This is a genomic window from Dactylosporangium sp. NPDC000244 (genome assembly GCF_040300725.1).
In the GTDB taxonomy this organism is placed as follows: domain Bacteria; phylum Actinomycetota; class Actinomycetes; order Mycobacteriales; family Micromonosporaceae; genus Dactylosporangium.
Genome location: NZ_JBEPEH010000010.1, coordinates 1 through 56,429, shown reverse-complemented (window position 1 = coordinate 56,429; position 56,429 = coordinate 1). Strand labels below are relative to the sequence as shown.

General features: G+C 72.6%; 53 protein-coding genes. 36 read left to right on the top strand and 17 right to left on the bottom strand.

The window, feature by feature from the left end; translation table 11 throughout:
• Positions 1–109 precede the first annotated feature (109 nt).
• The 20 genes from infC to ABT369_RS15725 all read left to right on the top strand — a co-directional run bounded on the left by infC (position 110) and on the right by ABT369_RS15725 (position 23,299).
• The gene (infC, locus tag ABT369_RS15820) at positions 110–730 is read left to right on the top strand and encodes a translation initiation factor IF-3 (protein ID WP_350612825.1); all 621 of its coding nucleotides are present in this window, start codon (positions 110–112) and stop codon (positions 728–730) included.
• 193 nt (positions 731–923) lie between these two features.
• Positions 924–1,118 carry a 50S ribosomal protein L35 gene (gene rpmI, locus ABT369_RS15815; protein ID WP_350612823.1) on the top strand — a complete coding sequence of 65 codons (195 nt, stop codon included), beginning with the start codon at positions 924–926 and terminating at the stop codon, positions 1,116–1,118.
• A gap of 88 nt (positions 1,119–1,206) precedes the next feature.
• The gene (gene rplT / locus ABT369_RS15810) at positions 1,207–1,569 is read left to right on the top strand and encodes a 50S ribosomal protein L20 (RefSeq protein ID WP_223095878.1); all 363 of its coding nucleotides are present in this window, start codon (positions 1,207–1,209) and stop codon (positions 1,567–1,569) included.
• A 22-nt stretch (positions 1,570–1,591) separates the two neighbouring features.
• On the top strand, positions 1,592–2,350 hold the full coding sequence (locus ABT369_RS15805) for a TrmH family RNA methyltransferase (RefSeq protein ID WP_350612546.1): 759 nt from the start codon (positions 1,592–1,594) through the stop codon (positions 2,348–2,350).
• A 130-nt stretch (positions 2,351–2,480) separates the two neighbouring features.
• On the top strand, positions 2,481–3,599 hold the full coding sequence (pheS, locus tag ABT369_RS15800; protein WP_350612544.1) for a phenylalanine--tRNA ligase subunit alpha: 1,119 nt from the start codon (positions 2,481–2,483) through the stop codon (positions 3,597–3,599).
• A 1-nt stretch (position 3,600) separates the two neighbouring features.
• Positions 3,601–6,075 (top strand): phenylalanine--tRNA ligase subunit beta, encoded by a 2,475-nt coding sequence (gene pheT, locus ABT369_RS15795; protein ID WP_350612542.1) that lies wholly within the window; start codon positions 3,601–3,603, stop codon positions 6,073–6,075.
• A gap of 182 nt (positions 6,076–6,257) precedes the next feature.
• A complete protein-coding gene (locus ABT369_RS15790; protein WP_350612541.1) occupies positions 6,258–7,469 on the top strand; it encodes a nucleotide sugar dehydrogenase in 1,212 nt (403 codons plus the stop codon).
• Complete coding sequence (locus ABT369_RS15785) at positions 7,466–8,263, top strand: glycosyltransferase family 2 protein (protein ID WP_350612539.1); 798 nt, start codon at positions 7,466–7,468, stop codon at positions 8,261–8,263. The genes ABT369_RS15790 and ABT369_RS15785 overlap by 4 nt, the downstream gene beginning before the upstream one ends.
• Positions 8,264–8,274: 11 nt before the next feature.
• Positions 8,275–9,300 (top strand): NAD-dependent epimerase/dehydratase family protein, encoded by a 1,026-nt coding sequence (locus ABT369_RS15780; RefSeq protein ID WP_350612538.1) that lies wholly within the window; start codon positions 8,275–8,277, stop codon positions 9,298–9,300.
• 188 nt (positions 9,301–9,488) lie between these two features.
• Positions 9,489–10,706, top strand: coding sequence for a hypothetical protein (locus ABT369_RS15775; protein ID WP_350612536.1), 1,218 nt, complete (start codon positions 9,489–9,491; stop codon positions 10,704–10,706).
• Positions 10,707–10,792: 86 nt separating this feature from the next.
• Positions 10,793–13,510 (top strand): AAA family ATPase, encoded by a 2,718-nt coding sequence (locus ABT369_RS15770; protein ID WP_350612534.1) that lies wholly within the window; start codon positions 10,793–10,795, stop codon positions 13,508–13,510.
• 87 nt (positions 13,511–13,597) lie between these two features.
• The gene (locus ABT369_RS15765) at positions 13,598–15,004 is read left to right on the top strand and encodes a hydrolase (RefSeq protein ID WP_502891765.1); all 1,407 of its coding nucleotides are present in this window, start codon (positions 13,598–13,600) and stop codon (positions 15,002–15,004) included.
• A 33-nt stretch (positions 15,005–15,037) separates the two neighbouring features.
• On the top strand, positions 15,038–16,042 hold the full coding sequence (gene argC, locus ABT369_RS15760) for an N-acetyl-gamma-glutamyl-phosphate reductase (RefSeq protein WP_350612531.1): 1,005 nt from the start codon (positions 15,038–15,040) through the stop codon (positions 16,040–16,042).
• The gene (argJ, locus tag ABT369_RS15755) at positions 16,039–17,214 is read left to right on the top strand and encodes a bifunctional glutamate N-acetyltransferase/amino-acid acetyltransferase ArgJ (RefSeq protein ID WP_350612529.1); all 1,176 of its coding nucleotides are present in this window, start codon (positions 16,039–16,041) and stop codon (positions 17,212–17,214) included. The genes argC and argJ overlap by 4 nt, the downstream gene beginning before the upstream one ends.
• An 8-nt stretch (positions 17,215–17,222) precedes the next feature.
• Positions 17,223–18,107 carry an acetylglutamate kinase gene (argB, locus tag ABT369_RS15750; protein WP_350612822.1) on the top strand — a complete coding sequence of 295 codons (885 nt, stop codon included), beginning with the start codon at positions 17,223–17,225 and terminating at the stop codon, positions 18,105–18,107.
• Between the two features lie 35 nt (positions 18,108–18,142).
• On the top strand, positions 18,143–19,279 hold the full coding sequence (locus tag ABT369_RS15745) for an acetylornithine transaminase (protein WP_502891764.1): 1,137 nt from the start codon (positions 18,143–18,145) through the stop codon (positions 19,277–19,279).
• The gene (argF, locus tag ABT369_RS15740) at positions 19,276–20,187 is read left to right on the top strand and encodes an ornithine carbamoyltransferase (RefSeq protein WP_350612527.1); all 912 of its coding nucleotides are present in this window, start codon (positions 19,276–19,278) and stop codon (positions 20,185–20,187) included. Before ABT369_RS15745 ends, argF begins: the two co-directional genes overlap by 4 nt.
• On the top strand, positions 20,184–20,669 hold the full coding sequence (gene argR / locus ABT369_RS15735) for an arginine repressor (RefSeq protein WP_350612526.1): 486 nt from the start codon (positions 20,184–20,186) through the stop codon (positions 20,667–20,669). The genes argF and argR overlap by 4 nt, the downstream gene beginning before the upstream one ends.
• Positions 20,670–20,707: 38 nt before the next feature.
• A complete protein-coding gene (gene argH, locus ABT369_RS15730; protein WP_350612525.1) occupies positions 20,708–22,138 on the top strand; it encodes an argininosuccinate lyase in 1,431 nt (476 codons plus the stop codon).
• A gap of 255 nt (positions 22,139–22,393) precedes the next feature.
• Positions 22,394–23,299 carry an NADP-dependent oxidoreductase gene (locus tag ABT369_RS15725; RefSeq protein ID WP_350612523.1) on the top strand — a complete coding sequence of 302 codons (906 nt, stop codon included), beginning with the start codon at positions 22,394–22,396 and terminating at the stop codon, positions 23,297–23,299.
• A 346-nt stretch (positions 23,300–23,645) separates the two neighbouring features.
• On the opposite strand, the gene ABT369_RS15720 is transcribed toward ABT369_RS15725, so the two are convergent.
• Genes ABT369_RS15720 through ABT369_RS15710 form a run of 3 tightly spaced genes read right to left on the bottom strand, consistent with a single transcriptional unit; the run spans position 23,646 to position 25,587 of the window.
• A complete protein-coding gene (locus ABT369_RS15720; protein WP_350612521.1) occupies positions 23,646–24,344 on the bottom strand; it encodes an ABC transporter permease in 699 nt (232 codons plus the stop codon).
• Complete coding sequence (locus ABT369_RS15715; RefSeq protein WP_350612519.1) at positions 24,341–25,222, bottom strand: ABC transporter ATP-binding protein; 882 nt, start codon at positions 25,220–25,222, stop codon at positions 24,341–24,343. The genes ABT369_RS15720 and ABT369_RS15715 overlap by 4 nt, the downstream gene beginning before the upstream one ends.
• The gene (locus tag ABT369_RS15710; protein ID WP_350612517.1) at positions 25,219–25,587 is read right to left on the bottom strand and encodes a GntR family transcriptional regulator; all 369 of its coding nucleotides are present in this window, start codon (positions 25,585–25,587) and stop codon (positions 25,219–25,221) included. Before ABT369_RS15710 ends, ABT369_RS15715 begins: the two co-directional genes overlap by 4 nt.
• 84 nt (positions 25,588–25,671) lie before the next feature.
• Between ABT369_RS15710 and ABT369_RS15705 the strand changes: the two genes are divergently transcribed.
• The gene (locus tag ABT369_RS15705) at positions 25,672–26,115 is read left to right on the top strand and encodes a hypothetical protein (protein WP_350612516.1); all 444 of its coding nucleotides are present in this window, start codon (positions 25,672–25,674) and stop codon (positions 26,113–26,115) included.
• Positions 26,116–26,153: 38 nt separating this feature from the next.
• Positions 26,154–26,543, top strand: coding sequence for a ribonuclease domain-containing protein (locus ABT369_RS15700; protein WP_350612515.1), 390 nt, complete (start codon positions 26,154–26,156; stop codon positions 26,541–26,543).
• Positions 26,544–26,755: 212 nt separating this feature from the next.
• On the opposite strand, the gene ABT369_RS15695 is transcribed toward ABT369_RS15700, so the two are convergent.
• Positions 26,756–26,935 carry a DUF4236 domain-containing protein gene (locus ABT369_RS15695; protein ID WP_350612514.1) on the bottom strand — a complete coding sequence of 60 codons (180 nt, stop codon included), beginning with the start codon at positions 26,933–26,935 and terminating at the stop codon, positions 26,756–26,758.
• Between the two features lie 15 nt (positions 26,936–26,950).
• The gene (locus ABT369_RS15690) at positions 26,951–27,319 is read right to left on the bottom strand and encodes a PH domain-containing protein (protein WP_350612513.1); all 369 of its coding nucleotides are present in this window, start codon (positions 27,317–27,319) and stop codon (positions 26,951–26,953) included.
• 131 nt (positions 27,320–27,450) lie between these two features.
• Between ABT369_RS15690 and ABT369_RS15685 the strand changes: the two genes are divergently transcribed.
• The 7 genes from ABT369_RS15685 to ABT369_RS15655 are packed head-to-tail and all read left to right on the top strand — an operon-like array spanning position 27,451 to position 36,151.
• Positions 27,451–30,264, top strand: coding sequence for an AfsR/SARP family transcriptional regulator (locus tag ABT369_RS15685; RefSeq protein WP_350612512.1), 2,814 nt, complete (start codon positions 27,451–27,453; stop codon positions 30,262–30,264).
• Complete coding sequence (locus ABT369_RS15680) at positions 30,261–31,391, top strand: M20 family metallopeptidase (protein ID WP_350612511.1); 1,131 nt, start codon at positions 30,261–30,263, stop codon at positions 31,389–31,391. The genes ABT369_RS15685 and ABT369_RS15680 overlap by 4 nt, the downstream gene beginning before the upstream one ends.
• Positions 31,388–32,203: a GNAT family N-acetyltransferase gene (locus ABT369_RS15675; protein ID WP_350612510.1), complete on the top strand. Its 816-nt coding sequence runs from the start codon at positions 31,388–31,390 to the stop codon at positions 32,201–32,203. The genes ABT369_RS15680 and ABT369_RS15675 overlap by 4 nt, the downstream gene beginning before the upstream one ends.
• Positions 32,200–33,321 carry an o-succinylbenzoate synthase gene (gene menC / locus ABT369_RS15670; protein ID WP_350612509.1) on the top strand — a complete coding sequence of 374 codons (1,122 nt, stop codon included), beginning with the start codon at positions 32,200–32,202 and terminating at the stop codon, positions 33,319–33,321. Before ABT369_RS15675 ends, menC begins: the two co-directional genes overlap by 4 nt.
• Positions 33,322–33,369: 48 nt before the next feature.
• Positions 33,370–34,881, top strand: coding sequence for an MFS transporter (locus ABT369_RS15665; RefSeq protein WP_350612508.1), 1,512 nt, complete (start codon positions 33,370–33,372; stop codon positions 34,879–34,881).
• Between the two features lie 8 nt (positions 34,882–34,889).
• On the top strand, positions 34,890–35,549 hold the full coding sequence (locus ABT369_RS15660; protein ID WP_350612507.1) for a TetR/AcrR family transcriptional regulator: 660 nt from the start codon (positions 34,890–34,892) through the stop codon (positions 35,547–35,549).
• Complete coding sequence (locus ABT369_RS15655) at positions 35,546–36,151, top strand: DNA-3-methyladenine glycosylase (RefSeq protein WP_350612506.1); 606 nt, start codon at positions 35,546–35,548, stop codon at positions 36,149–36,151. The genes ABT369_RS15660 and ABT369_RS15655 overlap by 4 nt, the downstream gene beginning before the upstream one ends.
• 37 nt (positions 36,152–36,188) lie before the next feature.
• Here ABT369_RS15655 and ABT369_RS15650 read toward each other — a convergent pair whose 3' ends face one another.
• From ABT369_RS15650 to ABT369_RS15640, 3 genes are all read right to left on the bottom strand, one after another.
• Positions 36,189–36,650, bottom strand: coding sequence for a cupin domain-containing protein (locus ABT369_RS15650; protein WP_350612505.1), 462 nt, complete (start codon positions 36,648–36,650; stop codon positions 36,189–36,191).
• 12 nt (positions 36,651–36,662) lie between these two features.
• The gene (locus tag ABT369_RS15645; protein ID WP_350612504.1) at positions 36,663–37,793 is read right to left on the bottom strand and encodes a L,D-transpeptidase; all 1,131 of its coding nucleotides are present in this window, start codon (positions 37,791–37,793) and stop codon (positions 36,663–36,665) included.
• A gap of 69 nt (positions 37,794–37,862) precedes the next feature.
• The gene (locus ABT369_RS15640) at positions 37,863–38,519 is read right to left on the bottom strand and encodes a hypothetical protein (protein WP_350612502.1); all 657 of its coding nucleotides are present in this window, start codon (positions 38,517–38,519) and stop codon (positions 37,863–37,865) included.
• A gap of 574 nt (positions 38,520–39,093) precedes the next feature.
• Between ABT369_RS15640 and ABT369_RS15635 the strand changes: the two genes are divergently transcribed.
• Positions 39,094–39,714 (top strand): C39 family peptidase, encoded by a 621-nt coding sequence (locus tag ABT369_RS15635; RefSeq protein ID WP_350612499.1) that lies wholly within the window; start codon positions 39,094–39,096, stop codon positions 39,712–39,714.
• A 712-nt stretch (positions 39,715–40,426) separates the two neighbouring features.
• Here the strand turns inward: ABT369_RS15635 and ABT369_RS15630 are convergent.
• A complete protein-coding gene (locus ABT369_RS15630; RefSeq protein ID WP_350612843.1) occupies positions 40,427–40,714 on the bottom strand; it encodes a hypothetical protein in 288 nt (95 codons plus the stop codon).
• 45 nt (positions 40,715–40,759) lie between these two features.
• Complete coding sequence (locus tag ABT369_RS15625) at positions 40,760–42,817, bottom strand: transglycosylase domain-containing protein (protein ID WP_350612497.1); 2,058 nt, start codon at positions 42,815–42,817, stop codon at positions 40,760–40,762.
• 178 nt (positions 42,818–42,995) lie between these two features.
• Between ABT369_RS15625 and asnB the strand changes: the two genes are divergently transcribed.
• The gene (asnB, locus tag ABT369_RS15620) at positions 42,996–44,888 is read left to right on the top strand and encodes an asparagine synthase (glutamine-hydrolyzing) (protein WP_350612495.1); all 1,893 of its coding nucleotides are present in this window, start codon (positions 42,996–42,998) and stop codon (positions 44,886–44,888) included.
• On the opposite strand, the gene recQ is transcribed toward asnB, so the two are convergent.
• From recQ to ABT369_RS15605, 3 genes are all read right to left on the bottom strand, one after another.
• A complete protein-coding gene (gene recQ / locus ABT369_RS15615) occupies positions 44,842–46,662 on the bottom strand; it encodes a DNA helicase RecQ (RefSeq protein ID WP_350612494.1) in 1,821 nt (606 codons plus the stop codon). The genes asnB and recQ overlap by 47 nt on opposite strands.
• A gap of 87 nt (positions 46,663–46,749) precedes the next feature.
• On the bottom strand, positions 46,750–47,106 hold the full coding sequence (locus ABT369_RS15610) for a YciI family protein (protein ID WP_350612493.1): 357 nt from the start codon (positions 47,104–47,106) through the stop codon (positions 46,750–46,752).
• A 108-nt stretch (positions 47,107–47,214) separates the two neighbouring features.
• The gene (locus tag ABT369_RS15605; protein WP_350612492.1) at positions 47,215–48,201 is read right to left on the bottom strand and encodes a hypothetical protein; all 987 of its coding nucleotides are present in this window, start codon (positions 48,199–48,201) and stop codon (positions 47,215–47,217) included.
• Positions 48,202–48,236: 35 nt separating this feature from the next.
• On the opposite strand from ABT369_RS15605, the gene ABT369_RS15600 reads away from it, so the two are divergent.
• Together ABT369_RS15600 and ABT369_RS15595 are read left to right on the top strand one after the other, a co-directional pair.
• Positions 48,237–48,794 carry a hypothetical protein gene (locus tag ABT369_RS15600; protein ID WP_350612491.1) on the top strand — a complete coding sequence of 186 codons (558 nt, stop codon included), beginning with the start codon at positions 48,237–48,239 and terminating at the stop codon, positions 48,792–48,794.
• Positions 48,795–48,880: 86 nt separating this feature from the next.
• Positions 48,881–49,498, top strand: coding sequence for a hypothetical protein (locus tag ABT369_RS15595; RefSeq protein WP_350612490.1), 618 nt, complete (start codon positions 48,881–48,883; stop codon positions 49,496–49,498).
• Here ABT369_RS15595 and ABT369_RS15590 read toward each other — a convergent pair.
• Positions 49,495–50,046, bottom strand: coding sequence for an NAD(P)-dependent oxidoreductase (locus ABT369_RS15590; protein ID WP_350612489.1), 552 nt, complete (start codon positions 50,044–50,046; stop codon positions 49,495–49,497). The two genes, ABT369_RS15595 and ABT369_RS15590, sit on opposite strands and share 4 nt — an antisense overlap.
• 67 nt (positions 50,047–50,113) lie before the next feature.
• On the opposite strand from ABT369_RS15590, the gene ABT369_RS15585 reads away from it, so the two are divergent.
• Together ABT369_RS15585 and ABT369_RS15580 are read left to right on the top strand one after the other, a co-directional pair.
• Positions 50,114–50,488 (top strand): winged helix-turn-helix transcriptional regulator, encoded by a 375-nt coding sequence (locus ABT369_RS15585; protein WP_350612487.1) that lies wholly within the window; start codon positions 50,114–50,116, stop codon positions 50,486–50,488.
• Positions 50,485–51,279 carry an SGNH/GDSL hydrolase family protein gene (locus tag ABT369_RS15580; RefSeq protein ID WP_350612486.1) on the top strand — a complete coding sequence of 265 codons (795 nt, stop codon included), beginning with the start codon at positions 50,485–50,487 and terminating at the stop codon, positions 51,277–51,279. The genes ABT369_RS15585 and ABT369_RS15580 overlap by 4 nt, the downstream gene beginning before the upstream one ends.
• 76 nt (positions 51,280–51,355) lie before the next feature.
• Here ABT369_RS15580 and ABT369_RS15575 read toward each other — a convergent pair whose 3' ends face one another.
• The 3 genes from ABT369_RS15575 to ABT369_RS15565 form a co-directional block, all read right to left on the bottom strand.
• Complete coding sequence (locus ABT369_RS15575; RefSeq protein ID WP_350612485.1) at positions 51,356–52,381, bottom strand: NADP-dependent oxidoreductase; 1,026 nt, start codon at positions 52,379–52,381, stop codon at positions 51,356–51,358.
• Between the two features lie 96 nt (positions 52,382–52,477).
• The gene (locus tag ABT369_RS15570) at positions 52,478–54,142 is read right to left on the bottom strand and encodes a class I SAM-dependent methyltransferase (protein WP_350612483.1); all 1,665 of its coding nucleotides are present in this window, start codon (positions 54,140–54,142) and stop codon (positions 52,478–52,480) included.
• A gap of 2 nt (positions 54,143–54,144) precedes the next feature.
• Complete coding sequence (locus tag ABT369_RS15565; RefSeq protein WP_350612482.1) at positions 54,145–54,453, bottom strand: antibiotic biosynthesis monooxygenase family protein; 309 nt, start codon at positions 54,451–54,453, stop codon at positions 54,145–54,147.
• Between the two features lie 97 nt (positions 54,454–54,550).
• Here ABT369_RS15565 and tyrS point away from each other — a divergent pair, with 97 nt between their 5' ends.
• A complete protein-coding gene (gene tyrS / locus ABT369_RS15560; protein WP_350612481.1) occupies positions 54,551–55,819 on the top strand; it encodes a tyrosine--tRNA ligase in 1,269 nt (422 codons plus the stop codon).
• Positions 55,820–56,429: the final 610 nt, after the last annotated feature.

Below are 56,429 nucleotides of genomic sequence, written 5' to 3'. Positions count from 1 at the left end.
GCCCTCGCCTGCGCATGCGCGGCGGGGGTTTTTGGCGTTGCTACGCCCAAAGGGCTTGCCCGGCGGATGCGTCGACCGCATGAGTTGAAGCACCTATCGAGGAGGCCACATCAGCGTCGAGCCACGCGTCAACGAGCAGATCCGGGCACGTGAGGTCCGGCTGGTCGGCCCGGAGGGTGAGCAGGTGGGCATCGTCCCGCTCGAGCGCGCACTCCAGCTGGCCGCCGACGTGGACCTGGACCTGGTCGAAGTTGCGCCCATGGCACGCCCGCCCGTCTGCAAGCTCATGGACTTCGGCAAGTTCAAGTACGAGAGCGCGCTCAAGGCCCGGGAAGCCCGGCGTAACCAGCAGCAGACCGTCATCAAGGAGATGAAGCTCCGCCCGAAGATCGATCCGCACGACTACGAGACCAAAAAGGGTCATGTGGTGCGGTTCCTGAAGGCGGGCGACAAGGTCAAGGTAACGATCATGTTCCGTGGCCGCGAGCAGAGCCGCCCGGAGCTTGGTTTCCGGCTGCTGCGCAAGCTCTCGGAGGAGATCTCGGAGCTGGGCTTCGTCGAGGCCGCGCCGAAGCAGGACGGCCGCAACATGATCATGGTCTTGGCACCGCACCGCAACGTGAAGGCCGCCGCGACCGAGCGTCGCGAGGGCAAGGCGGACGGCACCCCGGGCGCGGAAGGCGAGACTGTCGCCGACCTGCCCGAGCCGGTCACCGCCGACCAGGCTTGATCCGAACGGCCTGACACCAGGCCGCCCCGGCACCCCGGATCGTCACCAGAGGTCCGGGGGTGCCATAACGCCCGGGCCGCGACCAGCGGCCCGGGGCGTCGTACCAGCATGTCCACCACCGCGTCGTGCGGGCGGGTCCGCACCATGCGGAATGCCCGGCTGCGCGCCGGAGCTAATGAAGGGCAACATCACCATGCCGAAGTTCAAACCGCACTCCGGGATGAAGAAGCGCGTGAAGATCACCGGTCGCGGCAAGATCCTCAGCGAGCCGGCGGGCAAGCGGCACCTCCTCGAGGTCAAGCCCAGCAAGCGCACCCGTCGCCTGAGCGGCAACGTCGAGCTCGGCGCATCTGAGACCCGCCGGGTCAACAAGCTCCTCGGGCGATAACCGCCGCTTCTCCCCCCGACCTTTCTCGACCTTTCGACCGGTTGCACGGGCGTCGCCCGGGCCGGTCTCGCCTGAGGAGTAACGAACCGTGGCACGCGTGAAGCGGGCAGTCAACGCCCAGAAGAAGCGCCGCACCGTCCTGGAGACCGCCAGCGGCTACCGCGGGCAGCGCTCGCGGCTGTACCGCAAGGCCAAGGAGCAGGTGCTGCACTCGATGCAGTACGCCTACCGCGACCGTCGCGACCGCAAGGGTGACTTCCGCCAGCTGTGGATCACCCGGATCAACGCCGCGGCCCGCGCGAACGGCATGACGTACAACCGTCTGATCCAGGGCCTGCGCCTCGCCGGTGTCGAGGTGGACCGCAAGATCCTCGCCGAGCTCGCCGTGAGCGACGAGAAGGCGTTCACCGGCCTGGTCCAGGTGGCGAAGACGGCCGTTGCCGCCGCCTGACGACGATCGGTCGCGACCCGGGGTGTTCACTGTTCGGACGCCCCGGGTCGTCGCTGCCCGGCGCCTGCACCGTCGCCGGGACCGCGACGAGACCGGCCGCTTCCTCGCCGAGGGCCCCCAGGCCGTCCGCGAGGCGATCAGAGCCGGCGTGGTGACCGAGCTCTTCGCGACCGCCGAGGCCGCCGCCCGCTACCCGGAGTGGACCGCCTCGTTGGTCGATGACGCCGCACTGGCGGCGCTCGCCGACACCGTGCAGCCCCAGGGCCTCGTCGCCGTCTGCCGGCAGCGGGACGTCCCGCTCGACGCCGCCCTCGCCGCCCGCCCGCGGCTCGTGGCCGTGTGCGTCGACATCCGCGACCCCGGCAACGCCGGCACCGTCCTGCGCACCGCCGACGCGGCCGGAGCCCGGGCCGTCGTCTTCGCCGGCGACTCCGTCGACCCCTACAACGGCAAGGCCGTGCGCTCGAGCGCCGGCAGCCTCTTCCACGTCGACGTGGTCCGCGCCCGCGACACCGCCGCCACCGTCGCCGCCCTGCGCGCGGCCGGCGTCCAGGTCCTCGCGGCCGACGGCTACGGCGACGCCGACCTGTTCGACCTCGACACCCTCGACCGGCCCACCGCCTGGCTCTTCGGCTCCGAGGCACACGGCCTGCCCAAGGACCTCGAGGCCGACCGGCGGGTGCGGGTGCCCCTCTACGGCGGCGCGGAGAGCCTGAATCTGGCGGCGGCCGCAGCGGTATGCTTGTACTCTTCCGCGAAAGCGATGAGGAGTGTGCGGTGATGTCCCTGTTTATGCGGCCCGCCGGAGACGGTGGGCGGACGGGACGCACGACCTCCTGACACCTTCCCACGACCGGCGGGCGGACCCCTCACTACACTGTCCGAGGCCAATCTCCCGTGGGAAGAGTCCGATGACGTACCGCAATGATCCGTACGATCCGAAACAGGCCGCGCTGCTCGACCAGGGCGTGCTCGACGACGCGGTCGCCGCGGCCGACAAGGCGTTCGCCGGAGCGGGCGACCTCGACGCCCTCGCCGCCCTCAAGCACCAGCACCTGGGCGACCGCGCCCCGGTCTCGCTGGCCCGCCGCGAGATCGGCTCGCTGCCGCCGGCCGCCAAGGCCGACGCCGGCAAGCGCGTCAACCTGGCCCGCGTCGCCGTCCAGGGCGCGTTCGACGCCCGGCTCGCGGTGCTCACCGCCGAGCGCGAGGAGCGGGTCCTGGTCGAGGAGGCCGTGGACGTCACGCTGCCGACCGCCCGCCGCCCGGCCGGCGCCCAGCACCCGCTGACCAAGATCATGGAGCGGGTCGGCGACCTGTTCGTGAGCATGGGCTACGAGGTCGCCGAGGGGCCCGAGGTCGAGTGGGAGTGGTACAACTTCGACGCCCTCAACATGCACCCGGACCACCCGGCGCGCTCGATGATGGACACGTTCTTCGTGCAGGCCGGCGCGCCGCACGCAACGTCACAGGCGCATACGCAGTCGGCCGGCGCCGCGGAGGACTCGCGGGTCGTGCTGCGCACCCACACCTCGCCGGTGCAGGCGCGCACGATGACGAGCCGCAAGCCGCCCATCTACATCGTCTGCCCGGGCCGCACCTACCGCACGGACGAGCTCGACGCGACCCACACCCCGGTCTTCCACCAGGTCGAGGGCCTGGTCGTGGACAAGGGCATCACGATGGGCCACCTCAAGGGCACCCTCGACAACTTCGTCAAGGGCCTCTTCGGCGACCAGGCCCGCACGCGGCTGCGCCCGTCGTACTTCCCGTTCGTCGAGCCGGGCGCCGAGATCGACCTGTGGTTCCCGCAGCACCGTGACGGCCCCCGCTGGGTCGAGTGGGGCGGCTGCGGCATGGTGAACCCGCGGGTGCTGCGCGCCTGCGGGATCGACCCGGAGGAGTACTCCGGCTTCGCGTTCGGCATGGGCATCGAGCGGGCGCTGATGTTCCGCAACGAGGCCGCCGACATGCGGGACATGGTGGAGGGCGACGTGCGGTACGCGCGGGCGTTCGGATGGGAGGCCTGAGGTGCGCGTTTCGCTTTCCTGGCTGCGCGAGCACGTCGACCTGCCGGCCGACCTCGACGGCGACGGGCTGGAGAAGGCCCTGGTCAAGGTCGGCCTGGAGGTCGAGGAGCTGACCGACGCGGCCGCGAGCGTCACCGGGCCGCTGGTGGTGGGCCGGGTCGAGAACATCGAGGAGCTCACCGGGCTCAAGAAGCCGATCCGCTTCTGCCTCGTCGACGTCGGCAACGAGCAGCCCCAGGGCATCATCTGCGGCGCCCGCAACTTCGCCGAGGGCGACCTGGTCGTCGTCGCGCTGCCCGGCGCCGAGCTCCCCGGCGGATTCAAGATCGCCGCCCGCAAGACCTACGGCCACGTCTCCAACGGCATGATCTGCTCCGGCCAGGAGCTCGGGGTCAGCGACGACCACGACGGGATCATCGTGCTGCCGGCTGATTCGGCTAAGCCGGGCGACGAGGCCAGGCCGATCGTCGGGCTGGACGACGTCGTGGTCGAGATCAACATCACCCCGGACCGCGGGTACTGCTTCTCCGTCCGCGGCATCGCCCGCGAGCTGTCGCACTCCCTCGGCGGCGCCTACCGCGACCCGGTCGCGGCCGTCGTACCGCTGGAGGGCGACGGCAGCGAGGCGTACCCGATCGAGGTCCTCGACAGCGTGGCCTGCGACCGGTTCACCGCGGTGGCCGTGCGCGGCGTCGACCCGGCCGCGGTCACCCCGCAGTGGATCAAGACGCGCCTGGCCACGGCCGGCATCCGCTCGATCTCGCTGCCGGTCGACATCACCAACTACGTGATGATCGAGATGGGCCAGCCGATGCACGCCTGGGACCTCGGGCGGCTCACCGGGGCGCTCGTCGTGCGGCGCGCGCAGGCGGGGGAGAAGCTGACCACGCTCGACGGCGTGAACCGCGTGCTCGACCCCGAGGACATCGTCATCGCCGACGGCACCGGCGTGGTCTCGCTCGCCGCCGTCATGGGCGGCACGACCACCGAGGTCTCGCCGGGCACGGTCGACGTGCTCTTCGAGGCCGCGCACTGGGACCCGCGCTCGGTCGCCCGCACCATCCGCCGGCACAAGCTGCCCAGCGAGGCCGGCAAGCGCTACGAGCGCGGCGTCGACCCGCAGATCACCGCGGCGGCCTGCGCCCGGGCGGCGGCGCTGCTGGCCGAGCACGGCGGCGGCACCGTCTCCACCGGCGTCACCGACGTCTACGCGGTCGTCCCGCCGGAGCCGGTCACGATGACCGTCCAGCGCCCCTCGCAGCTGGCCGGCGTCGACTACACGCCGGAGCGGGTGCTGGAGATCCTCGCGATGATCGGCACCCAGGTGGTCGCGGACGGCGACCTGCTCACCGTCACCCCGCCGACCTGGCGGCACGACCTCAACGACCCGGCCGATCTCGCCGAGGAGGTGCTGCGCCTCGACGGGTACGACCGCATCCCGAGCGTCCTGCCGATCGCGCCTCCCGGGCGCGGGCTCACCGCGACCCAGCGGCGCCGGCGCACGGTCGGGCGGGCGCTGGCCGACGCGGGCTACGTCGAGTCGCTGTGCTGGCCGTTCGTCGGCGAGGCGGCCCTCGACGCGATGCGCATCCCGGCCGGCGACGAGCGGCGCAACGCCCTGCTGCTGCGCAACCCGCTCTCCGACGAGGAGCCCGGGCTGCGCACCACGCTGCTCCCGCCGCTGCTGGCCGCCCTGCGCCGCAACCTCGGCCGGGGCGTGCGCGACGTCGCGCTGTTCGAGATCGGGCCGGTCTTCCTGCCCGAGGGTCCCCTCGCGGTCTTCCCCGCGCACGGCGTCGACGGGCCGCCGAGCGCCGAGGAGTTCGCGGCCGTCGAGGCGCTGCTGCCGCGCCAGCCGTGGCACGTGGCGACCGTCATCGCCGGCGAGTCCGACCCGGCCGGCTGGTGGGGCGGGGGCCGGGCGGCGGACTGGGCCGACGCGGTCGAGTCGGCGAAGGTCGCGGCCGCCGCGGCCGGCGTGGAGCTGACCGTGCGGGCCGCGGCCGAGGCGCCGTGGCACCCGGGGCGCTGCGCGGCGCTGCTCGTCGGCGACACCGTCGTCGGGCACGCGGGCGAGCTGCACCCGGCGGTCTGCGCGGACCTCGACCTGCCGCGGCGGACCGTCGCCATGGAGATCGACCTCGACGCGCTGCCGATCCCGGGCGTGTGGATCGCGCCCCGGCTCTCGACGTTCCCGACGGCGCTGATCGACGTGGCCGTCGTGGTCGGCGCGGACACCGCGGCGGCCGAGGTCGAGGCGGCCCTGGCCGAGGGCGCGGGCCCGCTGCTGGAGTCGGTGCGGCTCTTCGACGTGTACGCGGGGGCGCAGCTGGGCGAGGGCCGCAAGTCCCTGGCCTACAAGCTGACCTTCCGCGCGCCGGACCGCACGCTCACCGGTGAGGAGGCCCTCGCCGCGCGCGACGCCGCCGTGGCGGTCGCGGCCGACCGATTCGGAGCAGTCCTGCGCGGAGCGTGACAACCCATTGATGACGGCGGCCATTTCCCCTGGATGTGGCCGCCGTCACTGTTGGCTATCATCGAACTCTGCGTGACCTGTGCGATCAGGCCGGTGGCGGCCGAAGGTGGTACGGTCACGGCGCCTAGCGCACCTCGCGGCGCTCATCTATCGGTGACCATTCCGTCCTGAAGGGGCAGTGCGTGTCAGACGTCAGTGCATCGGCGGGGTTCACCACCGACGTCGTGGTGATCGGCGGCTGCGGCCGGGTGGGGCTTCCCCTCGGCATCGCGCTCGCCTCCCGCGGCCTGCGGGTGACCCTGTATGACATCAACGAGGCCGCGGTCGCCGTGGTCAACGGCGGACGCCTCCCCTTCGACGAGGAGGGCGCCGCGGAGCCGCTGGCCCAGGCGGTCGCCGACGGCCGTCTCACGGCGAGCACCGACCCGAGCACCGTGGCCACCGCCGAGCACCTCGTGGTGATCGTGGGCACGCCGGTCGACGAACACCTCAACCCGAACATCGCGGCCGTGCCGAAGGCGATCGAGCGCTGCGCGGAATACCTGCGCGACGGCCAGCTCATCGTGCTGCGCAGCACCGTGCACCCCGGCGTGACGGCGCTCACCGAGAAGCTCGTCAGGAAGCTGGGCGTCGACGCCGACGTCGCGTTCTGCCCCGAGCGCATCGCCGAGGGCAAGGCGATGACCGAGCTGTTCGAGCTGCCGCAGATCGTCGCAGCCCGCACGCCCGAGGCGACCGAGCGGGCCGAGAAGCTCTTCCGCAACCTGGCCAGCCAGATCGTGGTCCTGGAGCCGGAGGAGGCGGAGCTCGCCAAGCTCTTCACGAACACGTGGCGCTACATCAAGTTCGCCGCGGCCAACCAGTTCTGGATGATGTCCAACGACTTCGGCCTGGACTTCGAGCGCATCCGGCACGCGATCCGCTTCCAGTACCCGCGCGCCCAGGACATGCCCGGCGCCGGCTTCGCGGCCGGCCCGTGCCTGCTCAAGGACACGATGCAGCTGGCGGCGTTCAACAACAACAACTTCGTGCTCGGCCACAGCGCGATGCTCATCAACGAGGGCCTGCCGCTCTACGTGGTGTCGAAGCTGCAGGAGCGCTTCGACCTGTCGGAGATGACCGTCGGCATCCTCGGCATGGCGTTCAAGGGCGGCAGCGACGACATCCGCGAGTCGCTGGCCTACAAGCTGCGCAAGGTCGTGATGCTGCGGGCGAAGGAGACCCTCTGCACCGACCCCTACGTGCGCGACGACCGGTTCGTGCCCCTCGACGAGGTGCTGACCCGCGCGGACCTCCTCATCATCGCCGCTCCTCACCCGGAGTACCGTGACCTGCAGACCGAAATCCCGGTTGCGGACATGTGGGGCGTGACGAACAAGGGCGTGCGTATATGAGCTTGGCACCACAGGTCACTGTGGTCATCCCGGTCTACAACGAGGGCGAGGCGATCGTCCGCTGCCTGGAGCGCATCCTCCGCGAGGTGATGATGCCGGCGGAGATCCTCGTGGTGCACGACATGCCCGAGGACACGACGGTGCCCTTCGCGCAGGAGTTCCACGAGCGCGACCCGCGGGTGCGGCCGGTGCTCAACACCTACGGCCGTGGGCCGGCCAACGCGATCCGCTTCGGCATCGACGTGGCCAGCGCGCCCGTGGCCGTGGTCACCATGGCCGACGGCTCCGACGACCCGCGCCAGATCGAGGACCTCGCGCGGCTCGTGGACCGCGGGGTCGTGGTCGCGGCCGCCTCGCGCTACATGCCGGGCGGGCAGCAGGTCGGTGGGCCGCGGTTCAAGCGGTTCCTGTCCCGCAACGCCGGGCGCACCCTGCACTGGTTCGCGCGCGTGGGCACCAAGGACGCGACGAACAGCTTCAAGGCGTATTCGACCGAGTTCGTGCGCAAGGTCGGCATCGAGTCCAAGACCGGCTTCGAGATCGGCATCGAGCTCACCGCGAAGGCGACCCGGCTCGGGCTGCCCGTCGCGGAGATCCCGACGATCTGGCTCGACCGGCAGCTCGGCGAGTCCCGCTTCGACGTCGGGCGCTTCATGCCGAGCTACCTGAAGTGGTACTGGTTCGCCTTCGGACCCAGACTGACGATGGAGAAGCTGGCCACGCGCCCGGCTTCCTCGGCCGCGCGCGACGACGCGCAGGCCGCCCGCGAGAGCTCGTCCGCAATCCAGAGCTAGAAGGAGTTTTTGTGGCAAAGGTCCTGGTGACCGGCTCGGCCGGCTTCATCGGTGGTTATGTCGTCGAGGAGCTGCTCGCCCGCGGCTATCAGGTCGTCGGCCTGGACAACTACTCGAAGTACGGGCCGGTGACCCGCAGCTACGACTCGCACCCGGACTACCGCTTCGTCGAGGGTGACGCCCGCGACGTCGACCTGGTGACCGAGCTGCTCGACGGCTGTGAGCACTTCATCGCCGGCGCGGCGCTCATCGGCGGTATCTCCTACTTCCACGCCTACGCCTACGACCTGCTCGCGGCGAACGAACGGATCATGGCGTCGTCCTGCGACGCCGCGATCAAGGCGCACCAGAGCGGGTCGCTGAAGAAGATGACCTACCTGTCGTCCTCGATGGTCTTCGAGTCCACGACGCACTGGCCGTCCAAGGAGGGCGACGAGCGCAAGATCCCGCCGCCGCTGTCGTCGTACGGGTTCCAGAAGCTCGCCGTCGAGTACTACGCGAAGGCGGCGTGGGACCAGTACAAGCTGCCCTACACGATCGTGCGGCCGTTCAACTGCGTCGGCGTCGGCGAGGGCCGCGCGCTGGGCGAGGTCGAGGTCCTCTCGGGCAACGTGAAGCTGGCGATGTCGCACGTGGTGCCGGACCTGGTGCAGAAGATCATCAAGGGCCAGGACCCGCTGCACATCCTCGGCACCGGCGAGCAGGTGCGCCACTACACCTACGGCGGCGACCTGGCCAAGGGCATCATCACGGCGATGGAGTCCGACGCGGCGCGCAACGAGGACTTCAACATCTCCACCGCCGAGTCGACCACGGTGCTGCAGCTGGCCGAGGTGATCTGGCGCAAGATCAAGGGCCCGGACGTGCCGCTGAACGTGGTCTCCGACGACCCCTACGAGTACGACGTGCAGAAGCGCGTGCCGGACTGCTCCAAGGCGCGCGAGGTGCTCGGGTTCGAGGCGTCGACCTCGCTGGAGGACATGCTCGACGAGGTCATCCCGTGGGTGACCGAGGCGGTCAAGGAAGGCCGGCTGTAGTTCCCGGTCTCAGCTCCCGGTTTCGCGAGAAAGGCCCCGCCGCCCGGCGGGGCCTTTCTCGTTGAACAGGCGTGACGACGGTCGAAGCGCTGCAGCCGGCCCCCGAGCCCGACCTGTCCGACGGCGGACGAAATATCCGGCGCAAGCACCGGATATTTCCGACTTATCAGCATAAATATGCCGTTTGGGTGATCCTTGTGCTCCTCGGAGCGGCGGCCGGGCTGGCGCGGACCCGGGAGCCGGGGGCGCTCGACTCGATCTGGGCCGAGGACGGGCAGAACTTCCTCACCGACGCGCTGAACCGGCCCTGGTACGAGGCGATCCTCACCCCGTTCAACGGCTACTTCCACATCGTCGCGCGCGTGTGCTGGGCGGTCATCGCCCTGTTCCCGGTCGCCTGGGCCGCCGCCCTGAACGCCGTGCTCGACGCGGCCATCACGAGCCTGCTCGGCCTGGCCGTCTACCGGGCCGCCCGCGAACGGCTGGACGCGTTCCCGGCCGCCGTGATCGGGATCACCGCGGCGCTGCCGATGGGGTTCGTGCCCAACACGCTCGCCCAGCTGCAGTTCCCGCTCGTCTACGCCGGGCTGTGGATGCTGCTGCGGCGGCGGGCCGGCGTGGTGACCGCCGGGCTGCCCGCGCTCGCCGTGCTCAACTCGATGCTCGGCGTGCTGCTGCTCCCGGTGGCCCTGGGCGGGCTGGTGCGGTACCGATGCCGGGCCTGGCTCGTGAAGCTCCTCGCCCTGCTCCCGGGCGCCCTGCTCCAGCTCGTCCCGCTGCTCACCGGGGCCACGCGGCGGGGACTGGGGGAGCGGCCCGAGCACGACCCGGTCGCGGTCGCGGCCATGTACCTGCGCTGGGGCGTGCCCCGCTCGTTCCTCGGCCCGGTGTGGCTCGCCCCGTCCTACGACGACGTGTGGGGGCACCGGGCCCTGGTCGCGGCCGGCCTGCTCATCCCCGCCGCGCTGCTCGCCGTCGCGGTGTGGTCGCGGGCGTACCGCGAGCTGCGCCTGGCCGCCGTCCTGGCCGGGTTCGCCGCGCTCGCCGGGGCCGTGCAGCTGTCCGCCCACGGGTTCGGCGAGGACCGCTACCTGGTGCTTATCAGCCTGCCGAACCTGGCCGCCGGGGTCTGCCTCGCGGCCGGCGCCCAACGCGCTGCGCGAATCCCGGGTTGCGTGAGCCCGCGCACACCACTTGTCGTGTTCGCGACACTTGTCGCCGTCGTCCTGGCGTCCGGCCTGCGCCCGGCGGGCCCCCGCGACGACAGCCCGCGCTGGGGCGCGACGGTCGCCCGTGCGCGGGCGGAATGCCTTGTCCGGCCCGGTTTGACGCGGGTGACCGTGCACACCGCGCAGTGGCCCGTGCTGGGCTGGGAGGCGGTGCTGCCCTGCGCCCGGCTGCGCTGATCACCGGTCGATCGGACGTCATCTCGGCGTGGCGTCGTGTTCTCCGGCCGTTGCGACGAACGGGCGTTCGTTAGAGACTCGGCGTCGTGGTGAGCACCTCGTCGGCGCCCATCGGCCGGGCCGATCTCCTGAGCCATGCCCGGGAGCGGCTCGCCTCGGGGGGCAGCGTCGTGCTCTGCGGCCCCGCGGGCATCGGCAAGTCCACCATCCTCGACGCGCTGGCCGCGGCCGAGACCGAGGCGCTGGTGCTGCGTGCGGCCGCCGCCGAGGCCGAGGCGGACCTGCCCTACCTCGCCCTCGTCGACCTCTTCGACGGCGCCCCGGACGTGTCCGAGCTGCTCCCGGTGCACCTGCGCGCGGCGCTGGACGGTGCCCTGCTGCGCAGCGCCCTGCCGGCCACCCCGCACGACCAGCTCGCCGTGCGCCTGGCCGTGCTCGAGCTCTTCCGCGCCCTGGCCGCCGAGCGGCCGGTGCTGCTCATCCTCGACGACGTGCAGTGGATCGACGAGCCCAGCGCCGGGGTGCTGCGGTTCGTCTCCCGCCGCCTCGGCGAGGTCCCGGTGAAGGTGCTCGCGGCCGAGCGGGTGCCCGACGGCGGCGCGCCCACCCGGCTCGACCTGTGCCCGCCGCCGAGCGCCACCCTGCCGGTCCCTCCGCTGCCCCAGAGCGACGTCGCCGACCTGCTGCGGGCCCGCTTCGGCGCCGAGGCCGGCCGGGCCCACGTCCAGCGGATCTACGAGGCGAGCGCCGGCAACCCGCTCTACGCCGTGGAGCTCGGGCGGGCCATCGGCAGCAGCTCGTTCCCGGTCACCGACCCGCTGCCCGTCCCCGACCGGCTCCGCGAGCTGCTGGCCGCCCGCCTGGCCTCGCTGCCGGCCGAGGACTGGCCCGCGCTGCTGGTCATCGCCGCCGCGGCGCGCCCCAGCCTGGCCCTGCTCGGCGCCTGCGGGCTCGCCGAGGCGCACGTGGAGGCCGGGATCGCCTCCGGCGTCCTGCACGTCGAGCCGGACGGCGCGATCCGGTTCTCCCACCCGCTGCTGCGCGAGATGGTCTACGCCGACGCGACGGTCGCCGCCCGCCGGGAGACCCACGAGCGGCTCGCCGACACCGTCACCGACCCGGTCGACCGGGCCCGGCACCTGGCCGCCGCCCGCCCCGAGCCCGACGAGGGCCTGGCCGAGTGCCTGGCCGACGCCGCCTCGGCGGCCCGGCTGCGGGGCGCCCCGGCGATGGCCGCCGACCTCGCCGCGCTCGCCGCCGACCGCACGCCCCGCGACACCCCCGGCGTCGGGGCGGTCCGGCGCCTGAGCGCGGCCCAGTACGCGTACTCGGCCGGCTCGCCCGCCGACGCCCGCCGCCACGCCGCCGCCGCCCTGCGCGACGCGGCCGACCGCCGCACCCGGGTCGGCGCGCGGCTGCTGCTCGTCGAGATGTCCGGCGAGGACCACTCCAACTCCGGCCCGCTGCTCGACGCCGCGTTCGTGGAGGCCGTCGACACCCCGGACCTGCTCGCGCACGTGCGGCTCTACAAGGGGATCAAGGCCTACTGGGACGGCGACGGCGAGGCGGCCCTGGCCGAGCTCAAACGTGCCGAGGAGGCCGCCGAGCTCTGCGGCGACATGGAGCGGTTGGTCGAGGTGCTCAGCTGGCGGGGCAACATCCTGCTCGGCACCGAGGGCGACGAATACCTCGAGCGGGCCGGCAAGCTCGCCCGCGGCCTGTCGCTCACCCCGGCCACGGTCGCGGCCCGGCAGGTGGCCGCGATGAGCCGGCTGTTCAAGGGCGAGACGGCCGAGGCGGTGCGGCGCATCGAGGCGCTGCGCATCGCCGTCGAGCGGGCCGGCACCGTGCGCGACCTCGCCGCGGTGCTCGTCTCCGTGGCGGGGATCTACTGGCGGGCCGGGCGCTGCGCCGACGCCCTCGCGGCCGGGCGGGAGTGCGTGCGGCTCTACGTCGACGTCGAGACCACGCCCGGGCCGGGGTACCTGGTGGCGGCGCTGGTGGAGTACGCCGGCGGCACCGCCACGGCCGCCGCGAGCTTCGCCGACCGCGGGCTGGCGGCCTGCCTGGCCGCCGGGGACGAGGACTGGATCAAGCTCGCCTACGCCACCGGCGGCCTCGTGCACATGCTGCGCGGCGACCCGGTGGCCGCCGCCGAGGCGATGCGCGAGGCCTACGCGCTCGACCAGCGCCTCGGCCGGCTCGACCCGGGCATCCTGCCGTGGCACGCGGACTTCGTCGAGGCGCTCGTCGGCGCCGGCGCGCGGGCCGAGGCCGCCGAGGTGCTGACCGAGGTCGAGCAGCGGGCCCGGCACCTGGACCGCCGTGTGGTCTTCCTGGGCCTGGCCCGGGCCCGGGCCGTGCTCACCGCCGCGACCGGCGAGGCCCGCGAGGGGGCCGAGGCCCTGCACCGGGCGATCGAGGAGTGGCCCGACCACCCGTACCCGCTCGAGACCGCCCGCGCCTACTACACCCTCGGCGGGCTCGAGCGCCGCGCCCACCGCCGCGGGGCCGCCCGCGCCGCGCTGTCCGAGGCGGTCCGCCGCTACGCCGCCGCCGACGCGCACCCGTGGCGCGAGGTCGCCGCGGCCGACCTGGCCCGGCTCGACGGCGGCCGGGGCGCCGGGCTGAGCGAGACCGAGCGGCGGATCGTCGAGCTGGTCCGGGCGGGGGCCACGAACCGGGAGATCGCCCGCGCGCTCTTCCTGTCGATCAAGGCGGTCGAGGCCAACCTCACGCGGCTGTACCGCCGGCTGAACGTGCGCAACCGCTCCCAGCTGGCGCGTTTCCTCGATCCGGAGTAGGGCGGCCCTATCCTTACCCGCGCGTTCATCCGCGCTCGGCGATCGCATACATAGACTACCTCCGATTCCTTCCACCGGAGGTATGCAGTGTTGAAGCGTGCGTTGCTCGCCGTCGCGCTCATGACGGCGGGCGTCACCTACCTGGCTGGGGCGGCCGAATCCCAGGCCGCCGCCGTGCACCGGGTCCTGTTCGACAACTCCAAGGCCGAGACCGCCGGGAACGCCGACTGGATCATCAGCACCTCTCAGCCCGACCCGCTCAACCAGAACGCGAACCCGTCGAGCGAGACGTCCTGGACGGGCGCCCTGTCGTCGTGGGGCGTGGCGTTGCAGCGCACCGGGCAGTACAGTCTCAAGACCCTGCCCGCCGGAAACACCATCACCTATGGCGGGTCGGGCGCGCTGGACCTCAAGAACTTCGACGAGTTCGTGATGCCCGAGCCCAACGCGCCGCTCAGCGCCGCCGAGAAGACCGCGATCATGCGGTTCATCCAGGCCGGCGGCGGGTTCTTCCTGATCGTCGACCACACCGCCAGCGACCGCAACAACGACGGCTGGGACTCGGTGCGCATCGGCAACGACCTGCTGACCAACAACGGCGTGGACAACACCGACCCGTTCGGCTTCAGCATCGACGTGAACAACATCGGCACCGAGAACCCGGTCGCCATCACCAGTAGCACCGACCCGGTCATCAACGGCGCGCTCGGCAAGGTGCGGGGCAGCATCATCCGCAACGGCAGCACGCAGACCCTGCACCCGGCGGACAATGCCTCGGTGAAGGGGCTCGTCTACCGCAGCGGGTTCACGCCCGGCGGCACGACCGGCGCGTTCTTCACCACCTCGACGTTCGGCGCGGGCCGGGTCGCGGTGTGGGGCGACAGTTCGCCGATCGACGACGGCACCGGTCAGTCGGGCAACACGCTCTACGACGGGTGGAACGACACCGCCGGTACCAATGCCGCATTGGCTCTGAACGCCACGGCGTGGCTGGCCGGCTCGGGCACGTCCACCCCGCCGCCCACGACGCCCGGCGGCGGCTCGTGCTCGTCGTCCGAACTGTTCGGCAACGCCGGCTTCGAGACGGGATCGGCGAGCCCCTGGACGGCGACCTCGGGCGTCGTGTCCAACGACACGTCGCTGCCCGCGCACTCCGGGTCGTGGAAGGCGTGGCTGGACGGCTACGGCGCCGCGCACACCGACACCCTGTCGCAGACGGTGACGATCCCCTCCGGCTGCACCCGGGCTACGCTGAGCTTCTGGCTGCGCGTCGACACCGACGAGACCGGCACGACCGCATACGACAAGCTCACGGTGACCGCCGGGTCCACCACGCTGGCGACCTACTCGAACGTGGACGGCTCCACGACGTATCAGCAGAAGACACTCACCGTGAACGCCACCGGCTCGGTGAAGATCACGTTCACCGGGGTCGAGGGCAGCAAGATTGCCACCTCGTTCCTGCTGGACGACCTCAGCCTGAAAGGCGCTTGATAGCGGTGCCTGCATAGAGATACAGTCGACCGTATGGGAATACGTGTCGCCGTTGCGGGGGCCTCGGGCTACGCCGGCGGTGAGCTGTTGCGGCTCATCGCCGGTCACCCGCACCTCGAGCTCGCCGCCGCCACCGGGTTCGCGCAGGCCGGATCGACCATCGGGAGCGTCCACCCGCACGTGCGATCCTTCCGCGACGTGGTGCTGGCCAAGACCGAGGCGGCCGCGCTCGCCGATGCCGACCTGGTCTTCCTCGCCCTGCCGCACGGCGAGTCCGCGGCCGTGGCCGCGCAGCTGCCCGAGGCCGTGAAGGTCGTCGACCTCGGCGCCGACTTCCGGCTCGAGGACGCGGCCGGCTGGACGAAGTACTACCCGGGGCCGCACGCCGGCACCTGGACCTACGGCCTGCCAGAGCTGCCCGGCCAGCGCGCCCGGATCGCCGCCTCGACCCGGGTCGCCAACACCGGCTGCTATGCGGTCACCACCGTCCTGGCCCTGGCGCCGCTCATCGCCGCCGGGGTCGCCGACCCCGAGGACGTGGTCGTGGTCGCCGCCTCCGGCACCTCCGGCGCGGGCCGGTCGGCCAAGCAGCACCTGCTCGCCTCCGAGGTGATGGGGTCGATGTCGCCCTACAAGGTCGGCGCCCACCAGCACGTCCCCGAGATCAAGCAGGCCAGCGGGGCCCGGTCGCTGTCGATGACCCCGCTGCTCGCGCCGATGCCGCGGGGCATCCTGGCCACGGTCACGGCCCGTGCCGCGCGGGCGGCCGACCCGCGGGACGTGCTGGCCGCCGCCTACGAGGGCGAGGCGTTCGTGCACGTGCTGCCCGAGGGGCAGTGGCCGCAGACCGGCGCCACCTTCGGGTCCAACTCCGCGCACCTGCAGGCCACGATCGACGTGGACAGCGGCCGGATCGTCGTCGTCTCGGCCACCGACAACCTGGTCAAGGGCGCGGCCGGCCAGGCCGTGCAGAACGCGAACATCATGCTGGGCCTGCCCGAGACCGCCGGACTCGCCGTCGATGGGATCGCGCCATGAGCGTGACTGCGCCCAAGGGGTTCCGCGCCTCCGGCGTCGCCGCGGGCATCAAGGCCACGGCCGGGGCGCTCGACGTGGCGCTCGTCGTCAACGACGGGCCCGACACCACCGCCGCCGCCGTGTTCACCGGCAACCGCATCAAGGCCGCCCCGGTGCTGTGGAGCCAGCGGGTGCTCAGGGCCGGCATCGTGCGGGCCGTGATCCTCAACTCCGGCGGCGCCAACGCCTGCACCGGCCCGGCCGGCTTCCAGGACACCCACGCCACCGCCGAGCACACCGCGGCCGTGCTGTCCGGGCGGGCCTCGCGCTTCCCGGTCGGCGCCGGCGACGTCGCGGTCTGCTCGACCGGCCTCATCGGCGAGCGCCTGCCGATGCCGAAGCTGCTCGCCGGGGTCGACGCGGCCGCCCGCGCGCTGTCCCGCGACGGCGGGGCGGGCGCGGCCCAGGCCATCATGACCACCGACACGGTGCCGAAGACCGCCGTCCACAGTGGACAGGGCTTCACCGTCGGCGGGATGGCCAAGGGCGCCGGCATGCTCGCGCCCGGCCTGGCCACGATGCTCGTGGTGCTCACCACCGACGCCGTCGCCGACGCGACCGCCCTGGACACCGCCCTGCGCCTGGCGACCGCGGTCACCTTCGACCGCATCGACTCCGACGGCTGCATGTCCACCAACGACACGGTGCTGCTCATGGCCAGCGGCGCCTCCGGCATCGAGCCGACCCCGCACGAGCTGGCCGAGGCGGTCACCGCGGTCTGCGCCGAGCTGGCCCGGCGGCTCATCGCCGACGCCGAGGGCGCCACCAAGGAGATCGCCATCGAGGTCACCGGGGCCGCCTCCGCCGCCGACGCGGTCGAGGTGGGCCGCTCCATCGCCCGCAACAACCTCGTGAAGACCGCGTTCTTCGGCAACGACCCGAACTGGGGCCGCATCCTCGCCGCCATCGGCACCACGGCCGCCGCGTTCGAGCCCGACGAGGTCGACGTGGCCATCAACGGGGTGTGGATCTGCAAGCGCGGGGCCGCCGGGGAGGAGCGGTCCAAGGTGGACCTCGCCGGCCGCGCGGTCACCGTCACCGTGGACCTGCACGCCGGGCCCGAGGCCGCGACCGTCTGGACGAACGACCTCTCCATGGGCTACGTCCACGAGAACTCGGCGTACTCCTCGTGAGCGGGCGGATGAACGGGCGGGATCTCGGCATCGCGCTCGGCAAGGCCAACACGCTGATCGAGGCGCTGCCGTGGCTCGAGCGGTTCTCCGGGTCGACCGTCGTGGTGAAGTACGGCGGCAACGCGATGGTCGACAACGAGCTCAAGCGGGCGTTCGCGGCCGACATGGTGTTCCTGCGCCACGTCGGGCTCAAGCCGGTCGTCGTGCACGGCGGCGGCCCGCAGATCTCCGCCATGCTCAAGCGGCTCGGCATCGTCAGCGAGTTCAAGGGCGGCCTGCGCGTCACCACCCCGGAGACCGCCGACGTGGTGCGGATGGTGCTCGTCGGCCAGGTCGGCCGCGAGCTCGTCGGGCTCATCAACGAGCACGGCCCGCACGCGGTCGGCATGTCGGGCGAGGACGCCGGGCTGTTCACCGCCGTGCGCCGCCCCGCGATCATCGACGGCTCGCCCGTGGACATCGGCCAGGTCGGCGACGTCGAGCGGGTCAACATCTCCGCCGTCGCCGACCTCATCGCGGCCGGGCGCATCCCGGTCGTGTCGACGGTCGCGCCCGACAGCGACGGGGTGCTGCACAACCTCAACGCCGACACCGCGGCCGGCGCGCTCGCCATCGCGCTGCAGGCGCGCAAGCTCGTGGTCCTCACCGATGTCGAGGGCCTGTACCGCAACTACCCCGACCCGTCGTCGCTCATCTCGCAGCTGACCGCCGACGAGCTCGCGGAGCTGCTGCCCACGCTGGAGGCGGGGATGGTGCCGAAGATGGAGGCCTGCCTGCGGGCGGTCAAGGGCGGGGTGCCGGCCGCGCACGTCGTCGACGGGCGGGTGCCGCACTCGCTGCTGCTGGAAGTGTTCACGTCGGAGGGGTTCGGGACGATGGTGGTGGGGCAATGACCGGGGCGCTGGTTTCGCGGTTCGAGACTTCGGTGATGAACACGTACGGGCCGCCGTCGCTGGGACTCGTCAGCGGCAGCGGCGCGGTCGTCGTGGACGAGGCCGGGCGCTCCTATGTGGACTTCCTCGGCGGCATCGCGGTCAACCTGCTCGGGCACGGCCACCCGGCGATCGTCGCCGCGGTCTCCGAGCAGATCGCGACCCTCGGGCACGTGTCCAACCTCTACGCCTCGCCGCCCGTCGTCGCCCTCGCCGAGCGCCTGCTGGCCCTGGCCGGCCGCCCCGGCACGGTGTTCTTCGGCAACTCCGGCGCCGAGGCCAACGAGGCCGCGTTCAAGCTCTCCCGGCGCACCGGGCGCACGAAGATCGTCGCGGCCGAGGCCGGCTTCCACGGCCGGACCATGGGCGCCCTGGCGCTGACCGGGCAGCCGGCGAAGCAGCAGCCGTTCCTGCCGCTGCCCGGCGAGGTCGTCCACGTGCCCTACGGCGACGTCGAGGCCCTCGCCGCCGCCGTCGACGACACGACCGCGATGGTGCTGCTGGAGCCGATCCAGGGCGAGTCCGGGGTGGTCGTACCGCCCGCGGGCTACCTCACCGCCGCCCGTGAGCTGACCACCGCCCACGGCGCCCTGCTCGCCCTCGACGAGGTGCAGACGGGCATCGGGCGCACCGGCTACTGGTTCGCCCACCAGGCCGAGGGCGTCCGCCCCGACGTCGTCACCCTCGCCAAGGGGCTCGGCGGCGGCCTGCCGCTCGGCGCCATGATGGCCTTCGGCGACGCCGCCACGCTGCTCGGGCCGGGCATGCACGCCTCCACGTTCGGCGGCAACCCGGTCTGCTGCGCCGCCGCCCTCGCCGTGCTCGACACCATCGAGCGCGACGACCTGCTCGCCGCGACCAAGCGGCTCGGCGAGCGCATCCGCCGGGGCGTCGAGGCGCTCGGCGACCCGCTCGTCGACCACGTGCGCGGCGCCGGCCTGCTGCTCGGCATCGTGCTGCGCGGCCCGGCCGCCGGCGCGCTCGCCGGGGTCATGCGCGACGCCGGCTTCCTGGCCCAGGCCGCCCAGCCCGACGTGCTGCGCATCGCCCCGCCGCTGATCCTCAGCGACGAGCAGGCGGACGCGTTCGTGGCCGCGCTCGGCCCGGCCCTGCACGCGGTGCGGCCCTCATGAGCGACCTGCGGCACTTCCTGCGCGACGACGACCTGAGCGCGGCCGAGCAGCTCGAGGTGCTCGAGCTGGCGGCGGCGATGAAGGCCGACCGCACCGGCTTCACGCCGCTGGCGGGCAAGGCCGTCGCGGTCATCTTCGAGAAGCCGTCGCTGCGCACCCGGGTCTCGTTCGAGGTCGGCATCGCCCAGCTCGGCGGCACCCCGCTCATCATCGACGCGACGACGACGCACTTCGGCCGCGGCGAGAGCGTCGGCGACGCGGCCAGGGTGCTGTCCCGCTACGTCGACGCGATCGTCATCCGCTCCGACTCCGACGCGCGGGTCGGCGAACTCGCGGCCGGGGCCACCGTGCCGGTCGTGAACGCGCTGACCGACGGGTTCCACCCCTGCCAGCTGCTGGCCGACCTGCAGACCGTGCGCGAGCGCTTCGGGAAGACCGAAGGGCTGATCATGACGTACCTCGGCGACACCGCCAACAACATGGCGCACTCGTACGCGCTCGCCGGCACCCTGGCCGGGATGCAGGTGCGGCTCTCGGGCCCGGCCGGGTTCGAGCCCGACCCGGCCGTGCTGGCCGCCGCGCGCGCCCGGGGCGTCGTGGAGCTGGTGCCGGACGCGGTCGAGGCCGTGAAGGGCGTCGACGTGGTCGTGACGGACACGTGGGTCTCGATGGGGCAGGAGGGCGACGGGCTCGACCGGCGGACGCCCTTCGTGCCGTACCAGATCAACGAGGCGCTGCTCGCGAACGCCAGGGACACCGCGATCGTGCTGCACTGCCTGCCGGCCCATCGCGGCGACGAGATCACGTCCGCGGTGATGGACGGCCCGCAGTCGGCGATCTGGGACGAGGCCGAGAACCGCCTGCACGCCCAGAAGGCGCTGTTGTCGTTCCTGATCGAGCGACGATGAGCGCACCCACGACGAAGGCGGCCCGCCTGGACCGCATCTCCTCGCTCATCCGCGGCTCGGCGGTGCACTCGCAGACCGAGCTCGCGGAGATGCTGGCCGGGGCGGGGTTCCAGGTGACCCAGGCGACGCTCTCGCGGGACCTGGAGGAGCTGCGGGCGGTGAAGGTGCGCGGGGCGTACCTCATCCCCGAGGACGGTGAGCGGGCCCTGCGCCCGGCCGAGGAGGCGCCGACGCGGCTCGTGCGGCTGCTGCGCGAGCTGCTCACCGGCGTCGACTGCTCCGGCAACCTCGTCGTGCTGCGCACCCCGCCCGGGGCCGCGCAGTTCCTGGCCAGCGCGATCGACCGCAGCGGCCTGCCCGACATCGTGGGGACCATCGCCGGCGACGACACCATCCTGGTCGTCGCCCGCGAGGCGCCCAACCCGTCCGGCGCCGGCGAGGTCCTCGCCGCGAAGCTCAGTGAGTGGGCTCAGCTCGGTTAGCTCGTCAGGGCGGTCATGCCCTATGGAAGGATCGTCGCGTGTCTTCTGAAACTCCTACCCGCCTCTGGGGCGGGCGCTTCGCCGGTGGCCCCGCCGAGGCCCTGGCGCGCCTGTCCGTGAGCGTGCAGTTCGACTGGCGCCTCGCCCCGTACGACATCGCCGGCTCCCGCGCCCACGCCCGGGTCCTGGCCCGCGCCGGGCTGCTGGACGCCGACGAGCTCGGCCGCATGCTCGCCGCCCTCGACGACCTCGAGTCCGCCTGCGCGGCCGGCGACTTCCGCCCGACGGTCGACGACGAGGACGTGCACACCGCGCTGGAGCGCGGCCTGCTCGAGCGCCTCGGCACGCTCGGCGGGAAGCTGCGGGCCGGCCGTTCGCGCAACGACCAGGTCGCCACCGACCTGCGGCTCTACCTGCGCGACCACGCCCGCGGCGTCGCCTCCCGGATCGTCGAGCTCGCCGACGCGCTCATGGAGCAGGCGGCCCGGCACGTCGACACGCCCGCGCCCGGCTTCACCCACCTGCAGCCGGCCCAGCCGATCTCGTTCGGCCACCAGCTGCTCGCCCACGTCCAGGCGCTGCTGCGCGACCTCGACCGGCTGCGCGACTGGGACGCCCGCGCCTCGGTGAGCCCGCTCGGCGCCGGCGCGCTCGCGGGCTCGTCGCTGCCGCTCGACCCGGCCCAGGTGGCCAAGGAGCTCGGCTTCGCCCACGCCGCGCCCAACTCCATCGACGCCGTCGCCGACCGCGACTTCGTCGCCGAGTTCCTCTTCGTGGCCGCGCTCACCGGCGTGCACCTGTCCCGCCTCGGCGAGGAGGTGGTGATGTGGACGACGCCGAACTTCGGCTGGGTGCAGCTCGACGACGCGTTCGCGACCGGCTCGTCGATCATGCCGCAGAAGAAGAACCCGGACATCGCCGAGCTCGCCCGCGGCAAGTCGGGCCGGCTCGTCGGGCACCTCACGGGCGTGCTGACCATGCTGAAGGGCCTGGCCCTCGCGTACGACCGCGACCTGCAGGAGGACAAGGAGCCCGTCTTCGACGCCGTCGACACGCTCGAGCTCGTCCTGCCCGCGCTGGCCGGCATGATCTCGACCATGACGGTGCGGGTGGACCGGCTCGCTGCACAGGCTCCGGTCGGCTACACCCTCGCCACCGAGGTCGCCGAGTGGCTCGTCCGCCAGGGCGTGCCGTTCCGGGAGGCGCACGAGATCACCGGGAAGCTCGTCGTCATCTGCGCGGCGCGCGAGATCGGGCTGGACGAGGTGAGCGACGAGGACCTGCTGACGGTGAGCCCGCACCTGACGCCGGCCGTTCGCGAGGTCTTCTCGGTGCACGGCGCGCTCGCGGCCCGGACCACGCCCGGCTCCACGGGACCCGGGCCGGTCTCCGACCAGCTCGCGGTGGCCGCGGACAAGCTGGACCGCTGGCGCGACTGGTCCGAGGAGCAGGTCATCCCGCGCGACTGAGGTCGCGGGATCTTCGGCGGGTGCGGCCCGTCTCGGGCCGCATCCGTTGCGGCGCGTGGCCGTCTTGGACCGCGCCCGTTGCGGCGCGTGGCCGTCTTGGACCGCGCCCGTTGCGGCGCGTGGCCGTCTCGGACCGCGCCCGTTGCGGCGCGTGGCCGTCTCGGACCGCGCCCGCTGCGGCGAGTGACCGTCTTGGACCCCGCTCGCTGCGGCGAATCGCCCGTGGGGTTCCCGGGGTTTTGGGACAATTCGGGCATGTTGAAGATCGCGCAGGACGTGCTCGGGGGGCCGGAGGTGCTTCGGCTCGTCGAGGCGGACGTGCCGGTGCCCGGGCCGACCGAGATCCTGGTCGAGATCCGCGCGATCGGCGTGAACCCGGTCGACTGGAAGACGCGGGCGACCGGCGGCTCCCTCGGCGAGCCGCCGTTCACCGTCGGCTGGGAGGTCGCCGGGGTGGTCGCCGCGACCGGCCCCGGCGTCACGCGCTTCGCGGTCGGCGACGAGGTCTTCGGCCTGCCGTGGTTCCCGCGGGAGGCGGGGGCCTATGCGCAGTACGTGACCGGCCCCGCCCGCCACTTCGCCAGCAAGCCGCCCGGCCTCACGTTCGAGGAGGCCGGCGGCCTGGCCCTCGCGGGCCTGACGGCGCTGCAGGTCCTGTACGAGACAGCGGTCGTCCTGCCCGGCCAGCGGGTGCTGATCCCGGCCGCGGCCGGCGGCGTCGGCCACCTGGCGGTGCAGCTGGCGAAGCTGCGCGGGGCCCACGTCGTCGGCAGCGCGTCCGCCGCCAAGCACGACCTGGTCCGCTCGCTCGGCGCCGATGAGGTGCTCGACCATCACACCGAGGACTACTCGGCGCTGCGGGACATCGACGTCGCCGTGGCCACCGTGCCCGGGCAGATCCCCGAGCTGGCCGCGACCCTGCGGCCCGAGGGTCTGGTGGTGGCCCTCAACAGCGAGGACGCGCGGGCCGTCACCGACGTCGAGGGCGTGCTCATGCTGGTCGAGCCGGATCGCGCGGGGCTGGATGTGCTGGCCGGGCACGCGCTGGAGCGGGAGATCCGGGTCCTCGTCGACCGCGTGTTCCCGCTGGCCGAGGCGGCCGCGGCGCACGAGCTGGGTGAGGCCGGCCACACGACGGGCAAGCTGATCCTCCGGCCGTAGCATCCGGCGGATCCCCTGTCGGGGTATAAATCCGGAAAGTCCGATCACGAAGTGTCGGACTTTCCGCGTTTCCGCGTGGAGCGGGGCCGGCCTTCCAGGCGTTCTCCGCGCGCCCGCTCTCCGCGCGCTGGCCTTTCCGCGCAGTGCGGGCCGGCCTCCCGCGCGTTTTCCGTGTGCCAGCTCTCCGCGCGCCGGCTTTTCCGCGCGGCGCGGGGCTGGCTCTCCGTGCGGCGCGGGACTGGCCGTCTGCCCGTTTTCCGCGCGCCCGTTTTCCGTGCGCCGGCTTTTCTGCGCGGCGCGGGGCCGGTTTCCGTGCGGCGCCTTCGGAGTGGCGTGCGCCGGGTGGTCAGGGCGTCGCGCGGCGCAGGGCCAGCCAGGAGCTGCCGCCCAGGAGCACCACCAGGAGCAGGGGCCATCCCACCGCCAGCGAGAGCAGGCTCGTGTGCGTCAGCCAGTGGCCGACCGCCGGCCATGCCTCGTAGTGGCCGATCAGGGCCGCGACGCCGCCGAGCAGGAGCATCAGCACAGTCAAGGCGCTCAGCAGGCCGGTGGCGCGCCAGCGCAGGTACAGGGCGCCGGCCGTCGAGCCGACCAGGGTCATCGCGAGCATCGGTACGGCGTAGACGAGGAACTGCACCGGGATCGAGTGCTTGTCGATGAAGCCGAGGCCGAAGAAGTGCAGGTGTATGCCCCAGCCGCCGGTCGCGTGCTCGATGGCCTGCAGGATCACGAGCAGGGTGGAGTACACGACGACCTGGACGAGGCCGAAGAGGCTCAGGCCCGCGACGAACTCGCGGCGGGTCACGCTCAGGCCCAGGGCGAACGGGAAGTGCTGGTTCACGGCCACGGCGCCGAAGGCCAGCGACGCGACGTAGATGCTCGCGAGGGCGCCGCTGACCGGGTCGCCCTCCGTGGCGTCGGCCGGGAGGCCGGCGAACATGACCATGTTCACGGCGAAGGCGATGGCGAGGATGGCGACCGGCCACACCAGCGCGTCGCGGCGGCCGAGGGCGTGCAGGCGTGCGACTGACACGATGCGGTTCACGACGCGGGCTCCTTGTCGGCGGTGGCGTTGGTGATGCGGACGACCAGTTGCTGCAGCGACACCGCCTGGACCTCGACGCCCGCGGCGCGGGCCGCGTTCGGCTCGACCCGGCCGCGGATCGTGGCGCGGGTCAGCGGGCCGAGGCGCTCGCGGTGCAGCTCGTCGGCGTTGGCGGTGAGGGTGTCGACGGCGCCGGCCGGGCCGGTGAGGGTCATGACCTGGCCGCGCAGGGACTCGGCGCTCTCGTCGAGCACCAGGCGGCCGCGCTCGATGAGCAGCACGTGCTCGATCAGGTCGCTGACCTCGTCGATGAGGTGGGTGGAGAGCACGACCGTGCGGGGGAACTCCGCGTAGTCGGCGAGCAGGCGGTCGTAGAAGAGCTGCCGGGCGACCGCGTCCAGGCCGAGGTACGGCTCGTCGAAGAAGGTCAGGGGAGCGCGCGCGGCCAGGCCCAGGGTCACGCCGAGCGCGGAGAGCTGGCCGCGGGAGAGCTTCTTGACCACGCGCTTCTCCGGCAGGCCGAAATCGTGCACGAGGGCGCGGGCGAAGGGCTCGTTCCAGTACGGGAACAGCAGCCGGCCGGCCGCGAGCGCGTCGCGGACGCGGAAGTTGTCCGGGTACCGCTGACTCTCCTTCACGAACGCGATCTCGGCCAGGACCTTCGCGTTCTCGTAGGGCCGGCCGCCGAACACCTCGACGGTGCCCGAGGTGGGGATCTGCTGGCCGGTGAGGACCTGCATGAGGGTGGTCTTGCCGGCGCCGTTGCGGCCCAGCAGGCCGTAGATGCCGTTGCGCCGCAGCTCGAAATCGACCCCGTCCAGGGCGGCGACGCCCCGGAAGCGCTTGGTCAGGCCCTCGGCGCGCACGATCGTGCTCATCGGTGCATCCCCTTCCCGAGGTGCTGCTCGATCATGGACTTGAGCTCGTTGCCGTCGATGCCGAGCTTCGCCGCCTCGGCGAGCAGGGGCTGGACGTACTGCTCCGCGAACTGGTCCCGGCGGCGCTGCCGGAGCCGGGTCTGTGCGCCGGGGGAGACGAACATCCCGATGCCTCGCTTCTTGTAAAGGGTGCCGTCGTCGACCAGTTGGTTGACGCCCTTGGCCGCGGTGGCCGGGTTGATGCGGTGGAAGGCGGCGAGCTCGTTCGTCGAGGGCACCTGGCTCTCCTCGGCCAGGCTGCCGTCGATGATCGAGGTTTCGATCTGCTCCGCGATCTGCAGGAAGATCGGCCGCCCCTCCTCCATCAGTCGCCCATGTTCGTTGGTTCGTTACTCATGTAACTAACCATGCAACCGACGAACCGGGGTGTCAAGCGCTATCTTGCTGACATGGCGACAGTGGGCTTCGGGCCGAAGATGGCGTGGCTGGCCGTGGCGGCCGAGCCGGCGAACGTGATGGACGCGCTGGAACTGCGGGACCTGGGAGTGGTGGAGCCGCGCACCGGTCTCGACCTCGCGCACTTCACCGACGACCGGGTGGTGGTCGCGGTCGTGGACAAGTGGTGCCTGGTGGCGGGGAAGTGGCTGTTCCGCTGGAACGGCATCGCGGCGCTGTCGATGCGGCTCGGGGCCGAGGTGCAGTACTTCTCGACGGACCGCAGCCTGGTGATGCACCGCTGGGCGCGGGCCTACGGCGCGGACGTGACCGTCTCCGACGAGGACGCGCTCATCGACGAGCAGGACGTGTTCCGCACGGCCGCGCAGTGGAGCGTGGACCCGCGGGCGCTGCCGGTGGTCTCGTTACATATCGCGGCGGTCCCTGTTCATGAGTAATCTTCCGCGCGTCGATATTTACGAGTAACGATGTATCCATGACGAAGATGCTGAGCCGTCTCGCCGTGGCCATCGTCCTGCTGACCGGGCTGCTCGTCGCGCCGGCGACCGCCGCCAACGCGTCGGTCTACTCATCGTGCACCATCTCGGGCTGCGCCGAGGCGCGCACGGCCCGCTCGGGGTGGTCGAGCCTGGGCTTCCCGACCACGCGGACCTGGTACGCCTGGCCCTACGGCAAGTACAACTACGCCGGTGGCCAGTACTACAACCGCGAGGGCGAGCTGCCCTCGGGCGCGACCTACTACGAGTACGACGTGATTCCCCGCAACAAGGGCGCGGCGCGCGACGCGAAGCGCATCATCATCAACCGCAGCACCGGGGTCACCTGGTACTCCCCGAACCACTACACCGACTTCTACCGCCTGTAAGGCACAACGAACCCGGTCCCTCGACCGGCCGCCGCGATCGGCGTGCGCGAGGGGCTCGGGTGGAGCCCCGAGAGCATGAGTGGGTGCGGTCCGCGAAGGCCGCACCCACAAACGAACCCGGCCCCTCGACCGACCACCGCGACCAGCGTGTGGGAGGGGGTTTGGGTGGAGCGGAGCTCCCCCAAGCCGAGCGACCGGAGGGAGCGGGAAACTCAGCTCCGCTTGCCCTTGCTACGCCACGAGAACGGTCCGGGCAGGTCGTAGCGGTGGGCGCGCGTGCGCGAGTTCCACGACCACTTCCCGATCTTGATGCTCCACGAGGAGAAGCCCTTGGGCGTGAAGTTCAGGATCAGCGGGCCGAGCCGCAGGGCCTTGCGAAACAGGATCGGCAACGAATCCTCCGGGGGCTAGCGGGCGGCGTAATGCAGGATCACGTTGTGGATGTGCTGCGTCTTCTCGACGCCGCGAACGTCCACTTCGTACGTATGCGTGCCGACGTGCACGGCGATGGTACCGCTGCTGAAAAAGCTGCCCGCCCACGACTTGTTGCTCACCACGGAGACGGCCGTCACCTTCCCGTAGGGAATCGACGTGATCGCCACCCGCTTGCCCACGAACGAGCGGTCCTGCATGATGACCCGCTTGTCGGTCAGGCCGATGAAGCCGGTGCCCACGCCGACCGCGTCGTAGACGGCGATGATGCTCTCTCCCGGCAGCAGTCCGGATGCGATCTGCTCGTACTGTTCCCGACGGTCGTATTTCGCCTGCTGCGCCATGACCTCAAGATAGTCGGCGGCTTCAACCCGCCTTGCGGTGTATCGTTTCGGCCTGGCTCGGGTCGAATGTGCGACCTGCCGTGACGGTGCAATCGCTATAGGTTGCTCTCAATCTACCGTTGGGGGCCACGGTGCGAGTTCGGCTGCTCGGACCGATCGACGTGCTGGTCGGCGGCGAACCCCGGCCGGTGCAGGGCCTGCGCCGCAAGGCCGTGCTCGCGGTCCTCGGCCTGCACGCGGGTGACGTCGTGAGCACCGGGCGCCTGGTCGAGCTGGTCTGGGACGGCGCCGCGCCACCGAACGCGGTCAACGCGCTGCAGAGCCACCTCTCCTACCTGCGCCGCACCCTGTCGGACAAGGCGGCCGTGCGTTCCCGCCCACCGGGCTACGTGCTCGACGTCGGCCCCGACGGCACCGACGTCGCCGTGGCCGAGCGGCTCATCAGCGCCGGCCTGCGCGACGGCGACGACGCCGGCCGGGCCCGCGACCTGCAGCGGGCCCTGGACCTCTGGCGCGGCCAGCCGATGGCCGACGCGACCGGCGTGACCTGGCTGGAGGAGCAGGCCGAGCGGCTCGGGCAGCTGTGGCTGCAGGGCAAGCGGGCGCTGCTGCAGGCGCGGCTCGGCCTCGGCCAGCACGCCCGGCTGCTGCCGGAGCTGGAGCAGCTGACCCGCGAGCACCCGTTCGACGAGCAGCTGCACGGGCAGCTCATGCTCGCGTTGTACCGCATGGGCCGCCAGGCCGACGCCCTGAGCGCGTTCCACCGCCTGCGCCGCACCCTGCGCGAGGACCTCGGCATCGAGCCCGGCCCGGCCCTGCGCGAGCTGGAGTCGGCGATGCTGCGCCAGGACGAGGGGCTCGACCCGCCGCCCGCCCCGGCGCCGGTGACCGTCGCCGCCCCCGAGCCGCCGAGGACCCGGCCGGCCCAGATCCCGCTGGCCGTGCGGACCTTCGCGGGGCGGGACGGGCAGCTGGCCCGGCTCGACGCGCTGCTGCCCGCGGAGTGGACGCCGCCCGGCAGCGCCGTGTTCGTGGCCGTCGTGTCCGGCACCGCGGGCGTGGGCAAGTCGGCGCTGGCGGTGCACTGGGCGCACCGGGTCGCCGACCGCTTTCCCGACGGGCAGCTCTACGTCAACCTGCGCGGCTTCGACCCCGCCGACGCCCCAATGCCGCCCGCCGACGCCGTGCGCGGATTCCTCGCCGCGCTCGGGGTGCCGGCCGAGCTGATCCCGGCCGACCTCGCCGGGCTTTCGGCCCTGCTGCGCAGCCGGCTCGCCGGCCGGCGGGTGCTGATCCTGCTGGACAACGCGCGCGACGCCGAGCAGGTCCGGCCGCTGCTGCCGGCCGCGCCCGGCTGCCTGGTCGTGGTCACCAGCCGCGACCCGCTGACCTCGCTGGTGGCGATCGAGGGCGCGGTGCCCGTGCCCGTGGACCTGCTCACCGACGCCGAGGCGCGGGACCTGCTCGTGAGCCGGCTGGGGGCCCGGCGGGTCGCGGCCGAGCCGGACGCGGTCGAGCGGATCGTCGCCCGCTGCGCCCGGCTGCCGCTCGCGCTCGCCGTCGTCGCCGGACGGGCCGCGACCCGCCCGGAGCTGCCGCTGTCCGCGCTCGCCGACGAGCTCGGGGCGCGCCGCTCGACCCTGGACGCGATCGCCGGCGCGGACCCGGCCTCCGACGTGCGGGCGGTGTTCTCGTGGTCGTACCGCGCCCTGAGCCCGGCCGCCGCCGAGGTGCTGCGCCGCATGAGCCTGGGGCCGGGCCCGGACCTGGGCATCGACGCCGTGGCGAGCCTGGCCGGCGTGCCGCCCGCCGCGGCCCGGGCCGGCCTGGCCGAGCTGGATCGGGCCGGGCTCGTGGTGGAGCAGCGGCCGGGGCGGTACACCTTCCACGACCTGCTGCGCGCGTACGCCGCGGAGCTGGCCGAGTCGCACGATCCCGACGCCGAGCGGGCCGCCGCCGTGCACCGCCTGCTCGAGCACTACGTCGGCACCGCGCAGGCCGCGGCGCAGCAGCTGGACCCGGCCCGGGACCCGCAGCCGCGGGCCGCCCGGCACCCCGCGATCGCGGTGCCGGCCCCGCCGCGGGAGCAGGCCCAGGCCTGGTTCGCCGACGAGCACCGGGCGCTGCTGGCCGCCGTGCACCGAGCCGCCGAACTGGGCCTGGACGAGCACACGTGGCGGCTCGCCGCGGCGCTGACGACGTTCCTGGACTGGCACGGGCGCTGGCCGGAGCTGGTTGCCATCCAGGAGGCGGCGCTGCGGGCCCTGCGCCGCCTCGGGGACCGCCCGGGGCAGGGCGCGGCCTCGTGCGAGCTGGGCCAGATGTACGCCCGCATCGGCCGCTTCGACGAGGCCCACCAGTACCTGTGGACCGCCCTGTGCCTCTTCGAGCAGCTCGACGACGCGCCCGGGCTGGCCCGCGCGCACTACCACCTGGGCTGGTTGCAGCACGCCCAGCGGCGTTACCGCGACGCGCTGAACCACAGCGAGCAGGCCCTCGCGCTGTTCGAGCGCCTCGGCGACAAGCTGTGGCGGGCCCGCGCCCTGAACGCGACGGGCTGGATCATGGGGCAGCTGGGGGAGTACGAGCGAGCCCTGCGCCGGTGCCGCGACGCGCTCGTGGAGAACCGCGAGGTCGGCGACCGCCACGGCGAGGCGGGCACCTGGGACGCCGTCGGCTACGCCCACCACCGCCTCGGCGATCCCCGGCAGGCGGTGGCCTGCTACGGCCACGCGCTGCGCGCCTACCGCGAGCTCGGCGACCGCTCCGGCCAGGCCTGCGTGCTGTGCCACCTCGGCGACGCCTACGCCGACCTCGGCGACGCGGCGGCGGCCGCCGACAACTGGCGGCGCAGCGCCGAGATCCTCGATGCGTTCGACCCGGGCCACGCGGCGGTGGTGCGAGCCAAGCTTCCCGGGGGCAATCCCGCTACCGTGAGGGGATGACGGCGCTGGACACCTTACGGGCGGAACTGTCGGCCGCCGCCCCGCGGATGCGAGACGACCTGGCCGAGCTGATCGGCGTCGAGTCCCCGTCATCCGATCCCGAGGCCCTGGCCCGCAGCGCCGACGTGGTCGCCGCGCTCGGCCACCGGCTCCTGGGCGCGGCCCCCGAGCGCATCGTCGTGGCCGACCGGCCGCACCTGCGCTGGCGCTTCGGCGAGGGGCCGGCCCGGGTCGTGCTCATCGGGCACCACGACACCGTCTGGCCGCGCGGCACCCTGGCCCGCTGGCCGTTCAGCGTCGACGGCGACCGCGCCACCGGCCCCGGCGTCGTGGACATGAAGGGCGGCCTGGTGATCCTGTTCCACGCCCTCGCCGCCTGCGCGGACCTCGACGGCGTGGCGGTGGTCGTCAACGCCGACGAGGAGATCGGCTCGCCGACCTCGGCCGCGCTCATCCAGGACACCGCCCGCGGCGCGGCCGGCGCGCTGGTGCTGGAGGGCAGCTCCCACGGCCGGCTCAAGGTCGCCCGCAAGGGCATCGCGCACTACACGGTGCGGGTCACCGGCCGCGCCGCGCACGCCGGCAACGCCCCGCACCTCGGCATCAACGCCGGCGTGGAGCTGTCCCACCAGATCCTGCGCATCGTGGAGCTCAACGCCCCCGAGCGCGGCACCACCGTCACGCCGACCGACGCGGTCGCGGGCACCACGAGCAACACGGTGCCGGCGGCCGCCCGGGTCAGCGTCGACGTGCGCTCCTTCGACCCCGAGGAGATGCGCCGGGTCGACGCGGCCCTGCGCGCCCTCGCGCCGGTGCTGCCGGGCGCGGAGCTCGAGGTGGAGCTGGGGCCGGCCCGCCCGGCGATGCCGGAGACGGCCGCGACCGAGCTGTTCGCGCTGGCCCAGCGGCTCACCGCGCGGCTGACGGGACAGATCGCGGTCGGCGAGGCGGTCGGCGGCGGCTCGGACGGCAACCTCACCGCCGGCGTCGGCGTGCGGACCCTCGACGGGCTGGGCGCGATCGGCGGCAACGCCCACGCCGAGGGGGAGTGGATTCAGCTGTCCAGCATGCCGGACCGCGCCGCCCTCGTGAGCACCCTGGCGGCGAGCATCGGGCGCTCCGAGTGAGCGCTCGGGCCGATGCCGAGGCCGCCGCCGAAGGCGTCGGCGTGCGGGTGGCCGAGCTCGCCACGACCGCCGAGCTGGCCGAGTGCTCCCGGCTGCTGCAGCGCGTGTGGCGGGCGGAGCACCCGGCCGAGATCGCGTCGGAGTCGATGCTGCGCACGTGGGTCCACTCCGGCAACTACGTGTCCGGCGCCTACCGCGGCGACGCGCTGGTCGGGACCGCGGTCGGCTTCTTCGGACGCGCCGGCGAGCACGTCCACCTGCACTCGCACCTGGCCGGCGTCGAGCGCGGCGGGCACGGCCACGGCGTCGGCTACGCCCTCAAGCTGCACCAGCGCGCCTGGACGCTGGCCCGCGGGGTGGCGGAGGTGCACTGGACGTACGACCCCCTGATCCTGCGCAACGCGTACTTCAACCTGCAGAAGCTCGGCGCGGAGGCGGTCGAGTACCTGCCCGAGTTCTACGGCGCGATGACCGACGGCATCAACAGCGGCGACCTCACCGACCGGATCCTCGTGGTGTGGCGGCTGGACCGGCCGCCGGGCCCCGCGGCGGTCCCGGACGCCGGGGCCGCGGTGCCCCTGGTCTCCCGCACGGCGGACGGGCGCCCCGAGTCCCACGACGCGCCGGATTCGGCGGCTGTACTGGCCGTAGCGGTCCCCACCGACGCCGAGGCCCTGCGCGCGGCGGACCGGGAGGCGGCCCTGGCCTGGCGGGTCGCGGTGCGCGACGCGCTCATGAGCCGGCTCGCGGCCGGCTACCGCATCACCGCCATGACCCGCGACGGCCGCTATCTCCTGGAGCGTGCAGCATGACCGGAAGGCTCCAGGGGCTCGAGCTGCGGCGGGTGGCGATGCCGCTCGTGTCGCCGTTTCGCACCTCGTTCGGCACCGAGCACGAGCGCGACGTGCTGCTCGTGCGCGCGGTCACGGCCGAGGCCGAGGGCTGGGGCGAGTGCGTGGCGCTGTCCGGGCCGCTCTACTCGCCGGAGTACGTCGACGGCGCGCAGGCGTTCATCAAGCGGTACCTCATCCCGCTCCTGCGCCGCTTCGACGGCCACGTGTACGCCCTCGAGCCGCTCTTCGAGCCGCTCAAGGGCCACCCGATGGCCAAGGCCGCGGTGCAGACGGCCGTGCTCGACGCGCACCTGCGCGCGGCCGGCCTGCCGCTGGGGTCCTTCCTCGGCGCGACGAAGGCGACCGTCCCGGCCGGCGTCTCGGTCGGCATCATGGACTCGATCCCGGCCCTGCTCGACGCGGTCGCGGGCTACCTCGCCGCCGGGTACCTGCGGATCAAGCTCAAGATCGAGCCCGGCTGGGACGTCGAGCCGGTCCGGGCCGTGCGCGAGCGCTTCGGCGACGACGTGCTGCTGCAGGTCGACGCGAACACCGCGTACACCCTGACCGACGCCGAGCAGCTGGCCCGGCTGGACCCGTTCGGGCTGCTGCTCATCGAGCAGCCGCTGCCGGAGGACGACATCCGCGGGCACGCCCGGCTGGCCACGATGATCCGGACCCCGATCTGCCTCGACGAGTCGATCGTCAGCGCGCGGGCCGCGGCCGACGCGATCGCCCTGAACGCCTGCCGGATCGTGAACATCAAGCCGGGGCGGGTCGGCGGCTACCTGGAGGCCCGCCGCATCCACGACGTGTGCGCGGCCAACGGGGTCGCGGTGTGGGCCGGCGGAATGCTCGAGACCGGCCTCGGGCGGGCCGCGAACGTGGCGCTCGCCGCGCTGCCCGGGTTCACGCTGCCGGGGGACACCTCGGCGTCGGACCGGTACTACGCCCAGGACATCACCGAGCCGTTCGTGCTCGAGGACGGTCACGTGGCCGTGCCGACCGGCCCCGGCATCGGCGTCGAGCCGCTGCGCGACGTCCTCGACAGTGTGACGACCGAGACAGAGTGGCATAACTTTACAAGTGTTAGCTGACGCATCTAACCTTACAGGCGTTAGCAAACGTCTGTAAGGGAGTCCGTCGTGTCCGAGTATCCGCGTCGCTGGGCCGCTCTCGCGGTCCTCAGCCTGACGCTCGTCGCCGTCACCCTCGACAACTCCGTGCTCAACACCGCGCTGCCGTCCCTCGCGCACGCGCTGCGGGCCGGAACCGCCGACCTGCAGTGGATCACCGACGCGTACACCCTCGTCTTCGCCTCCGCCCTGATCCTCGCCGGCAGCCTGGGCGCCCGGCTCGGCTCCCGCAACGCCCTGCTCGGCGGGCTCGTCGTCTTCGGCGGCGGCTCCGCGGTCGCGGCCCTGTCGGACTCGCCCGGGCAGCTCATCGCCTGGCGCGCGGTGATGGGCCTCGGCGCTGCGTTCGTCATGCCGGCGACCCTCGCGATCATCACCCGCATCTTCCCCGCCCACGAGCGGCCGAAGGCCTTCGGCGCCTGGTCCGCCGCGGCCGGCATCGGCGTGCTCGTCGGCCCCGTCACCGGCGGCGCCCTGCTCGAGCACTACTCGTGGAGCAGCGCCTTCTGGATCAACGTCCCGCTCGTCGCCTTCGCCGTCGCGGCCGTGTTCGCGGTCGTGCCCTCCGTCCCCGCCGTGCGCGGCGGCCGCCTCGACGTCCCCGGCGCGCTGCTGTCCACCGCGGCGGTCGCGGCCGTGGTCGACGCCGTCATCCAGGCCCCCACGCGCGGCTGGGCCGGCGCCGTCACGCTCGCCGAGCTCGCCGCCGCCGCCGTCCTCGTCGTGGTGTTCGTGCTGTGGCAGCGCCGGGCCGCGTCCCCGCTCGTGCGGCTCGACCTGTTCACCAACCGCACCTTCGCCGTGGCCGCGCTCTCCCTCGCCGTGGTGTTCTTCGTGCTCTTCGGGACGCTGTTCGAGCTGTCGCAGTACCTGCAGCTGGTGCACGGCTACAGCCCGCTCGTGGCCGGCCTCGGCGCGATGCCGTTCGCCGCGGCGATGGCCGCGACCTCGGCCACCTCGCCGCTCATCACCGGCCGGCTCGGCACCCGCGGCACCCTCGCGCTCGGGCTCTTCCTGGCCACCGCCGGCCTGCTGGCGCTCGCCACCACCGGCGTGCACACCGAGTTCTGGCGGATCGCCGCCGGTACCGCCGTCATCGGCCTCGGCATGGGCATGATGATGGCCCCGGCCAGCCTGCAGATCAGCGGCTCCGTCCCGCCCCAGTTCGCCTCGATGGCCAGCGCCCTCAACAGCGTGATCCGGGAGCTGGGTGGCGTGCTGGGCATCGCGGTCATCGGCACCGTGGTCTCTTCCGCCTACCGTTCCTCGGTTGGTACCGATCTGGGCCCGGCGGGCACCGACCTGCCCACGGCCCACGGGTTCGCCGCGACCCTGCCCGCCCCGGCCGCCCAGCACGTGATCGCCGTCGCGGACCAGGCCTTCACCGGCGCCATGTCCCGCGGCGCCCTGATCGCCGCCGGGATCTCGCTGCTCATGGCCCTGACCGTGCTGATCGTCCGCCCGCGCCGGGTGGCCCCGGACGCGGTCCGCTCGCCGGAGCTCGTCGCGCAGACGGCATGATGAACGGTATGAAGTCGGACTCCGCGGGTTCGGCCGGTGGTGGCCGGACCCGCAACCGGCGCGGCGAGGGGGCCCTGCTGCGCGACGAGATCGTGGCCGCGGCCGAGCGCCTGCTCGAGCGCGAGGGCAACGAGGAGGCGCTGACCCTGCGCTCCGTCGCCCGCGAGGCCGGGATCTCGGCGCCGTCGATCTACACCCACTTCGCCGACCGCGACGCGATCCTGGAGGCGGTGCTCGACATCGCCTTCGAGCGCCTGCGGCAGCTCGTGATCGACGCGGCCGAGGGCGTGGCCGATCCCGTAGCGCGGCTCATGGCAGGCTGCCAGGCGTACGTCCGCTTCGGCATGCAGGACCCGGCCCGCTACCGGGTGCTCTTCGGCCGCCAGCGCACCGGCCGCCCCGAGATGCGCAGCGCCGCCGACGTGGCCGACCTGCCCGAGGTGTGGCAACGCCGCCTCGAGGCCTTCGGGGTCCTCGTCGACGGGCTCAAGGCGTGCGTGGCCGCGGGCCGCTCGGGCAGCACCGACCCCTTCGCCGACGCCTCGACCCTGTGGACCTCCCTGCACGGCGCGGTCGTCATGCGCCAGTTCGTCCCCGGCTTCCCGCTGCCGCCGCTGGACAAGACGGTGGACGACCTCGTCCGGCGCATCGGCCTGATCGCCTCGTGAGCCTCGCCGACGCCCTGGCGGGCCCGGTCGAGCAGGCCGCGCGGGCGCTGCTCGGCTGCCGGCTCACCGCCGGCGGGGTGACGGTCCGGCTGACCGAGGTCGAGGCGTACTCCGGCACCGGCGAGGACCCCGCCTCCCACGCCCACCGCGGCCGGACTCCGCGCAACGCCATCATGTTCGGCCCGGCCGGCTACGCCTACGTGTACTTCACCTACGGCATGCACTACTGCATGAACGTCGTCACGGGCACCGAGGGCACCGCGTCGGCCGTGCTCCTGCGCGCCGGCGAGGTCGTTGCGGGCGTGGACGCGGCCCGCGGTCGCCGCCCGGCCGCCCGCACGGACGCCGACCTCGCCCGCGGCCCGGCGCGGCTGTGCAGCGCCCTCGCGATCGGCCGCGACTTCTACGGCACCTACCTGCTCGACGGCCCGCTGAGCGCCCCGGCCGCCCCGGTCGGCGCGATCTCGGCCGGCCCGCGCGTCGGCGTGACCGGCGCCCACGACGTGCCGTGGCGCTTCTGGCTGACCGGGGACCCGACGGTGAGCGAGTACCGCCGCCACGTCCCGAAACTGCCGAAGCTGCCGAAATTGCCCCGTACGTGACGGAGGCCCGGACCGTCGCCGGTCCGGGCCTTCCGTGTCACCAGGTGGGTTCCCGGGTCGCGACCCGGTCCTCGTCGGGGAGGCGGATCGCGGTGGACTGGGGCGGGCGGGCGTACTCGGCGTCGGTCACCTGCTCACCCCACTCGGTCCCGGGCCCGTCCGGGTCCGTCTCGTGGGTCGACACCACCGCGACGAAGGTGGTCGGGGCGGCGCCGTGCCAGTGCCACTCGCCCGCGGCGACCACTACCGTGTCGCCGGCCCGGACCTCGTGGACCGGGCCGCCCCGGCGCTGGACGCGGCCGATGCCGTGCAGCACGTGCAGGACGCGGCCGTAGGGGCAGCGGTGCCAGGCCGTGCGGGCGCCCGGGTTGAACTGGGCGTGGAACGTGGCCAGCCGGGACGGCTCCAGGGCGACGACGTCGCGGCCGATCCAGGCGACTCCCGAGTATCGCTGCTGCGGCGCCGGGCGGCTCGTGCTCGGCGCGCGGATGACCTCCATGCCGGACTCCTCTCAGGCTTTCGTGTACTCGGACCAGGGCAGGTTCCAGGCCGTCCAGCCGTCGCCGGGGTCGAGGCCGACCTCGGTGTTGCGGGTGACGACCGGGTCGCCGACGAGGACCTGCTCGTAGAGCCACCGGGCGTTGTCGGTGGACACGTTGGTGCAGCCGTGCGAGACGTTGCGCTTGCCCTGGTCGGAGACGGACCAGGGGGCGGCGTGGATGTACTGCCCGCCCCAGGTGAGGCGCATCGCGTACTGCACGGTCGTGGTGTACTCCGGCGTCTTGAACAACGCCGACGGCTCGCGGGACATGATCACCGTCGTGCCGCTCGACGTCGGTGTCGAGGCCTTGCCGAGGCTGACGGGAATGCTGCGCACGACGGCGTCGTTCACCGACACCTGCATGGTCTTGGTGCTGTTGTCGATGTCGATCGTGAGCTTGCGGCCGATCGTGACGCTCGCGCTGAGGTCCTCGTCGGCGTGCCCGCTGCCGATGGCCACCCCGTTGAGGGCCTTGCGGGCCGTGATCTTCGTGCCGGGCTGCCAGTAGTTTTCGGGCCGGTACATCACCTGCTTCCCGCCGAACCAGTGCCACGCCCCCGGCTGCGGCGGGTCGCTCGTTACGAACAGGCGTTGCTGGACGGCCGCGCGGTTCTCCGGCGGTACGTCGGAACCGAACTCGACCACGATCGGCATGCCGACGCCGTAGGTCCCGCCGTTGGTGAGCATCAGGTCGCTCGTCACCGCGGAGCCGGACGGCTTCGCGGCCGTGTGGAAGGTCGTCACCTGGGTGACCGGGTGGTTGTCGGCACCGACGGCGGTCACCTTCGCGGTGTAGGACGTGTCGTACCGCAGGGCCGCCGCCGGTACCCATGTGGATCCGTCATCGCGGGGCGCCCCCGGAAGCTGTTGCCCCGCGGCGTCCACGAGTGACACCGAGGTGATCTTGCCGTCGGTGACGCTGGTGCCGATCTCGGCGCTGATCGGCACCGCGCCCGCACCCGACGCCGGTGTGACGCTCAGCGCCGCCGGCTTGAGCGGCGGCGGCTTCGGCTTCGCGGCGGCCTTCGGCGGGTCGCCGTGGCAGGCGGTCAGCCCGGCGGCCGCGAGCGCCAGGGCCGCAACAGTGGTTCGTGTGCGCATGCGGGCATCCTGCGACCCAGCCGGGCTAGGCCGCTTGGCCTTCAGGGTGATATCGCGGCTTACCTGGGCTCACATGGTCGCGTCGGCGATCTGGGTGGCGAGGTCCTCCCACTTCGCGTACGCGTCCGGGAACGCCGACCCCTGCACCTTCTGCGCCGCGACGGTCACGGCGTAGTCGCCCCAGCCGGGGATGCGCGTCAGCGCCGAGTAGAACCGCCGCGCGGACTCGTGCGGGTCCATGAGCTGGTCGACGGAGCCCCAGTTCGGCCGCTGCTGGAACAGCCCGACGGAGTCGTAGTCGTAGCCGACACCCTCGTTGGGGTGGCCCAGCGACGACGGGACGTTCGGGTTGGCCAGGTTGCGCAGGTGACTCTCCTGCAGCGCGGTGGCGAGCGCGACCACGGCCGCCCGCTTGGGCAGTCTCTCGCGCTTGGCGACGTCGACGATCGCGATCGCGTTGTCCATCTCGGCGCGGCTGAGCCCGCCCACCGGGTCCACGACGACCGGTGCCGTCGGAGTCGGGATGGGCTGCGGCGCGTGCGCGCGCTGGTCGTTGCGCGACGCCGTCGACGGCTCGACCCGCGCGGCGGCGACCTGGGCCGGTTCCGCCTGCGGCTGCGCGGGCTGCTCTGAGCGGCCGGGCAGGACGGCGATGAACGCGAGGGCGGCGACCGCGACCGCGATGCCGGCGCGGATCGGTTGCCTCGGCTCCCAGAACGGCGCCATCACCCGTCGCTCTTGCGTGGTGCGGCCGGGAATGGCGGCGACCGCGGCCGCGATGCCGGACCGAACCGGCTGAATGCGTTGCCAGATTTGGGCTGGGTCCCAGAGCTGCGTCCGCTCCCAGTACGGTGCCATCAACCGGGTCTCGGGTTGCCCCGGCGATTGCCCGGCGTGGCGGAAGCGGCGGGTCCGAAGGTGACGCGGACCGCTCGTGAGCTGTTGATGTTCGTCTTGGCCGGCGAGCATTGGGCGAGACTAGGACCGGGTCGAGCAGAGGGTGATTTCAGGGATGAGATTCGGCGCCCGGGCGAGCTGCCCCGAGGCGCCCGAGCCCCGGGCGAGTGGCCCGCTGGCCGTCTCACCCAGGGGGTGAGATGCCCTCTGAGCGGCGCGTTTAGCGTCGATCCCCGTGTCGTACATCTACCGATCCCGTCACGCGCAGCGCGTCCTCAAAGCGCCGCGGCTGCCGGTCGCGGTGGCGTCGGCGGTTGTCGCGCTAGCGGCCGGCCTCGGCGTCGTGGCCGCCTCGAACGCATCTGTGTCGAGTGCGCCTCCCGCTGCCGCAGCTGAAGCCGTCGTGCCTCGGGAAAGCCCGTCGAAGGCCAGCCGCGACAAACGTCCGACCCCGGCTCCGACCCAGACCCAGACCCAGACTCAGACCGCGACTCCGGCCGCGCCCGCGGCCCCCGCCCAGCTGGACCTGAAGTACCAGTTCGCCTGGCAGGAGAACTACTACTTCTGCGGCCCCGCGGCGACCCGGATCGCCCTGACGGCCCGCAACATGTTCCCGTCCCAGTCCCAGGTCGCCCAGTCCCTGGGCACGACGGAGAACGGCACGAACTCGTCGGATGACACGACGCGGGCCCTGAACGCGTACACCGGCAGCAACTTCTACACCGCCCACTTCATCCGCGGCCAGTCCGCGTCGGCGGCGGACACGGCGGAGCTGAAGCAGGCGGTCGTGCACGCGATCAGCCAGGGCTACGCCGTGGTCGCGAACATCGCGGGTTCCACAGTGGACGATGCCGGGAACAGCCACGCGTACCCGGGCGGCCACTACCTGACGATCGTCGGCTACACCAACGGCGGCGACACCGTGCGGATCGCGGATCCGGCGGACGCGCTCGGCGTAGGCTCGTACACCCTGAGCGTCCAGCGGATGGCCGACTGGACCGCCCAGCGCGGCTACGCGGCATAGTAGCGTTCTGGCTACCGAGTGCGATCGTTCAGTGATCGACAACCGCAGAAATTTGGATGCGGATGGTAGCGTAGGTGAATGAACGGAACGCACCGCCGACGATGTTCGGGCACGTCTTGATCGACCCCTCGGCCCTCGGTCACATGTGATGTCGGGCCGGCCCTGATCGCTCGCCTGCTTCGGACGCCCGCACGCACGCACGTCGCGCGCGGGACGCCGGGTCGGGTCTGGATCGAGCGTGGACGTGCATTGTCGGAGGCTGCCGTTGGCGGCTCAGGCCACCGGGCCTATCCATCGTGTCGGGCGGCACGACGGATAGGCCCGGCTCGCTCGGGCAGCTCCCTGCTCGCGACGCCAGGGCTGCGCGGAGTTGGGGCCTCACGGGGCCCCGGGCCAGCCCGCCGCGTGTGGTGCTCGGCCAGCGTGCGGGCCTGACGTCGGGTTCGGTAGGGCCCTGGGTCCTGCGCGCGATGCAGTGTGTCGGGCTCCAGTTGATCCGTTACGAGTCGGGTTCGGTCTCGCGCCAGGTCGGCTCGCCGGTGAAGTTCCAGAGCCGGCGACCGTGACAGTCCGGCCGGCGTGTCCGATCCCGACGTGGATCTGCTGACCGGGCGATGACAAGGGCGCCGCGGCTGCTGACGCGGCGATCGACCCGCAGCGGGTCGGTCGGTGGTGCCGGGGCTGGTCCGGCCGGACGGGATCAGGGCCTGGTTTAGCCGGACGGTGACGCGCCGCCCGGCAGCGGTGGTGGGTCAGCGGGCCGGCCGCGGTCGGTGAGCAGCTGCTGCAGGCGGGCGGCGCACGTCGTCCTAGAGCTGGTGCACGACGGTCGTGTCGGCCACAGCGTGATCGTGGTGCCGGCGTGGGCGGGGCCTGGCCAGAACTGCTGGCCGCACACGCCGAGGTTGCCCGAGGCCGGGACGACCCGGGTCAGCTGCACGGCCAGGTTGACCGGGTCGACGCCGTTGGCCGACCTCACCAGAGCGAAGTCAACCGTCACGGATCAAGCGGAGTACGACGTGCACGCGATGCAGTGGCGGCGTTACTAGCCTAGGGCCCGCTTGCGCGACGGGGCCGGGAAACCCTGCACCGGCTGGCCCCGTAGCGCCGCGACCATCGTCAGGGCCACCGCCTGGTTCACGGCGCTCGACACGCCCCCGCCCACGTAGTCGTTCGGGTTGTCCGCGTTCACCGCGATCCCCGCCGCCGCCACCTGGGGTGTGAAGCCGGCGAAGGTCTCGGTCGCGTTGTTCTCGGAGCTGCCCGTCTTCCCCGCCACCGGGCGGCCCCCCAGGATCCCCGAGATGTTCTCTGCGGTGCCGCCGTCGCACTTGCCGTAGGCCGAGCCGCGGCCCACCGGGCAGCGCGCCGCGTCCGTCGCCGCCGCGGCCACGTCCGGGTCGACGACCTGGCGGCACTCGGGGGAGCCGGCGTCCAGCGACACGCCGTCGGGGTCCTTGATCGACAGGACGGGCAGTGGGGAGCAGTAGAGGCCGCCCGCCGCCACCGCGGCGTACGCGTTGGCCAGGTCCAGGGGCGTCGTCTGCGCCACGCCCAGGGTGAAAGATCCCCATTTATCGGCATTCGCGGCCAGGCTCTGATCCAGCTGCCCGCGGAACCTGATGCCCAGCTTTTGCGCCATATCCACCGCCCGCCGCGCGCCGATCTGCTGCTCCAGCCACACGAAGTACGTGTTCACCGACCGGCCGAACCCGTTCCACATCGTGCGGTCGCCGTCCATCCACGACGGGGTGTCGTTGGCGGGGCACCAGCGTCCGCCGCAGTTGGCCGAGGCGCTGCCCGGCCAGATGGTCGCCAGGCGGGCCGGGGCGTTGAAGTGGGTGTTCAGGGGCAGGCCGGCATCCAGCGCGGCCAGCATCGTGAACATCTTGAATGTCGAGCCCGCCTGGTAGCCCTCCACCCCGGCGCCGCCCGCGATCAGCTGGTTGACGGTGTTCGAGCGGTCCGGCGCCAGGCTGTAGTGCCGGTTCACCGCCATGGCCAGGATGCGGCCGGTGCCGGGGGTCACGACGGCCAGGGGGAGCGAGCGCGCGTTGCCGTAGCCGTAGACGCCGAGGGACTGGCTGAGCGCCGCGGACTGCACGGCCGGGTCCAGCGACGTGACGATCGTGTACCCGCCCGTGCGCAGCCGCTCGTCGCGCTCGTTCGGGGTCGCGCCGAACTCGGGGCGCTCGTTCCACCACTCGCGGAAGTAGTCGCAGAAGAAGCCCCAGTCGTTGTGCTCCTGGGCGACCGAGGTGCAGTCGTTGGGCGGCCGGAGCTCGTTCAGGTGCAGGTCCGCCGTCGCGGCCGCCGCGGCGTCCTGAGCGGAGATCGTGTGCATCTTCGCCATCGACGACAGGGTGTACTCGCGGCGGTTCAGGGCCGCCGTCCGCTCCCCGGTGAGCGGGTTGTCGACGTCGGGGGACTGCAGCAGCCCGGCGAGCATGGCGGCCTCGGGCAGGGTCAGGTCGGACGGGGACTTGCCGAAGTACGTCTGCGCGGCCGACGCGATGCCGTACGCGCCCGCGCCGAAGTAGGCGATGTTCAGGTACCGCCGCAGAATCTCGGCCTTCGAGAACTTCTTCTCGATCGCCTGCGCGTATCGCATCTCGCGCACCTTGCGCGCCGGGGTGTCGGAGAGGGCGTCGACGTGCTGCTGCGGCGTGAGGTCGGGGTCGTTCTTCAGAACGTTGCGGACGTACTGCATGGTCAGCGTCGAAGCCCCCTGCTGCGCCCCGCCGCGGCTGTTGGACACGAACGCGCGCGCCACGCCGCGGATGTCGACGCCGTGATGCTGGTAGAAGCGCGCGTCCTCGGCGGCGACGACGGCCTGCTGCAGCACCGGGGCGATCTCGTCGAGCTCGACGTCGCGCCGGTTCTCGTCGTAGAAGGCGGTGATGAGCGTCTTGCCGTCGCTCGCGTACACGTAGGAGGTCTGCGCGGCCCGGGGCGTCGCCAGGTCCGTCGGCAGCGACTCCCACGTGTCGCCGCCGGCCTTGGCCGCACCGCCGCTGACGATCGCGACGGGCAGGGCCGCGGCCGCCAGCACCATCCCGCCGAGCACTCCGCACACCAGCAGCCGTACCACCCTCAGGAGCATGGCGCGCGGCTACCCGGCGCCCGGCCCGCTAACCGCCGCCGTGGCCAGATCACCCCGCGCTGCCCGTTGTGGCCGGGAAACGCCCAGGTTACCCCGGTGGTCGAGCCCGGGGGAGACGCGGGATGGACGGCCCGGCATCGGCCCTTGGGCGGGCCCGAGCGGTGGTCGGCTGACTGGCATGTGCGGCTTCCTGATGTACACCGGCAACGACATCATCACCGCGGCGACCCTCGGCGCGATGGAGCGCCGGCTCGCCCTGCTCGAGCACCGGGGCCCGGACGACCTGGCCCTGGAGCGGCTCGGCCCCGGCACGGCCGCCGGGTTCGCGCGTCTCGCCGTCATCGACCGGCAGGGCAGCCGCCAGCCGCTGCGCTACGCCGACCGCTGGTCGCTCGTCTTCAACGGCGAGGTCTACAACTTCGAGGCGCTGCGCGAGGAACTGGCCCGCGACCACGGCGCCACGTTCGCGACCGACGGCGACGCCGAGGTGGTCGCGGCCGCGTTCGACGTCTGGGGCCCGGCCGCCCTGGACCGGCTGCGCGGCATGTTCGCGTTCGCGCTGTGGGACGAGGAGACGGACACGCTCTACGCGGCGCGCGACCCGTTCGGGATCAAGCCGCTGTACTACGTCGTAACCCGCGACGGCGTCTGGCTCGCCAGCGAGAAGGCGCCGCTGCTGGACTGCGCCGCCGAGGACCTCGATCCGACCGCGGTCTCGCTGTACCTCACGATGCAGTACGTCCCCGAGCCGTACACCCTCCACCGCGACATCGCCCGGCTGCCCGCCGGTGCCCTGCTGACCAAGCAGCTCGGCCGCGCCCCGGAGATCCGCCGCTGGTCCCGCCCGGCGTTCCGCCCCGACCCGGCCGCCGAGGAGGCCGCCGTCGTCGCCGACCTGCGCGAGGCCCTGCGCGACAGCGTCAAGGCGCACATGCGTGCCGACGTGCCGGTGGGCGCGTTCCTGTCCAGCGGCATCGACTCGACCGCGATCGTCGCCCTGGCCGCCGAGCACCATCCGCACCTGCGGGCGTTCACCGCCGGCTTCGAGGCCGGCAACGACGAGGTCGAGATCGCCGAGCGCTCGGCCCGCGAGCTCGGCGTGGAGCTGATCCCGTCGATCGTGCGCCCGGCCGACGTCATGGAGGCGCTGCCGCGGATCGTCTGGCACCTCGGCGACCCGGTCGCGGACCCGTCCATCGTGCCGCTGTACTTCCTCTGCCGCACCGCCGCCGAGCACGTCACGGTCGTCCTGTCGGGTGAGGGCGCGGACGAGCTCGCCGGCGGCTACGCGATCTACCGCGAGCCGCAGTCCCTCGCGCCCGTCTCCGGCCGCGGCCCGTCGATCCAGCGCGCGCTGCGGCGGGTGGCCCGGGCGATGCCGGAGGGGATGCGCGGCAAGAGTTACCTGCAGCGGGCGACAACGCCACTGCGCCGGCGGTACTTCGGCAACGCCCGCATCCTCTCCGACGCCGAACGGTCCCGCCTGCTGCGCGGCGCCCCCGCGGTCGGCCACGCGCACGTGACCGCGCCGCTCTACGCGGAGGTCGAGGACCTGGACCCGGCCACGACCATGCAGCACATCGACCTGAACACCTGGCTGACCGGCGACATCCTGACCAAGGCCGACCGCATGTCGATGGCCCACTCGCTGGAGCTGCGCGTGCCCTACCTGGACCGCCGGGTCTTCGAGGTGCTCTCGGCCCTGCCCCCGCACCTGAAGCTCCCGCGAAAGGGCCACACGACGAAGTACGCCCTGCGCCAGGCGGCCGAGGGCATCGTGCCGGCCTTCATCAAGGACCGCCCGAAGCTCGGCTTCCCGACGCCGGCCAAGGCCTGGCTGCGCTCGGAGCTCAACGAGTGGGCGCACCACGTCCTGTCCACGTCGGGCGCGAAGGCGCTGCTGGACCTGGACTACGCCCACGACCTGCTGAAGGAGCACGAGCGCGGCCAGGCCGACCACGCGCGGAAGCTCTGGATCGTCCTGAGCTTCTGCCTCTGGCACAGCATCTTCGTGGAGGGGACGGTCAATCCAGCTCTGCGAGGGCATCCAGGATCTGCTGCCCGAACTTAGCCAGCTTGTTCTCCCCGACCCCGTTCACGGCCGACAGCTCCGCCAGCGTCCGCGGCCGGCTCGTGGCGATCTGCCGGAGGGTGGCATCGTGGAAGATGACGTAGGCGGGCACGGACTGCTCCTTGGCCGTCGCCGCCCGCCAGGCCCGCAGGTGCTCGAACACGGGCGTCGCCGAGGCGGGCAGGGCGGCCGCCGCGTCCTGGCGTGTCGTCTTCGCGGTCTTGGCGGCCGAGATCGCGCGTTCGGGCTCGCGGCGCATCATCACCGTGCGGCGGCGGCCCAGCACCTCGGCGCTGCTCTCCGTGAGCACCAGGGTGCCGTAGTCGCCCTCGACGGACAGCAGGCTCTGCGCCAGCAGCTGCCGGATCACGGCCCGCCACTCGTTGTCGCGCAGGTCGGTGCCGACGCCGAACACGCTCAGCTCGTCGTGGTGCCACTGCACGACCTTGTCGGTCTTCTTGCCGAGCAGGATGTCGATGCACTGGCCGGCGCCGAACTTCTGCCCCCGCTCCCGTTCGAGCCGGTAGACAGTCGAGAGCAGCTTCTGCGCCGCGATCGTGCCGTCCCACGACTCGGGCGGGGCCAGGCACGTGTCGCAGTTGTCGCAGGCCTTGCCGAGCTCCTGGCCGAAATATGCCAGGAGTTGCCCGCGCCGGCACTCGACGGTCTCGCACAGCGCCAGCATCGCGTCGAGGTGCCGGCCGAGGTTGCGGCGATGGGCGGCGTCACCCTCGGAGGTGTCGATCATCTTGCGCTGCTGCACGACGTCCTGCAGGCCGTAGGCCAGCCAGGCGACCGACGGCTCCCCGTCGCGCCCGGCCCGGCCCGTCTCCTGGTAGTAGCCCTCGATGGACTTCGGCAGGTCGAGGTGGGCGACGAACCGGACGTCGGGCTTGTCGATGCCCATCCCGAACGCGATGGTCGCGACCATGACGAGCCCGTCCTCGCGCAGGAACCGGTCCTGGTTGGTCGCGCGGGTCCGGGCGTCGAGCCCGGCGTGGTAGGGCAGGGCGGGGATGCCGTTGTCCTTGAGGAATTCGGCGATCTTGTCGACCGAGTTGCGGGACAGGCAGTAGACGATCCCGGCCTCGCCGCGGTGCTCCCCGCGCAGGAACTCCAGCAGCTGCCGCCGCGGGTCCTGCTTGGCCACGATTCGGTATTGGATGTTGGGCCGGTCGAAGCTCGACACGAAGTGCCGGGCCTCGTCGAGGCCGAGCCGGGTCGCGATCTCCTTGTGCGTGGCGCTGGTCGCGGTCGCGGTCAGCGCGATGCGCGGCACGTCCGGCCAGCGCTCGTGCAGCATCGACAGGTTGAGGTAGTCGGGGCGGAAGTCGTGGCCCCACTGCGAGACGCAGTGCGCCTCGTCGATCGCGAAGAGCCCGATCTTCCCGCGGTCGAGCAGCCGCATGGTGCCCTGCGAGGCGAGGGCCTCGGGGGCGAGGTAGAGGAGGTCGAGCTCCCCGCCGGCGAACTCGGCCTCGACGGTGCGGCGGGTGTCGAAGTCGAGCGTGGAGTTGATGAACCCGGCCCGCACGCCCAGCTCCCGCAGCGTGTCGACCTGGTTCTGCATGAGCGCGATGAGCGGGGAGATCACGATCGCCGTGCCCGGCCGGACGATGGCCGGGATCTGGTAGCACAGCGACTTGCCGCCACCCGTCGGCATGAGGACGAGGGCGTCCCCGCCCGCGATCACGTGCTCGATGATCTCCTGCTGGCTGCCCCGGAACGCGTCGTAACCGAACACCCTGCGTAGAACATCGAGTGCACTCTCCATGGCCGCGATTCTACGGACCACCACCGACAAAAACGGCGGCGGCCGATCCGCGCGGTGACGGACCGGCCACGGCTCGGCCACGCTGGGTTACATCTCCTGGGTGTGCACGATGGCGCGCACCTCGATCGCGTTCCACTTGGCATCCGGGATCATGGCGGCCAGCTCGCACGCGCGCTCCCGGGACTCGCACTCGACCAGGTAGAACCCGGCGAGGAACTCCTTGGCCTCGACGTAGGGCCCGTCGGTGACCGTCGCCGCGCCGGAGCGCACCCGCACGACCGCGCTCTCCTCGGGCTGGCCGAGCGCGTCGGTGCGGATCAGCTCGCCGGACTCGGTGATGGTCTTGATGAACTGGTCGTGCCCGGACATCACCTCGTCGATGTCGGCCTGGGCGAGCGTCGACCACACGTCGGGGTTCATGTGGATCAGCAGCAGGTACTTCATCGCAAAAGATTCCTCTCAGGAAAGCCGTCACGAGGTGGTCGGAGCCGTCGTGTCCGTCTCTACACGACCGGAGGGCCGAGGCGCGTGAACTTCCCGGAGTCGTTCGCCCTAGAGCTTGGTCGACGCCGGCAGGGGCAGCGCCTTCGTGATCTTCGTCAGGTTGGCGGCCGCCTTCGCGAACTGCGAACCATCCGGGTGTACCGACAGCACGGCGACGATGTACCGGTCGTCCTCCCCGACGGTGCCGGTGGTGTGCAGCACCTCGCCCATCATGTCGGGCGCGTTCGGCTCGGCCGCGGCCGGTACGAACCGCGCGCCGCCGTTGTAGCCGGCGCCGGCCACGCACGGGGTCGCCGGGTCGTCGCCGAAGCCCGACCAGCCCTGCTTGGCCGCGCGCGGGGCCTTGAACGTGCTCGGGATGCCGAAGGACTGGTCGTAGTGGTCGGTCCCGCACTTCGTGGTCTGGTGCAGGTTGCCCATGATGAACTCGCGCACCGGGTCCGGCGCCTTGTCGAGGATGTACTGGTACACCCGCACCAGATCGGCCGCGCTGACCGCCGTGTAGCCCCAGTACCCCGGCTGGCTGACGGGCGGGGGCGCCGTGTCCTGCAGTCCGAGCCGCTGCACCATGCGGGTGACGATCTCGCGCTGCCCGTTGGCCTTCCACAGCCCGGTCGCGGCCGCGTCGTCGCTGCTGCGCAGCATCACCTGGAGCTTGGGCTGGTCGGCGGCCGGCACCGTGTACGCGGGACCCTTGTTCCAGAAGTAGTCGAGCGCGATGAGCAGCTTGACCAGCGACGCGGAGCGGAACCGCCAGCTCGGCTTCTGCTGCAGCACGTACGCCTTCGCCTGCCGGTCGTAGATCACGATGCCCGCGGTGACGCCGGCCGGGATGGCGACCGGGCCGGCGCTGGTGGGCGCGGCCGGCGGTGCGGCGCTGGACGGCGGGGCGGCGCTCGGCTCCACGGCCGAGGCCGGGGCGGAGGCGAACTGCGGCGCGGCGGACGGCGGGGCCTCCCCGCCGCCGCAGCCGGCCACGGCCAGGACCAGGGCGGCGACCACCAGGAGCAGCCGGACGGGGCGGGCAGAGGGCATGCCCCATCATGCCCCGTCCGCGTAGCGTTGACCCGGTGCGGGGGCGCGGCTGGTGGCTCGGGCTCGCCGCCGCGATACCGGTCGGGCTGCCGCTGCTCGGGCGCTGGCCCGCGGCCCTGGCCTTCGCCGGTATCGCCGCGGCTGCGGTCGGCCCCGTGCTGCTGGCGCAGTGGTGGGCGCGTCGCCGGCAGCGGGCCGCGCACGCCGCCGGCGCACTGCGCTGGTTCGGCCGCGTGCCGCTGGAGCGCGCGGCGCTCATCTGGGAGGTCGGGCCCGGCCTCGCCCTGCTGTTCGGCGGCGGCGTGCCGGTGTGCGTCACGACCGGCGACGACGGTCTCACGCTGCGCCCGCGCGGGCTGTCACCCCGTCGTCACCCTTCAGTGACGGTGCTCTGGACCGACATCGCCGGGGCGCGGGCCGAACCGGCCGGGCGGCTGACCGACCACGGGCGGGTTGCGGCGCTCCCGCTCACCGCCGTGATTCTCGATCTACCGGGAGATACGGGCGGACCGCTGACGGTGACCACGCACGCGGCCGGGGGCCTGGTCGAGACGGTCGCCGCGCGCCGTATAGCGCAGAGTGATGATCACTGAGGGTGGAACCGGGATCGGGTGATGGATTCGGCACCCAGCGTGGCTGAGTTGCGCCGATTTCCGGCGGTTCCGTAGGTTGGTCTTCCATGGCGGAGTTGATCGAGGTTGGTGTCTGGTACGAGGCCCGACCGATCACGGTTGACCAGGGTGTCGACCGTTACGAGGCGTTGCGGCGCGGCGACGCGGAATGGGCGCTCGTCGATCCTGGCGTGGAGCGCTTCGACCGCGAGGTGCGGGCGGGAGTCGATCCGGCGCTGTGGGCGGAGCCGGTCGTCGGCGAGGGCACGCACGTGTTGCTGGCGCTGCACCGGGACACGCCCGGCGAGGCGCTGCACTTCATCCACAAGCTGGCCGACGAGTGCGAGCTGCTGTGTTTCCAGCGGCCCGGTCGCCATCAGCCTGCGGCGCTCTGGCAGCCGCGGCGGCTGCTGCGGCTGCCGGTGCCGAGACTGACGACCGAGGACGGGTCGCTGGCCCATCATCCGACCGGGGACGACATCCGCGACTTCATCGGCCGGCTCGACGAGGACAACACGACGGCCGAGCTGTGGCGGGAGGACGGCGCCTCGATCCGGGTCGCGATCGTGCCGGGGCAGCGGCGCTGGCGCGTCTCGACCCCCGACGGGTCGTCGAACGAGCAGGAGCACCTGACCGGGGTTGCCGAGCAGTTCGAAGCGTTCGCCGCGTCCGTGGAGCCGGTCTAGCCGCCGACCGCGATCTGACAGCGGTGGTGGCGGCCTGCGACGACCTCGTCCAGCACTGCCGCCGCCAGCGCCGCGTAGGTGTACCCGCCGTCATCGCTCGCCACCAGCTCCATCGGCGGGGTGACGACCACCCAGTCGACGGGCCCCTCGTAGCGGTGCAGCACCGCCAGCTCCGCGCGGCGCGCCTCCACGAACGGCCGCCAGGCGGCGGGGAAGTCCTCGGGCAGCGGCCCGAGCGTGGGGGCGAGCCCGACGACGAACAGCCGGTGGACCCCGGCCCGCTCCAGCCCTTCGAGCAGGCGCTCCATCGCCGCCGCGTAGTCGTGCTGATTCCCGCTGTATACCGAAACGATCGCCGTGTCGTGCCCGTGCGCCGCGCGGGCCACGAGCGCCGCGTCCGTGACGTCCCCGGCCACCGCCTCCTCCAGGTCCGGGTACCTCGCCGGGTCCCGCACCACAGGAGTCGCCGTGACACCTCGCCGCCGCGCCTCCGCCAGCACCGCACGACCGGCCCGCCCACCCGCTCCGAACACCACTGTCCTGGTCATGCCGGGACCGTAGAACGGGAGACCCCGGTAACTGCAACGTAACCGGGGCGCGCGTTACCGTGAGCGCATGCGCGCACCGCTGCCGCCGGACCTGTTCGACCCGGCCTGCCCGTCGTCCGCGACGCCGTTCCAGATCGGCGACAAGTGGGCGGGCATGGTCCTGACCTGCCTGCGCGACGGCGCCCCCCGCCGCTTCACCGAGCTGCGCGTGCCGATGCGCCGCGTGTCGTCGAAGGTGCTCGCGGAGACCCTGCGCGCCCTCGAACGCGACGGCATGATCACGCGGGCCGCCTACGACGAGCTGCCACCGCGGGTCGAATACGCCATCACCGACCTCGGCCGCACCCTCTTCCCGGCGATGGACGCCTGCCGCGCCTGGGCGGCCGAGCACCTGCCGGCCGTCGAGTCGGCCCGCGCCGCCTACGCCTCGCGCACGTCATGACGAGGGTGTACCGCCGCTACGTCGCCATCGGCGACAGCACCACGGAGGGCATGGACGACCCGGACGGCCGGGGCGGCTACCGAGGCTGGGCGGACCGCTTCGCCGAGCACGTGGCGAGGTCGCAGCCCTCCGGTGGCGGCCCCGTCCTCGAATACGCCAACCTCGCCATCCGCGGCCGCACCACGGCCCGGATTCGCGCCGAGCAGCTGGCCCCCGCGGTGGCCCTGGAGCCGGACCTGGCCACGGTGGTGGCGGGCATGAACGACATCCTGCGCGGCTCCTTCGACGTGTCCGCGGTGGCCGCCGACATCTTCGCCATGCAGGACGCCCTCGTCTCCGCCGGCGCGACGGTCCTCACCTTCACCCTGCCGGACCCGGCCCCGGTGATGCCGATCGCCAAGCCCCTGCGCGGCCGTGTCCTGGCCCTCAACGACGCCATCCGCAAGGTGACCGTGGACAGCGGCGCGATCCTGCTCGACCTCGGGGCGTACCCCGTCGCCTCCGATCCCCGCCTCTGGAGCGACGACCGCCTGCACGCGAACAGCGCCGGGCACGAGCGCATCGGCCACGCCCTCGCGTACGCCCTCGGCCTTCCCGGCTTCGACGACTCCTGGAACGCGTCGCTGCCGCCCCCGGTGCGCCGCCCCCGCCACCGGGCGATCACCGCGGAGCTGGCCTGGGTGCGCCGGCACATGCTCCCGTGGGCGGCCCGTCACGTGATGGGCCGGAGCTCGGGCGACAACCGGGTCTGCAAGCGGGCCACCCCGGCCCCGGTCGACCTCGGCCCCTGACCTGGACCTCGCGCCCCCCGCCGGACGGTGCTCGCGCCGCCCCGGCGGGTCGTCCTCGTGTTCCGCGGTGGGTGCCTCAGAGGGTGATGACGATCTTGCCGCGAACGTGGCCGGACTCGCTCAGGTCGTTCGCGGCCGCGGCCTCCTCCAGCGGGAACGTGCGCTCGACCGGCATCGAGAAGCGGCCCGCGGTGTAGAGGGCGGCGGCCTCGTGCAGCGTCTGGTACGCGCGGCCCTCCGAGCCGTCGGTGACCCGCGCCCCGAGCTTCGGCGCGTCGAAGTCGGCGATGCTCACCACGTCCGCCGGCGTCGGGGTGAGCGTGACGAGCTCGGCGACGGCCCCGTGCCCGGCTGCGTCCAGCGCCCGGTCGACCCCGTTCGGCGCGAGCGCGCGGATGCGGCCGGCGAGCCCCGGCCCGTACGTCACCGGAATCACCCCCAGCCCCCGCAGGAAGTCATGGTTGCGCTCGCTCGCGGTGCCGATGACCGTGGCCCCGCGAGCGATGGCGATCTGCACCGCGGCGATGCCGACCCCGCCGGCCGCACCGTTGACGACGAGCGTCACGCCCGCGGCGGGCTGCGAGTCGTCGCCGTGAGGCGCGTGGTCTACGTCGCCGGCGGTGGGTGCCGGGCCGCCGTGGGTCGCTGGTGCGCCGGTCCCGGCGTCGCCCGTGGCCGCGGGTGACTGGGTCTTGCCGAGGCCGAGCAGGTCCAGGGCCCGGCCGGCGGTCTCGACCACGTTGGGCAGACCCGCCGCCTCGGTGAAGCTCAGGGCCGGGGGCTTCGCCGTCCAGTGGCGCAGGACCGCGTGCTCGGCGGCCGCACCGCCCTCGGCCACGCCGAACACCTCGTCGCCGATCGCCACGCCCTCGACGCCCTCGCCCAGGGCGTCGACGACGCCGGCCGCATCGGAGTGGGGGACCATCGGGAGGCGGTCCGGCGAGGTGCCGAAGGCGCCGCTGCGCACCTTCCAGTCGAAGGGGTTCACCCCCACGGCTCGCACCGCGATGCGGATGCGCCCGGCCGACGGCTCCGGCTCGGCACGCTCGACGACGTGCAGGACGCTCGACGGCCCGTACTCGGAATACTGCAACGCCTTCACGCTGTGCCCCCGATCTGTCGGTGGTTGACGGCCGCGCTCGGCGGGCCGGGATGCGGGCCGGGTCTGAGTCGGACGGGTGATGCCGGGCGGCTGGTGTCAGGTGTTCAACGGACGGCGGGCGACCAGCAGGACGTGGGTGTCGGGCCAGTCGAGCGGGTGGCCGTCCAGTGTGGACAGCCGGGCGTAGGGGCGGATGCGGTGCTCGACGATCCAGTCGTTGCGCCAGGAGTGCGACGCCGGGTCGACCTCGAAGCCGACGTCGGTCAGCAGGGCCTTCCAGTCGGCGAACTCCAGGCCGCAGAACTGCTCGTGGGCCTCGGAGAGCCAGTTGTCCGGGTAGTCCTTGTGGGTGAGGAACTCCATGGCGTCGGACAGCGCGATCTCGACCGCGCCGGGGTCGGACGGATCCTCGAGGTCCTTGTAGGGCAGCGGGAAGTGGAAGTCCGCGGCGAAGCGGTCCAGCCGGGCCCGGGTGGAGAGGCCCTCGACGTGGGCCGCGATCTCGTCCCGGCCCAGCTCGTCCAGGGCGGCGGCACCGGGCTGCGCCGTGGGGGCCGGCGGGCTGCCCTGCAACGACAGGCGGACCCGCAGCGCGCGGTTGTCGGGGCCGCAGACGTCGGAGTTGATCCAGACGCCGCCGGGGACGGTGTGGTCGTAGATGGCCTGTGCGAAGGCGCGCAGGGAGTCCATCTGGTGGCCGTAGGACCAGATCTCGTGGGTCAGCGCGAACGTCAGGGTCGTGTCGATCGAGCGCGGCGGGAAGACGGCGCCGCCGAGGACGTTGCGGCAGTAGAAGTACACATTGGGGTTGGTGAACCAGCCCTGGGCCTTGCGGTGCACGCACTCCTCGTAGAGGTGGCGGGCAACCTCGACGCCGATCAGGTCGCTCTCGCGCAGGGCCGGCTCACGGTCGGCGAGGGCGAGCACGGCGCCGGCGCCGCAGCCGACGTCGACGATCCGGCCGGGGCGGACATGGCGCTTGACGAGGTCCCACTTGCGCTCGGCGCTGGCCTCGAAGGCCTCGGCGTAGGTGCGGTAGTCGCGGGTCGTGGTCAGGCCGCCCTCCTCGCCGACGACGGGGTCGTTCACCACGAGGGCGACCTGCTCGCCGAGGCGGTAGCGGTCGTAGACGTCCACCGTCGCCGGGTGCGCCGCCTCGCGCCAGGAGGGGTCGCCGTCGGCCAGGCGCAGGAGCACGTCCCACGGCCGCTCGGGCACCGCGGCCGGCTGGGGCTTGGATGAGCCGGCGGTGCCCTCGGAGCCGGGCGCCTGGAGGGTCGCGGTCGGACCGGCCTCCGAAGGCGAGGAGGCGGTCGAGTCAACGAACGCCGTGTCGCCCTCCACCAGGGCGATGGGGAAGCCGAGGGCCGAATACAGCGCGGCGACCTCGGGCGTCGAGCAGGCCACCACGGTGTCGTCCGGCGTCAGGTGGTGACCCAGGACGGACTCGACGCTCTTGAGCGTGACCTCGGCGAAGCGGTCGGTGTGCGCGGTGTCGAAGACCGGCACGACCAGCGAGCGCAGGTCCTCCTGGACGCTGAAGCGCTCGATGGCGGCCTCGCGGCGGTCATACGACACCGGATTGCGCTTGGTGTTCTGGTGGTTGGCGCTCGTCACCGCCCAGACGATCGTGGGCGGCGAGGTGGCGGATTCACGATCGGTACGAATGCCGTCTTCGCTCTTCACCAAGGCTCGCAGATAGGCCGCCTGGAAACGGGTCAGCAGGTGATGGCGGCCGGGGAAGAGGACGAAGCGCGCCATGGTCAGTCCCGCGGGTCCGTGTGCTCGACGACCTCGAACTCCAGCAGGCTCGCGCCCGTCGCGACCGGCCGGGCGCGCTCACCCGCGTGGGCCTCGCGGGCCGGGCCGCTGGACCAGGCCTGGAAGTGCTCCTCGGACTCCCACTTCGTGTAGACGAAGTAGCGGGTCTCGCCGGCCGTCGGGCGGAGCAGCTCGAAGCCCAGGAAGCCCGGCTGGCCCTCGACCGCGCCGTGCCGTGCGGCGAAGCGGCGCTCCAGTTCGGGGCCGGCACCCTCGGGAACCTCGATCGCGTTGATCTTTACGACTGCCATGCCCCAACCCTAGCGACCGGGTACGACAGAACTCCTTCACCCTGGTCGGACCGAATGCAGTGGGAGCCGACCGCGTCCTGGTGGGACAATCGCGCGCATGACCGATGTGCTCGAAGATCTGCAGTGGCGCGGCATGATCGCGCTCTCGACCGACCTCGACGAACTCCGCAAGGAGATGGCGAAGGGGCCGATCACCTATTACTGCGGGTTCGACCCCACGGCGCCGAGCCTGCACATCGGCCACCTCTTCCAGGTGCTGACGGTTCGCCGGCTACAGCTCGCCGGGCACCGCCCGCTCGCCCTCGTCGGCGGCGCGACCGGCCTGATCGGCGACCCACGGCCGTCCGCCGAGCGGCAGTTGCACTCGGTCGACCAGGTCGCCGAGTGGGTCGGGAAGCTGCGGGGGCAGATCGAGCCGTTCCTGGACTTCACCGGCAGCAACGCCGCCCGGATGGTCAACAACTACGACTGGACCGCGTCCATGTCGGCGATCGACTTCCTGCGGGAGATCGGCAAGCACTTCCGGGTCAACAAGATGCTCACCAAGGACGCGGTGAGCGCACGGCTCAACTCCGACGCGGGGATCAGCTACACCGAGTTCAGTTACCAGATCCTCCAGGGAATGGACTTCCTGGAGTTGTACCGCCGGTATGACTGCCGTCTCCAGACCGGCGGCAGCGACCAGTGGGGCAACCTCACGGCCGGCACCGACCTGATCCATCGCGTGGAGGGCGCCTCCGTGCACCTCCTGGCCACGCCGCTGCTGGTGAACTCGGCGGGGGAGAAGCTCGGCAAGTCCACCGGCGGCGGCAGCCTCTGGATGGATGCCGAGCTGACCAGCCCATACGCGTTGTACCAGTACTTCGTGAACCTCGAGGACGCCGTCGTGGGCAGCCTGTTGCGCAAGCTCACGTTCCTGGAGCGCGAGGAGATCGAGGCCATCGAGAAGGAGACCGCGGAACGACCGGCGGCCCGGCTCGGGCAGCGGCGCCTCGCGGAGGAGATGTCCAAGATCGTGCACGGCCCGGAGGAGACCGCGCAGGTGATCGCCGCGAGTCAGGCGCTGTTCGGCCGGGGTTCACTGGGCGAACTGTCGGCGTCGACGCTGCGGGCCGCGCTGAGTGAGGCCGGCCTCGTGCAGGCCCCGCCCGGCTCGACGGTCGCCGACCTGTTCATCGCGGCCGGGCTCGCCTCCAGCCGCAACGAGGCACGGCGCACGGTGGCGGAGGGCGGCGCGTACGTGAACAACGAGCGCGTGTCCGATCCCGAGGAGGTCGTGGCCGCGGAGCGGGCCCTCGCGGGCGGGCTTCTGGTGCTGCGCAAGGGGAAGCGCACGTTCGCCGGCATCGAGCTCGCCGCCGGGTGACCTCGGTTTGACTCTCGCGCCGGGCGCCGCGTAGGTTTCGTCCTCGTTACAGGCGCCCGGCGCGCCGGTCAACACCAAAGAGAGTGATCGATTTGGTGGAGATCGGAAGGCCGGGTAATGTAGATGGTCGGCAGGGAAACGGACGAGACAGCGGAGCGCAAGTCGTGCCGCGGCGGTCGTCCTGCCGAAGCCCCAAACGATCATCAAACCGGGTGACCGGCGAGTGGTCGTGCCCGTAAAACGGCCGACAGACACGATTTGGAAGTCGGGCGCAGAGCGGGTAAGGTTCTTCCTCGGCAGGGACACGGACGAGAACCGCGGGTCACGAAAGTGAGCCGCAGCGGACGTTCTGCCGACAGCCTACGACACTCGGCCGGGTATCCGGAAGAGTTGTTGTGCGCTCGTGGAACTGGACAAAGTACCGCAAGGCGGACTTGACACAGCGAAGCGGACATGCTAGACTGGAACGGTACGAAACGCCCCGGGCGAGCGGTACTGGAAACGGTGCAGCTAGGCGGTGTGTGTTGGTTGTTTGAGAACTCAACAGGGTGCTTGTTAAGCCAGTGCCAAATGATTATTACCCCGTGGCATGGGCGCGCTTCTTCGGGAG

What these genes read in the sequence shown, in the direction of transcription:
- asnB (WP_350612495.1), top strand. Translation starts at nt 42,996, where the DNA reads ATGTGCGGCTTCCTGATGTACACCGGCAACGACATCATCACCGCGGCG.
- rpmI (WP_350612823.1), top strand. Translation starts at nt 924, where the DNA reads ATGCCGAAGTTCAAACCGCACTCCGGGATGAAGAAGCGCGTGAAGATC.
- ABT369_RS15565 (WP_350612482.1), bottom strand. Translation starts at nt 54,453, where the DNA reads ATGGCAGTCGTAAAGATCAACGCGATCGAGGTTCCCGAGGGTGCCGGC.
- ABT369_RS15700 (WP_350612515.1), top strand. Translation starts at nt 26,154, where the DNA reads ATGACGAAGATGCTGAGCCGTCTCGCCGTGGCCATCGTCCTGCTGACC.
- argR (WP_350612526.1), top strand. Translation starts at nt 20,184, where the DNA reads ATGAGCGCACCCACGACGAAGGCGGCCCGCCTGGACCGCATCTCCTCG.
- pheS (WP_350612544.1), top strand. Translation starts at nt 2,481, where the DNA reads ATGACGTACCGCAATGATCCGTACGATCCGAAACAGGCCGCGCTGCTC.
- ABT369_RS15710 (WP_350612517.1), bottom strand. Translation starts at nt 25,587, where the DNA reads ATGGAGGAGGGGCGGCCGATCTTCCTGCAGATCGCGGAGCAGATCGAA.
- ABT369_RS15680 (WP_350612511.1), top strand. Translation starts at nt 30,261, where the DNA reads ATGACGGCGCTGGACACCTTACGGGCGGAACTGTCGGCCGCCGCCCCG.
- argB (WP_350612822.1), top strand. Translation starts at nt 17,223, where the DNA reads ATGAACGGGCGGGATCTCGGCATCGCGCTCGGCAAGGCCAACACGCTG.
- ABT369_RS15660 (WP_350612507.1), top strand. Translation starts at nt 34,890, where the DNA reads ATGAAGTCGGACTCCGCGGGTTCGGCCGGTGGTGGCCGGACCCGCAAC.
- ABT369_RS15605 (WP_350612492.1), bottom strand. Translation starts at nt 48,201, where the DNA reads ATGCCCTCTGCCCGCCCCGTCCGGCTGCTCCTGGTGGTCGCCGCCCTG.
- tyrS (WP_350612481.1), top strand. Translation starts at nt 54,551, where the DNA reads ATGACCGATGTGCTCGAAGATCTGCAGTGGCGCGGCATGATCGCGCTC.
- menC (WP_350612509.1), top strand. Translation starts at nt 32,200, where the DNA reads ATGACCGGAAGGCTCCAGGGGCTCGAGCTGCGGCGGGTGGCGATGCCG.
- ABT369_RS15645 (WP_350612504.1), bottom strand. Translation starts at nt 37,793, where the DNA reads ATGCGCACACGAACCACTGTTGCGGCCCTGGCGCTCGCGGCCGCCGGG.
- ABT369_RS15595 (WP_350612490.1), top strand. Translation starts at nt 48,881, where the DNA reads ATGGCGGAGTTGATCGAGGTTGGTGTCTGGTACGAGGCCCGACCGATC.
- ABT369_RS15640 (WP_350612502.1), bottom strand. Translation starts at nt 38,519, where the DNA reads ATGGCGCCGTTCTGGGAGCCGAGGCAACCGATCCGCGCCGGCATCGCG.
- ABT369_RS15610 (WP_350612493.1), bottom strand. Translation starts at nt 47,106, where the DNA reads ATGAAGTACCTGCTGCTGATCCACATGAACCCCGACGTGTGGTCGACG.
- recQ (WP_350612494.1), bottom strand. Translation starts at nt 46,662, where the DNA reads ATGGAGAGTGCACTCGATGTTCTACGCAGGGTGTTCGGTTACGACGCG.
- ABT369_RS15590 (WP_350612489.1), bottom strand. Translation starts at nt 50,046, where the DNA reads ATGACCAGGACAGTGGTGTTCGGAGCGGGTGGGCGGGCCGGTCGTGCG.
- ABT369_RS15580 (WP_350612486.1), top strand. Translation starts at nt 50,485, where the DNA reads ATGACGAGGGTGTACCGCCGCTACGTCGCCATCGGCGACAGCACCACG.
- argJ (WP_350612529.1), top strand. Translation starts at nt 16,039, where the DNA reads ATGAGCGTGACTGCGCCCAAGGGGTTCCGCGCCTCCGGCGTCGCCGCG.
- ABT369_RS15650 (WP_350612505.1), bottom strand. Translation starts at nt 36,650, where the DNA reads ATGGAGGTCATCCGCGCGCCGAGCACGAGCCGCCCGGCGCCGCAGCAG.
- ABT369_RS15585 (WP_350612487.1), top strand. Translation starts at nt 50,114, where the DNA reads ATGCGCGCACCGCTGCCGCCGGACCTGTTCGACCCGGCCTGCCCGTCG.
- ABT369_RS15745 (WP_502891764.1), top strand. Translation starts at nt 18,143, where the DNA reads ATGAACACGTACGGGCCGCCGTCGCTGGGACTCGTCAGCGGCAGCGGC.
- argC (WP_350612531.1), top strand. Translation starts at nt 15,038, where the DNA reads ATGGGAATACGTGTCGCCGTTGCGGGGGCCTCGGGCTACGCCGGCGGT.
- ABT369_RS15705 (WP_350612516.1), top strand. Translation starts at nt 25,672, where the DNA reads ATGGCGACAGTGGGCTTCGGGCCGAAGATGGCGTGGCTGGCCGTGGCG.
- ABT369_RS15785 (WP_350612539.1), top strand. Translation starts at nt 7,466, where the DNA reads ATGAGCTTGGCACCACAGGTCACTGTGGTCATCCCGGTCTACAACGAG.
- ABT369_RS15725 (WP_350612523.1), top strand. Translation starts at nt 22,394, where the DNA reads ATGTTGAAGATCGCGCAGGACGTGCTCGGGGGGCCGGAGGTGCTTCGG.
- ABT369_RS15690 (WP_350612513.1), bottom strand. Translation starts at nt 27,319, where the DNA reads ATGGCGCAGCAGGCGAAATACGACCGTCGGGAACAGTACGAGCAGATC.
- ABT369_RS15715 (WP_350612519.1), bottom strand. Translation starts at nt 25,222, where the DNA reads ATGAGCACGATCGTGCGCGCCGAGGGCCTGACCAAGCGCTTCCGGGGC.
- ABT369_RS15625 (WP_350612497.1), bottom strand. Translation starts at nt 42,817, where the DNA reads ATGCTCCTGAGGGTGGTACGGCTGCTGGTGTGCGGAGTGCTCGGCGGG.
- ABT369_RS15570 (WP_350612483.1), bottom strand. Translation starts at nt 54,142, where the DNA reads ATGGCGCGCTTCGTCCTCTTCCCCGGCCGCCATCACCTGCTGACCCGT.
- argF (WP_350612527.1), top strand. Translation starts at nt 19,276, where the DNA reads ATGAGCGACCTGCGGCACTTCCTGCGCGACGACGACCTGAGCGCGGCC.